Here is a 56,821-nt window from a genome sequence, read left to right on the forward strand (position 1 = left end):
CGATTTAAGCAGAGTTTAAAACACTCGTGATCATGAAAAAGTTACCCACCCAACGGGTGGTAATATTTTGCCATGGTGGTCAATTTTTTGATGAGCACGGTGGTCAACTTTTTAGTTGACATTCACAAATGTGCTTACTGAAAAAGAAAAGAATATACTATCTCTTATTTATATGAAGGAGCTAAAAGAAGGGGAGATAGCTATGTCGTTAAATATTTCTCAGCAAGCAGTATCCAAAACAAAGCGAAGAGCTTTACAAAAGATAAGAGAGATGGTTAGAAAGGATGAAAAAAATGAAACTACTTCCGCTAGTAAGACGAACTCAAGAAGATAATGATGAGCAAGCGATGATGGAAATATTTCAAATGTTTGAGCCAAAAATAAAAAAGTCTCTTCGCATGATACAAAGAGAAGATATTAGAGAGGACTATAGACAAGAAGTTTATATCAGGATAATGAAAGCAGTAAGAACCTATGACCTTAAATCGGCGCCTGATCTGATTCAATTCATTAACAACGTAGGAAAAAGAAGAATGGAAAAAGAATAAATTGTGACCTTAATTGTAGATAGTTTGAATTAAGAAAATTGGTGGGTCTGTCAAGAATTTCGTGTAAACTCAATCAACCTAAATATATGAAGAGGTGTCCCCCCTAATTCGGACATCTTTTCGGGAACCAACAGGATCAAGGGCGTGAGGCAAAGCGTCTTTCCACGCTTTTTTCAAAGAGTCCATCTCATGGATCACAATTTAGAATTCTTTTAAACTTAGTCATTACTTTGTAAAAAGGGTTGTATTTTTAGCTTTTGTTTCTCCTTTATTAGTAACAAGTTAAAAATCCCGGGAAATTAACTTGAAATACAAATTTGGAGGAAGAAAAACTATGGCAACAAAACTAAAGCAATATGCAGATACAATTCGAGTTACAGCTGATGAATTGGATGAAGTGACTGCTACTTCAGAGGACATTCTCGAGTACGGTATTGAGCAAATGGATAGTAACCTCTTGACAAGTAGTCTCTCAATCTCCGCTTCAGTAGCGACGATGGTATGGGCCTTTACCAAGAAAAAGAACTTTGCATTAGGTCTTGTAGGCTTAGTCCTCGGTTTCCAACCTAGCTTGCGTGATCAACTTGCAGATCATGTCCGGAAGGCTAATAGAGAACTGCATTCTATCCGCCGTTTCATGAAGAGAAATCCTGACTATATTCAGGTGGAGATCGAAGCGCCATTTATGGATTTTGATGGTGGTCGCGTTATCACCGGTGAGGGAGTAGTTCACCGCGTTAAAACCAGAAGTGGTTGGATTACATTGTAGTTAAAAAAAGCATGTTCGGATATCATCCGAACATGCTTTTTAGTATGAGTAGTTTGCCAGGATGTTAGAAAGACCTCGATTATTAAGTTAGTTGCTTATTTCAGTGCGGATTTAAATATATTGTCAATTTCTAATTCGGGGTGATTTACTATTTCGTATATTATGGTTTCATTTGTACTGTAACCAATGATTTTTAAATATTTATTACCAGAAAGGTAAATTATCTCCACTAAATTCCCATTGTTTTCTAACTCGATAAAATATTTTGGGGTCCCATTATTATCTTTCACATCAGTATTATTTGTATCAGATTCTCTTTTTCTTTTACTTAATTCCATGATTGAAAAATCATTTAATACTTTTTCAATCATGGAACGATCAGTTAAATGTACTTCCTCACCTTTAGTATTTCTTATATTAATTGAAGTTATCTTTTCTTTTTGTATTAAACCTAGATCATCAAAAGCATAAACTTTAAAACCGGGGAAATATATAAGGTTGCTTAGTGAATAAATTAAGAGAATTGAGAAAATAATCAGCGTTAGCACTTTTTTCATGATTGACACCGCCTTATTGGTTTAGCCATTGCCCAATTATGAGAAGGATATAAATATAAATTACGTATTAAAAGGAATACGGGTAAACAAGAGTGGTTGTTACATATATTGTAAATAAAATTCGAATTAAAGTCAGTGATTCTATAGATGCATTTTTTCAAGGAATTACCAACATTAGCACCGTTTATATAGAGTGAAAGGTGTTGTCGGACTCTAAGTGAGCAGCATCCATATTCATTGCAATACCTACAATTAAAGAGAAAAGGATTAAAGATAAAATGTTCATTTGCGAACGCCCCTAAACCACAATCGTCCGCATGAACCTCTTTGAAAAAGGTGGTTTTTGTGGACGATTTGTTTTTGATCAACGTATACATATTAAATGGCGATCTTCCTACACGCCATTTACGAATACACTACCGACTGATTAAACGATTGTCGTACGATCTATTGCAACCACAGGAGATCAGAGTGGTTTACATATCTGCCGCTGAGTTGGGCTATAGACAGGTGAATCAGAGCTATACCTTACTTGAAAGAGGGAATGAATCAGCGTTATTTCGATATCAAAGCGGGAATTTTCAGGAGAGCATTCCAGTTGATTCAAACGGCATAGTAACGGTTTACCCGGATTTATTTTATCGAGAAATTTTGTGAGACGCTTATTTGGCGTCTTTTTCTTTTTCAGAACTAAAGGTCGGACACCGTCAGAAGTTACCTTGTTTATTCTGTGTTGATAGTAGTTTGATAGAATGAACACGCCCATTGTAAATCTCTAGCGGAAGGAACCCTTTTATCCGTTGATGGAACGCCGTGTGCGATGAAAGTCGCCCGCACGGTGTAGGCTCGTTATAAAAGCCATATGGTATAAGACGAGAATAGCGAATTGCCGGCACCAGATGTTACTGCGACAGCAACTGCCAGTAGAGACGTGGTATTCACTTTCAGTACAGATGCTGAAGGAGAGGCTTGGAGAACAAATATTACTGGTATTTATATTGACGGTAATAACAGAAATTACTTACCATATTTTACGATAAACAATGCTGGAACCCTAGCGACTGACGGCATGGGGTGGTCAGCAGGATCAACATTTACGTTTATTGTAAAGTCCAACGGTTATAGAGATGTTGTAAAAACTGTGACCATTCCGTCTTAATTAACTATAGTATCCATCAACGATTCCCTTGGGAGAAATCTCAGGGGATTTTTCTTTACACCAAATAAGGAGCTGCTATTGTGGCTCCCTGATGAAATGCATTAACTTTGGATAGGTTACCAACTCGTGTTAGTAGGTTAACCTGAAGGTGCCCGTTGTAAAAACTTTCTTACCCGTTGATGGAACGCCGTGTGCGATGAAAGTCGCCCGCACGGTGTAGGCTCGAACGAAAGCCCTCCCGAAGCTAAGGGTATAAGTCGAGAATAGCTCAAAACCGATTACTGATTTGGATGCTTATGGAACCGCAAAAAATGAGCTGGGAGATGTATATGTACTTCTGTCATTTTCCCAACTAACCGGGGTTACCTCGGCTAAAATTCAATATTCAACAGACAAACAAACATGGCAAGATGCGGAACTGGATAGCCCTATTACCTCTACAACGGATCAAGTAAATGCAAAATTACCATCCTTCGCATCCGGGACCTATTATTTCCGGATGATTGTTGATGGAGGTCAGCGAGCGGGTGTTTCCAATATAACAAGCAAAGATATTGAGTAATCACGATTTCCATCAACCAGCCCTCGGGGGTAATCCCGGGGGTATTTTTTATCACCAGGAATTTGAGTTGCCCGGAACCGTTCGTGGCTATTTTTATTGCCTGCTATAGGAAAGGAGAGGTGACCAGAGGGATCTGATTATGGGACTCTATCAGAAGTTTCCTTGTTTATTCTTTGTTGATTGTAGCTTGATAGAATGAATATGCCCATTGTAAGTTTCAGACGACGAAAGGAGACCTTTTTATCTGTTGATGGAACGCCGTGTGCGATGAAAGTCGCCCGCACGGTGTAGGCTCGTTATAAAACCGTAAAGGAATAAGGCGAGAATAGCGATCCGGGAGTAACTGGAATGCAAGGAAATATTACGGAAGGCTCTCCAGGTACAAAAGCATCGATTAAACTAACCTGGGTAGCTCCAATAAATGGAGATGGAATTAGCGTAAATGGAACAGCTTTTTTCAAGGCATCAACTGGTGACGGTAGCACCACATTCAGTACAGTTGACGAGCTAGTTACTTTAATCGATAACCACCCATTAGTGGATGCATCGCTATCTGGATCGACAATCACGGTTACGTACTATGAGGTAGGAGAGGCTGGGAACGAATTCAGGGTTACTACTAGCAATTACAATGGATTTCAATTTTCAGCGGCACCATTTCTTTCAGGCGGAACGGATGAGCAAACAGAATCAACAATCTTCACAGTACAAACCGGGGCGTCTGCCACAGGAAATATTACTGTAAAAGTTGGGGAGGTTCCCCACACAGTTGCAGTTACAGCTGGTCAATTGCCTACTCAGGTAGCGGCAGCAATCGCTGCGCAACTGACCGAAGATGGAGTACCTGGGTACTCGGTAATTAATTTGCCTTTATCGGCAATTGTACAATTTACTGCAACTACCCCAAACACTGACATATCACCGAATCTAACTGTGTCCATCGACTAAAAACAAACCATTTTCTCTATTCTTGAGGAGCTGCAAACGCGGCTCCTTTTTCTTTTGACGCCACCACTAAGCCAGCCTCGAACCGTTCGGGGCTACTTTTATTGCCCCGAGGAAATTACTGGCACTTAATTCTGCAGCATCAGCACGCAGACGTGGATCTAACCCCCGGTATCAGGCTCAGAACAGATAAGCCAAATCCATATGAAGTATGTAATAATATGAAAGACAAACACATCCATTTGATTTAAGAGGTTTACACTTATGACCTGTAAAATTAGTATATGTAACAGAGAAATGTAACTTTGTGGGGGACCAGAGCATTGACAAAAAGAAAGATCTTCCTTCTAATTACCCTATTTGTTATTTTCCTATTAGCGATCCGGACAACCTGGTACCTACTGCTTGCGGAGCCGAATCACAAAGGAGCGGAACAAGGAGTGCTTGATCTCAGGGACTTCGATTTCCATTCTAATCGTGTTCTGACATTGAATGGAGAATGGGAATTCTATCCTCACGAACTTTTGATTCCGAACACATCTACTATTAGTAATCGACCTACCTTCATTCAAGTTCCAGGAAACTGGGCGGGAACCTTAAATCCTGAGACGAACTCAAAAATTGGCTACGGAACTTATCGTTTGCGTGTATGGGTCAAGCCTGATCCTCAGCGTTTGTATAGTATCAAGTTATCGTATGTAGTATCCGCGTCCGCAGTATTTGTAAATGGTCACTTGGTTGGAAGCTCAGGTAAGCCGGCTGAGAAACTCGATCAAAACATAGCTCGAAATGTCCCTTACACCGCTACCTTTACCACCGATAAAAGCGAACTGGATATCGTAGTCCAGGTAGCGAATTACGATCATCTTCGAAGGGGAGGAATCATTAGTTCCATCAAGCTTGGCAATGAGCAGGCAGTTGAAAGGGACAGGTGGTTCTCAATCAGCATGCAGGTGATTGTTTGCACTGTTTTGGTCATGCATGCCATCTATGTTTGTATCCTCTATCTAATAGGAACTCGACAAAAGGCTCTGCTTTCCTTTTTCATACTTATTCTCTTTGCATTGCTTATGACCCTAATGGATGATGACCGATTGCTTTTGTATTGGCTACCGATCGATTATGCATGGTCTATTAAACTAATTTATTTGGCTATAATTGGTGTGGCTGCATTCCTGATGCACTTTGCCAGAAGCATTTTGGTTTCTCCCAGGAAGGATAACATATTCAACTGGTTCTTCTGGATATGCGCCATTTCAGCGATCGTTATTCTTTGCACTCCTGCAAAGCTGACAACGGTCCTAGCTTCTTTTTATTTCGGTCTGACCTTAATGGCAAGCATTATCTTACTGGTCCTCTCCGTTCGAACGGCAGTAACCGTCGATGAAGATGCAATTTTCATTTCTTTGGGAATTAGCGGCATTTTGACAAACGTCCTTGGCGGTTTTATTAAGGGTCTCTTCTGGCCAGATATCGGTTATTATCCGATTGATTTGATCGTAGCCTTTTTGATGTTTGCCTCGTTTTGGTTCAAACGTTACTTTCGAGCTTCGACGCGCACCGCCGAGCTAGCTTCTCAACTACAAGCTGCTGACAAAATGAAGGATATCTTCTTGGCAAACACGTCACATGAACTGCGTAATCCACTTCATGGGATGATTAATATCGCTCAAACTGTCTTGGAAGATTGGGACAACCAACACCATGAAAAGAAAAAAGCAGATCTTGAGTTACTCGTTACGGTCGGGAAACGCATGTCCTTTTTATTAAACGATTTACTGGATTTAACCAGATTGAAGGAGAATGGTATTCGTCTGAATGTTCGTCCTCTCAAGATTCAGGGTATCGCAAACGGTGTCACTGATATGATGAGATTTATGCTGCATGGTAAATCAATTCGACTCATTAATCAGATTCCAGACAAATTTCCGGCTATCGTCGCTGATGAAAACAGATTTACTCAAATCTTGTTCAACCTGGTTCACAATGCCATAAAGTATACAAACGAAGGCAGCATAACCCTCCATGCAACAAAAGAGAGTGGTATGGCAAGGATCAGCGTTATCGATACAGGCATCGGCATGGATGAACAAACTCTCAAACGTATTTTTCAGCCATATGAACAGGGAGAAAATGACACGCAAACTATGAGTGGTGGCATTGGACTTGGGCTGAGCATCGCTAAGCAGCTTGTAGAGTTGCATGGTGGGATAATCGAAGTGTACTCTGAGCCAGACCAGGGATCGCATTTTCGTTTTTCCATTCCATTGGCGCAAGAAAAAGAACAAATGCCCGATCTTTCAAATCACCAAGCAGAAGATGTGGTACAGCGAGAAATTTCGGCAACTGCTCCTCATACGGCAAATGATGCTGAAATAGAAGAACAAGTAAGCATTCCCGAAGATAGAATAACGGTTTTGGCTGTTGACGATGATCCTGTTAACTTGCAGATCCTAACCAATATTCTTTCCTCAGAGAAATATGACATCATCAAGACGACTAGTGGCAAGGAGGCTTTGTCTATATTGGAGCAGCGAGAATTGGATCTGGTTGTTACCGATGTCATGATGCCGAACATATCTGGTTACGAGTTGACACGTCTCATTAGGGAGAGATACTCCCTTTCTGAGCTACCCGTACTGTTCCTAACAGCTCGTAGTCAAATAGAGGATATCCATGCGGGGTTCTTAGCTGGTGCCAACGATTATGTGTCAAAGCCTGTGGATGCCCAAGAGTTGAGGTCACGCGTGAAAGCTTTAACGGATATGAAGCAGTCGGCACGAGAGAGGCTTCGAATGGAAGCAGCATGGCTACAAGCACAGATAGAGCCGCATTTCTTGTTTAACACATTGAATGCTATCACCGCTCTAAAGCTAGTAGATTCTGAACGGATGAGTGGGCTGCTGGAAGCTTTGACCGACTTCTTACAAGCAAGCTTTGACTTTAGTAATTCGAGAAGGCTTGTTCCGCTTTCGCAGGAGCTGGATCTTGTGCGGTCTTACTTGTACATTGAGAAGGTACGTTTCGATGACAAGCTTCAGATTCATTGGGATATCGATGATAATCTCGAACTGCAAATTCCACCTCTTTCTATCCAACCACTTGTAGAAAATGCAATTCGACATGGTGTCTTGAAGCGATTGCGTGGGGGGACTGTCAGCATTCAAATTACGAATTTGGGGACTTGTGCTGAAATCGTTGTCAGTGATGATGGGGTAGGGATGGACGAAATTACCTTGCGTCACTTATTTGCTACAAATCGTCAGCAAAAATCAGGGATAGGTCTTTTGAATACACACCGACGCTTACAGCAAATATACGGAAAAGGTCTGCAGATACAGAGCCAGCCTGACCTGGGGACAAAGGTTTCCTTCACGGTTTGTAAGTGAATCAGCGTTATCTCGATAGCAAAGCGGGAATTTTCAGGAGAGCATTACAGTTGATTCAAACAGCATAGTAACGGTTTACCCAGATTTATTTTATCGGGAGATTTTGTGAGACGTTCATTTGGCCTCTTTTTCTTTTTCAGAACCAAAGGTCGGACACCATCAGAAGTTTCCTTGTTTATTCTGTGTTGATGGTAGCTTGATAGAATGAATATGCCCATTGTAAGTTTCAGATGACGAAAGGAGACCTTTTTATCTGTTGATGGAACGCCGTGTGCGATGAAAGTCGCCCGCACGGTGTAGGCTCGTTATAATACCGAAAAGGAATAAGACGAGAATAGTGTGCCGTTAAGCAGTGATGCAACGATTAAAGTACGAAATGGAAACATGTACTCTTATATTAATCCCAACGAACCGTTAACGATTTGGGTTTCGTATGACTACGGTCCTGTTACAACTACACAGTTGCGGAGCAGTTTGCAAACTAATGACGTTGGAGCGACGTTCAAGATTGTACTAGTCAACAGTGTTATTACAACTGAAACTGAGTTCAATGACTCGGATGAAGCACCAGAAACCGCCACAGTCCTTGATGGTTCTTCAGGAACGCCATTTGTGAAGGTGGTTGTAAAAGCAGCGAATGGCGCATTGGAGACTTATGTAGTTAAGAAAAATTTACTTTAATTGATTCGAGGAGGAGCCGCATTTGCAGCTCCTCTTTCTTTTTCCACCATGACAGTAAGCCGGCCTCGAACCGATCGGGGCTATTTTTATTTTGCCCCCACCTCTATCGAACTGTCACATTCGTATACAAAATAAAATTAGCAACCCCAATCAATAACTGGAGACAAAAAGAAGCTAGTGAAAAGTATAAAGCGGTTCGTCCGACCTTTTTCATTTGCGGGTTTTGGTTAAATAACGAAATGATCCACGTGATAAAACCGATCGGAAAAAGGATGAAGCTCAAAATATACAAAATGACCTTTTCAAATTTGTTCATTCCATCCACTCCTTTCCCTATTATTATACAAAAAGTATATAAATTAACAAAAATTCTAAAGCTGTAACGAATTCCATAAAGAGAAGGGTTTGTCCGCTTTGCGGGGGATTCGTGTTTACACAAGGTACGGAGTAAAGTAAAGGACATATGTCCTTTCTTGCAAGTCAGGTTCTATCCTTTAATTAAGGAAAACGACCTCAAGGAGAGAACGAAATGAAAGGCAGTTTCTTTGCATTTATCGGTGGGGCTTTCATTACCTTGCAAGGAGTAGCCAATTCCCGAATCAGCCAAGATATAGGAACCTGGCAGACGGCGACACTTACCCAGCTTACCGGTTTTATTACGGCCTTATGTATTTTGCTTGTCGTGCGGGATGGTAAATGGGTAGGATTGAAAAGAGTCCAGCCGTTATACTTGGCGGGTGGTGCGTTGGCGGCGGTCATTATTTTTAGCAATGTCACTGCGATACACCAGATCGGTGCTACGCTGACGATATCCGCTGTTTTGATTGCGCAACTAAGCTTGACCTTTTTTATTGATAGTAATGGCTGGTTTGGGGTGGCAAAACAGCAGATGAGACTCCCTCATTTTATCGGAATTGGTCTTATGATCGCGGGTGTAGCCATTCTTAGATGATAGAAGCCTCCTGTGATAAAAAGCGGTGGGAAAAGGGTTGGAGGGAACGAAGTTATGATCGAAATCTCGGATCGTGAGCAATTAAACCATTTTTTGCGTGAGTATCAGCTAGAATCTGTGTTTCCTAAGCAGCTGTTTCCCCAATTATCGCTGTTTCGTGTTGATCCCGGAGAGCCCATATGCGTCCAAGGAGAGCAAGCGCATGTTTTGTATGTGCTCGTTAAAGGAAAGGTGAAAATCTACATGACGACGGCAGAAGGGAAGACACTGATCTTATCCTTCAAGACACCGCTGGAGGTGATTGGAGAGATCGAATACGTGCGGGAGATGGAGAACCTCAATTCGGTAGAGGCGGTATCGACGGTATGGTTGATTGGGATCCAGCATCGGTTATTGAAAAAATACAGCTCTGATTACGCTCCCTTCCTGCAATTTTTACTGGAGACCCTTACAAAAAAATTTACACTAAAATCCAATTCGCTTAGTTTCAATCTAATGCATCCGGTAGAGGTGCGTCTGGCCAGCTATTTGCTATCCGTTTCCTATGACGAATCTGATTCATTAATGAAAGGACAGCTCGGGTCGGACCAGCTACTGGATGCTGCCAGCCTGATTGGCACGAGCTATCGGCATCTGAATCGAGTCATCGGGCAAATGTCTGCGGATGGCTTGATCGAGCGAAGCAAAGGATACATCGTCGTGAAAGACAGGGAAGGACTGGCTGTACTGGCAAGAGGCAATATTTATGAATGAACGAAGGGGGAAAGCAACATGATTGTTGGGCTGTTACTGGCACTTACCGCTGGCGCATTGGTCAGCTTGCAAAATATATTCAACAGTAAAGTGAATGAACACGCGGGGACATGGACAACTACCACGCTTGTATTGGGAATGGGCTTCTTCGCTTCGTTTGGCATCGGGCTGCTACTAGAAGGGAAGCACTTGTTTTCCTTAGCGAATATGCAGCTCTGGTATTGGTTCAGCGGAATCATTGGTGTCGGGGTAGTTATCAGTCTCGTACAGGGGATCAGATTGCTTGGGCCTACGTATGCGATTTCGATTGTCCTTACATCTCAGCTAGGCTTCGCCCTCCTGTGGGATTCACTTGGCTGGTTCGGCCTGGAACAAGTTCCTTTTACAAGCAAGCAGTTGTTTGGGGTCCTGGTCATTATCGCTGGGGTGATTGTGTTTAAAGTAGGTGGGGGACGTGAGGTTCAAAAAGCTGCTGGTTAACCTCTTTGGGGCGAACCTGGGAGGGCATCATTCTTCATGCAATTTTATCCAAAATAAAATATTGACTTAAAATAATTTCCTGTGATAAAATTAAAAATTTTAAAATGAAAATCTGTGGTATAATGAAATGGATCGTATTGAAGGAGGTGGACGTATGTTTCAAGTTGGAGACAAGATTTTTTATCCCATGCACGGTGCTGGAATCATCGAGGTCATGGAGGAGAAGGAGTTTCTGGGGGAAAAGCATCTGTATTTTGTACTAAACATGGTGTTAAAAGAGCTAAACATTATGGTCCCTGTTGAAAAAATGTCCGCTCTGGGTATACGCCAGGTAGTTGAAGCAGATATTTTGGAGCATGTGTTGGCGGTTTTGCATGAGGGGAAACCCGATCTAAGCATCAATGCAGCACAACGGTACAAAATGAACACGGAAAAAATGAAGAGCGGCAATATTTACGAAGGTGCCGAGGTTATCCGCGATTTGTTCCTGATCAGCAAAGGAAAGGTGCTAGGGACAGGAGATAAAATCATGCTGGATCAGGCACAACAGCTCCTCATCAGTGAAATTGAGCTCATAAAAAGTTTGGATTTTGATGCAGCTTCGGAGTGCTTGAAGCAGGTACTTTATAAAGAAGAGGCACAGGTAGCGCCGTAAGCGCCAGCTGTTACTGTATGCACTGATTTATAATAGGAATAGGAAATAGGGGTGGGACTGCGCTGGCAATCTCACCCCTTCTTGTTGTCTAGATAAACCGTGGACCGATTGTGCGCCTGGAGTGGCCAAAGAGCAGCCTGAGTTTCTTGCGCTGGGTCAGCGTCAGAAATTTGTCCGGGGAAAGCAGAGCAGAACGCATCGGAATGACGCGATACCGGACACGTCCCCCTGAAAAAAAGCGGTGTGAATAGGTAGGTACGACCGAAATGTGCGTAATTTCTATTTGCCCTTGTTCATCTTTTTCCACGGTTAAGCGTAAAATTGCGCCACATAATGAAGTCTCGAAATTAAGCATACGTTCAGAAGTGAAATTTCCGAGTGAGTATGCGACAACGGTTCGTCTGATTTGTCCATCGGGTGTTTTGATCTTCGGGGTCACGACTGGCTGCAATACATGGGGGTGAGCACCGAGAATGACGTCTGCCCCCTGATCCAAAATGCTTTGGGCAAGCAGCCTTTGTCTTTTGGTTGGGATATAACGGAATTCGAGTCCAAAATGAAGACACACTATCAGGAGATCGACGAGGGGACGAAGCCGAGTAATGTCCTGCAAAATCTTTTCCTGGATGATCAGATTGACTACCCAAGGAGAGTTTGGCGGGATTTGCTGTTTGTTCGTTCCGTACGTATAAGCCAAAATCCCGATGCGGATGCCATTCACCTCTTTAATCAGATAGGTAGAAGCATCCTGTTGATTGCGGTATGTGCCTGTGTGATCAATTTGATGCTGATCGAGTATATCCAGCGTTCGAAAAAGTCCGTTTGTACCCCCATCAAGACAATGGTTGTTGACGGTCGTCAGTACATCAAAGCCTACCTTTTTCAAATCAGCAGCGAGGGCATCAGGACAATTGAAGCGAGGGTAGCCTTCTCGTGCTGACCCGATTTGATAGGGCTGCGTACTCCCGGAAAAGGTTGTTTCTAGATTTCCGATGGTCAGATCTGCGCCTTGCAGAATAGGCGCGACAGGAGCAAACATGTCCGCGAATGAATACTGGTTTGTCCCGGGAAGGTGAGCAGTTGCGATTTGCTCTCTCCACATGAGAATATCCCCAACCGCGGCTATCGTTACCTTTTGTTTCATTGGCTTCACCTCTCTTTCCTACTCTATTCTGGGAGTCGTCCGCTTGTTTTGGATAGAAGCGGAACGTTTTCATAGATATCGGTCTATACAGGCTGTCTCAGATACTCATACAATGTGAAAGCTGATCGTGAGGTAACCGAGGTAAAGGGGAGGGTGCCAGTGAGAAGGACCGGGGGAAAGAAAGCGCTCAAGCATGCGCTAAAGCCTGCAAAAACGCTCATCCTGGATAAACCGGTTATCGCCGTGACAGGAAGTGCAGGCAAAACAACGACCAAGGAAATGATATCGGCTATCCTTAGTAGACACTGGAGTATCTATAAATCCATGTATAACAGGAATTTTTTAGGGAATACGAGGGCGCATGCTAGACGAATCAAGGACGAGCACAAAGCAGCTGTCCTCGAATTCGGCATGCTGAACAGTGGCCATATCAAAAGGCATTGCCAGATTATTAAACCATCAATAGGTGTCATCACGAACATTGGAACGGCACATATCGGTAATTTCGGCGGGCAAATCGCAGGAGTAGCAAAAGCCAAATCAGAATTGATTCGACATATGAAAACAACAGGGAAAGTCTTTTTAAGCGCGGATTGTCCGTACACCGATAAGCTGATGCAGCAGCCTTATACAGGCTCTTTTGCAGGCTCGTTTATTACGATTGGAATTCACAATGAAGCAGAATATCAGGCCAGCGATATTTCGATGGATGAGCGTGGCATTACCTTTACATGCAGCATGAATGATACAAAAGAGTCCTTTTTTATTCCGACTCTCGGAGAACACAATATTTACAATGCGTTATTTGCGATAGCAGTTTCGCACACCCTCGGCTTTCCTATTAGCGCGATTCGAGAAGGACTGCGGACCTTTCAACAGCAGCGAAAACGGTTGACACGATATCGCTTCTCAGGAAACGTGCAGGTACTAGACGATACGTTCAGCTCGAATCCCCATGCTGCCAAAGCAGCGATTGATGTCCTCTGTCAGGTGGCGAATGGGACGAAGGTAGCGGTTTTGGCAAGTATGCTGGAAATGGGAGCGTATGAGGTACAGGGACACGAAGATGTGGGACGCTATTTGAGTCAAAAAGACGTAGATTACCTCTATACACTAGGAAATAGTGCCCGCCATATTGCCAGGGAAGCGATTCGCTCAGGCTTTCCAGCGGAACGGGTGGTGCATTGCAGGACAAAGGCTCGCTTGCATCGAATGCTGGCGAAACGGATGGGGCCGGATACATCGTTTCTCGTAAAAGGCTCTCATCGGCTAAAGATGGGAGAAACAGTTGTCTTTCTGTGCAAGCAGACAGGTAAAATCTGGTCTCATAAGAAATGATAGACACTAGTGAATGTAGTGTCGAAGCTCTTGTCAATCAGGAAGGACAAGGGCTTTTTTCCATGTGTTGAGGGTGGTATCAAGATAGGACAATGGTCATCCTACTATGTAATCAAATCCTCAATTGGAAAGATTTACAGCCTTATAAGAGCTCTATTCTTCCAGTAAACTGGTTTTCGTACCCAATCCGTTGGGAAAAACACAGCCAGGAGGAGAACGAATGACGAAACGAGATTGGTTGCAAAAGTCGACTGTCGCCGTCATGCTGAGTACATCCCTGCTCATGTTTGCTGAAGGTGGACATGCTGCAGCTAAGACTGTGGATTCACAAGCTTCTGCGAAAGCGGCAGCAGAAGTGGTATCACAAGCAAAAGCGCTGGTCGGAAAAGATTACAAATATGGTGCAATGGGACCGAATTCATTTGGCTCGGCAGGTTTGGCAACATACATATACAAAAAAGCAGGTATAACGATCGGGGACACCATTCCAAAGCTGTATAAGGCAGGGGAAAAAGTGCCGGAGAAGGATATTCAGGAGGGTGACCTCTTGTTCTTTTCCTCGAATGGAACAGGAACGCCAAGCTTTATGGGTGTTTATATCGGAGATAACAAATACATCTACTCATCCCAAGGCGAAGACGCCGTTGTAGTCAAAAATGTGAGCGATTATTCAAAAAAATTGGTTGGTGCGCGCCGGATACTTCCAGCAGATACCGGTACAGGATCAAAACCAGCACCGGGTGGGACAGAGAACAATGCCTCGTCTGCTTTGGGAGATAAAGTGATTGCAGCAGGTAAGAAATATATGGGCACGCCATACGAGTACGGATCGACCCGCTCGAATAAAAAAACCATGGATTGCTCTGAGCTGACAATGTGGGCTTACCTGGAGGGCGCAAATATTGACTTGGGACGCGGGGGAGCACGCTCCCAAGCGAATTATGTAAAGAAAAACGGCAGCTACACGACGGATATTAATAAGCTGAAAAAGGGCGATCTTGTTTTCTTCATGGCTTACAAGGGTTATAAGGAGTCCGATTACAAAGGAATCGATGTAGGGAAGCAAAGTATCACGCACGTAGCTATCTACATGGGAGATAATAAACTGCTCAATACGTTTTCCAAAGAGTCTGGTGGGGTCAAAATTACTGATTTCAAAGATACGCATTGGGGATACCGGTTTATCATGGGAGGACGACCTTACTAAGCTGTGCATAGCAGGCAGTAGCGGAAAAAATAGGTGAATGACCGAGGGCAAACGCACATACCATCTGTGCGTTTGCTGCATCTCTTATAGGGAGACTTGTAGGAGGTGAACGTCATGTCATATCAATATCCGCCTGGAGGTTATCCTCCCGGAGGCTACCCGCCGCCCCCCGGAGGTGGTTATCCACCACCACCTGGAGGCTCATCTGGATTTCCACCCCCACCACCAGGACCTCCGCCAGGCAGGACGCCCAGTTCGCCAGGAGCACGTGGATATGGAGGTACACGGCGCATTGATCGGGGTGCGATTTATCCCTGCCTATATCGCTATACCTACATCTGGCTGAAAAATGGTCGTTCCTTCTGGTTTTACCCCGTATACGTCAGTCGTAATTCTGTAACGGGGTATCGATGGAGAAACAATCACTGGGAGTATTATGGTTTAGAGCTGGATCGAATCGCCTACTTTACTTGCTAGATAAAATCTACATCCAATCACCATACAACAAACGGCCTTCCGCGATGGAAAGGCCGTTTTGTTTATGCTCGTTACTGCACCGTCAGCGGGAACTCTTTATGATCGTGAACGTCCCCTTTTTCAACGTGTACATTTACTTGATAAGAACCAGCGGTAGGAAATGAGATGCTGCTATCATATTGTCCGGGCTTAGACTGGGCAGCCTCCACAAATGTGTGCTTTTCTTCATTTCCTTGCCAGTATTCGAATTTAACCGATGCATCCGCGAAAGCCTGATTGTCCTTCATCAGATGGACCATCACAATAGCGGGCTGGGAAGCTTTGATGTCGTCAGCAGGCATGAAGTGAAAATCGACTCCGCTTGCCGTGTGATTTCCGCTCTCTGCATTATTACCATGCTGATGGTCCGAACCTGCGCCTGTAGCTGGCACCGTATGCGAAGCATGTTCATCTGCCGAGCCCTTTACTGTAAACGGGGTCTTTTGCATATTGTGAAAATCTCGTGCAGTTACATGGTAGTAAACAAAGTACGAGCCAGGCTCGCTGATCATTTGCTGGGCCGTATAGACCCCATCAGATGTCAGGGCAGCGGGAATGGTCACATGCTGCTCCTGGCCATCCTTCCACCACTCAAATTTTACTTCCTTGGCGTCATCAACAGGCTTTCCTTCTTGGGTCACTTTTACAGAAAACGTAATCGCTTCTCCTACTACTGGCTGTTCAGGAGCAAAAGAGAAGGAGGCCTCTACAGGTGCACCGGAGCCAAGATCGGTATTTGCGCTGTTATCATTGCCACAAGCCGTTGCGATGAGTGCAACCGTACATAGTAAAAAAAATAAATAGCGTTTCATTGTCATTACCCTTCCTTATTTAACGTTCAGCAGCTCTTGATATATTTGGTCAGGATCAAAATCCTCCCCCATGCCAAACTTGCGCATGACTTTATTATCCTGGTCGACCAAATACGTACTGGAAGTATGAGAGATAAATCCATCCTCCATTTTATTGGCGATAAAGCCGAGGGAACTCGTTACTGTTCGGGTCGTCTGCTCATCACCGCGCAGAATCGTCCAGCCCTGGGGTTGAATCCCCAATTGCTTGGCATAGTACTTGAGTACATCAGGGGTGTCATTTTCAGGATCGATGGTCACTGTCAAGAACTCGACCCCATTGCCCATCAAATTGGCTTCCTGCAGGCGTTTTTGCAATTGGACCATTTTGATCGTGGTTGTCGGACAAATGTCGGGACAGCGTGTGTAAATCAGCTCGACCAGACGAATATTCCCCGGCTTTGGGGTGAGGGCAAAAGCATGTCCATCGAGTGTTTCCAATGTAACATCGGGGAGCGTGGACTGTGTATTTTTTGAGCCGCCCCAAAACCAGGAGGCGACCAATGCAGCGAGCACGAGCAGCGGCAATAAAATAAGCAGTCGTCTTACGCGTAAAGCAGTGGTTGTAGGGACAGTCATCAAGTGCGCCTCCTTGGTAGATTTGGTCGTAGAAATTGTTATTGCGGCAACAATTCATCCTCAGGCTGATTCTTTTCCTTTTTGTACCAGGCTGTAAAAATGTAGGCGAGCACTGCACCATACGTCATTTCCTGCATCAGCTTCATAATGATCCCGCCAAGTCTCTGATCCTCGTGAGGCGGGAGTGGAACAGCAAACATTGACTTGTCGATCGGAGCTGAAAAGAATGGCGCACAAAGCAAGGACGGACCGTTTACATAAGTTTCGTACATGGCTGTTTCCGAAAAGATGATCAAGGCACAAGCGGGCGTGAGAAGTACGCCATTGGCGAAAAGATAGGCCAGCTTTTGCAGATCAGTCAAACGGTTAATCTCCGGGAATGGTGCAAGCACAGGTATCCACATAATCAAGGCAGCGAGGAGCAGCACGAGGTGAATCATATTATGTACAGCCAGATTGTTCATCGCCAGATCCAGGACAACAGGCATATGATAAAACGAAAACAGGCTATTAAACAAGAGAACAGCAGGAATGGGATGAGTGATGACACTAAGAAGACGTCTCGACCAATTGCGTGCAATGAGCGGACGCAGCAGCCATCTGGGCATTCCGTAGAGTAATAACAGCGGCATGATCAAATATAAAAGAGACTGCTGCAGCATGTGGGCACTAAATAAAAAGTGTCCCGCTACGTTTAGTGGACTGCCCATGCCAAAGTAAAAGAGCACGAGGCCAAGCGAAAAGGATATCTTTTGTCTTTGCTTAGCAGGAGTGGCATCCGCAAATGTATGACGCAGAGGGCCAATAAAGGAAAAATACGCCAAAGCAAGCAAAGCAGTCAAGAGCATCAGCTCCGGGTTCCATGTTGCCCGAAAGCCAAAGGTTTCCGTCAGATAAATGAGGGTCAATGGTCTTACCTCCGTTTTCCAAGGATCTTCCCCAGTACTCATTATAGGCAAAGATTGAAAAAGCCTTATGACTCGTTCGGGCTATTTCTTCCATCGAAAGCGCAGGAGTTCACATGAATGTCACGATTATCCAATAGAAAAAGCCTCCCGAAAGAGGGAGACCTTATTTTGCTTATGATTTTTTCTGCTCCTCCAGCCACGTCTTCCATTCGTTGGCTTCATGACCACCTACCATACGAGCGACTTCCTTGCCATCTTTGTAGTGAACGAGGGTAGGAGTGAATTCGATGTTGTATTGGTCCCAGCTAGCGTTGAACTCCAACAAATTGTGCTTTTTCATATCGATTTGCATGTCTTTGACGATAGGGACGAGAACAGGTGTGGTTGCCTTGCAATGCTCGCAAACCGGGCTGTAGTAGTATACGAACAGTTCATCTTTATTGGCGAGCTTTGTCTGTAGCTCCTCAGGCATGATCAGGTTGTCGTACAAAGGATCATTCAATTGCTCGATTGTGGCTGGATTCAGGTTTGCTTTTCCATAAGGATTACCTGCTGCTGCTTCGCGATTGGAAATATCGGAGTAAACGATAGCGCCGATCAAGAAAGCTGCGACGAGAATGGAAAGAAAAATAATCTTTTTCATGGCATCAGTTCTCCTTTGTGTTTTTCATAACAATAACTTGCAGGATGCTAATCAAGGTAAAAGCGATTAAGGCCAAGAATGGAATCGTTATGAATCCAAACCAGTTGATATAGTCCGTATTGCAAGGTACAATTCCGCAAGCGTTACCCAGGTCATGCAGCGCGGGAACCTTTTGGACGAGGTAATGATAAAGCGAAATTCCACCACCAATCAACGAAAGAACCAGTGCGTACATAGACATTTTGTAGTCTTTTTTGGCGCTTGCGATCCCGAGCAGGATAATGAGCGGATACATCAAGATGCGCTGGTACCAGCATAGATCGCATGGTATGTATTTCAGTACTTCTGAAAAAAAGAGACTGCCTGCTGTAGCAATGAGGGAGATTCCCCAAGAGAAGAACATTGCTTGCTCAGCGACTTGTTCACGTTTCATAACAACACCTCGTCCATATCTTAACATATTACGAATCGGAAGTAGATTATAAAAAGTAACAATTTGTGAAAGGCATAGCTGGCAATGCTTGTCCAAAATGGAAGGAATGGCAGGCTACCTGTTGCCTTATGCAGCAGGTAAGCGCACCTGATTGCTCGCTTACAATTTATATGGTTCATTCATCCGGACGTTTGGAGAGGACGTCGCTTCATGGATGGGCACAAATATGCTTTGCAGCGAAGGCCATTCCACCAGCATAACGCCACGCCGATATGCCGCGCCACCATCAATACCTACCAAATTATTTCGTCTCCATGGTCCAAAGCCCTCGTAGCCAGGCAATTTAGGTACAGGGGTATGACCGAAAACAATAGGGCGCTCTCCTTCATAATAAAGGTAAAAGGGCTCCCGAATCCACAACAGATCTTCAGGTGACTGTTGTTGCAGCGGGATTCCAGGACGAATACCAGCGTGAACGAGGAGGACAGCGGGAGCACCTGTCTGCGGATTCGCTGGAAGCTCTACGTAGAGTGGGAGGGAGGCAAGAGCCGGCAGCAGTTTAGGATAGCGGGACAGGATGAGTTGACGAGCTTCTTCCTGTGCTTGTTCGGAGGGCATCGAGCCAATAAAGGCACGGCGCAGTGGGTGATTACTCAAAAAGGAACGGATGGTCGCATCACCTCCATTAAACCGGAGGTAATTTTCAGAATTCCCGCTTCTTTGTAGCCAATCCTCAAACATTTGCTCGTGATTGCCTTTTAGTATGACGATTTGCTCTGGATACGCTTGACGCATCGCAAGTAAATCCAGCAGGACTTCTTTCGATTCGGGTCCACGATCGATCATGTCTCCTAGCACATAGAGCTGATCATTGCGTTGCGGTGAGAAGGAAGCGTTGCGAAGTGCTTGCTGAAAGGCTTGATACTGTCCATGAATATCTGAGACAAAATAGGTGGCCATACTTCCATTCCCCTCCTTCTAAATCCGATCTATCGTTCTTATTAGCATATGTACAAAAGCGAGTAGGGTGATTGAATAGGGTGCTGGGGGTGCGATGCATGGATGCGGGGCCTAAAGATGGGTTCACTGCATGTAGGCAGCTGGAATACCTATAGATGGTAGTCAAATACCTATGATGTGGGAGGATAAAAAGAAAGATGGCTAATACATCCGTTGATTTTACTTCACCGTCCGTACAATTTACGTACGACTTGAAAAATAATCTCTTTTTTAAAAAGGATGACAGGAATTACATTGACTCGCTATCGATCAATCAATTAAACACATTAGGCAATGCATCCCTGCTAGATATTTACTTGACCACAGGCAATGTCGTTGAGCCTCATATTCATCAAAATGCCTCCGAGCTTGTTTACTGCATCTCGGGTGGAGCAGTCGTTTCGATCATGAATCCTTATACAAATCAGATGCTCAATTTTACGATCGGGCCAGGGCAGGTAGCGAATGTTCCTCAGGGCTGGTGGCACTATGAAATGGCTACCACAGACAATACACATCTTTTGGCGATTTTTGATGCAAACACGCCAGAGGTCATTTTCGGTTCCCAAATGCTGCGCTTGACTCCTGCAAGTGTACTCGCTCATACGTATTGCCTGGATGAAGCAAAGATAAAGGAAGCGCTGGCCCCGCTCACAAGCAACGTCGTTATCGGTCCGCCAAGAGGCTGCCAGCAAGGCGGGCGTGGAAGTATGACCTCCAGTTCATATCCATACCAGTCATACTACGGCCAATCATCAGGAGCCTATCCCTATTACGACGTAGCCCATGTACAGCAATCGCAGCAACCATACGGATATCAGCCAGCTCGACCCCCACAGCCACCATTTCAACAACAGACCGCCTACCAGCAATCACCGACATATCAGTGGTATTACTAACAGGATGAAACCGACTCCCTACGTGTACAAGAAACTACTTGTCCCTTACAATTTAGGGAAAGGTGGAAAACAGACGCGGAGGGGATGGAAGCGATGAAGCAGCTTGTTGAATGGATCAAGCAATCTGCGTGTACGGTTGTTTTTACGGGAGCAGGTATGTCCACAGAGAGCGGTTTGCCAGATTTTCGCTCGCAGACGGGGTTATGGCGTGGGCAAGACCCCATGAGGCTGGCAAGCACGTGGGCAATGGAGCATGAGCGAGATGCTTTTCTTTCGTTCTATCAGAAACGAGTAGAGGGGTTGGTGTCATGCCAGCCTCATCAAGGACACAAAATCTTGGCAAAATGGGAGAAACAAGGGCTTGTTCATGGGCTCATTACACAAAACGTTGACGAGTTTCATCAACGGGCAGGCAGCATGAAAGTAGCGCAGCTACATGGCACACTCGGGTCCATTCACTGCGTAGTGTGCTCACGTACGTTTCCAAGCAGCCAATATATGACACCGGATGGAGCGACATGCGAGTGCGGAGGTATGCTGCGTCCAAATGTCGTGCTGTTTGGTGAAGCTTTGCCGCATGAGGCCCTTCAGCAAGCAGAGGGCTGGAGTAGTCAGGCTGAGCTTTTTCTGGTACTGGGTTCCTCACTTCAGGTAAGCCCCGCCAATTGGTTCCCCCAGCTAGCAAAGGAGCAAGGCGCCAAACTGGTTATCGTTAACAAAGAGCCTACGCCACTGGACGGATTGGCTGATTTGGTTATCCAAGACGAGCTGATTGGTACGGTGCTGCAGCGAGCAGATGAAGCTTTGGGATCTAGGTAAGTGGCATTTGGAGAACACGAATGCTGCTTGCCTTTTGTCCGTTTACATAGTCAGGCTCAGGTTGCGGGTGAAAATCCTTTGCGCCCTAGAGCTTCGGAGAAAAACATGGTACCATCGGGTATAGCATCCATTTGCCTTTTCATGCGGCAAATAGAAAAGTATAGGTGACCGATATGCAAATACTGACAGTAGAAAATCTCTCCAAGGGTTACGGAGAGAAGGTTTTGTTTGACAACATTTCCTTTCACATTGCCGAGCAGCAGCGCATCGGATTGATCGGTGTAAACGGCACAGGAAAGTCTTCCTTATTGAAAATTATTGCTGGGCTGGATATGGCTGATAGCGGAAAGGTAGTTCACGCGAATCATTTCCGCGTAGAGTACTTGCCGCAAAATCCGAGCTTTGAAGAGAATTCCTCCGTATTGGATCAGGTCTTTTACGGTGATTCCCCACTCATCCAGTTGTTGCGCGAGTATGAGCAGGCAGTAGCAGATTTGCAAAATGCTCCCGATGACGAGAAAAAGCAAGCACGCATGTTTTCGGTGCAAACCAGAATGGATGCTGCTGACGCGTGGGAAAGCAATACGCAAGCCAAAATGATCTTGACTCAGCTGGGGCTGCACGATTTTTCGCAGCAGGTCAGCGAATTGTCTGGTGGGCAGCGCAAGCGTGTAGCGATGGCCCGCGCTTTGATTCAGCCAGCCGATCTGTTGATTCTCGATGAGCCGACCAACCATATCGACAATGAGACGGTAGAGTGGCTGGAAGAATATTTGTCCCGCTATAAAGGCGCTTTGCTGCTCGTTACGCATGATCGCTACTTTTTGGATCGCGTAACAAATCGGACATTCGAGCTGGACGGAGGCAAGCTGTACAGCTATGAGGGCAACTATGCGACCTTTTTGGAGAAAAAAGCGGAGCGTGAAGAAAACGAGGCAGCGGCCGAGAGCAAGCGGCAAAACCTCCTGAGACGGGAGCTGGCGTGGCTGCGACGTGGAGCAAAAGCACGGACGACCAAGCAAAAAGCACGGGTTCAGCGTGCTGAGGAGCTGAGAGACCGGGTGATAGAAGGACCGGCAGCCAAAATGGAGATGGCGCTGGGAGCAAGCCGCCTGGGTAAAAAAGTGATTGAGATTGAAGGCATCAGCAAAGCGTACGGAGATCGCAAGCTCATTCAAGATTTCAGCTACATTGTTCTCCCAGGTGATCGAGTCGGTATTATTGGACCGAATGGCAGCGGAAAGTCGACGCTATTAAATATGCTCGCAGGCAGAATTCAGCCTGATGGCGGTTCTATCGAAGTGGGTACGACCGTTAAAATCGCGTATTATACACAGGGCAGCGTGGAAATGGATGAAAAACTGCGCGTGATTGAGTATGTGAAGGAAGCTGCAGAAGTCATCCAAACGAGTAACGGGGAATCGATTACAGCATCGCAAATGCTGGAGCGTTTCCTTTTTGCCCCGCACATGCAGTGGACCCCCATCTCACGTCTGTCAGGTGGAGAGCGACGTCGTCTTTATTTGTTGCGCACCTTGATGGGAGAGCCGAATGTTTTGTTCCTGGATGAGCCGACCAATGATCTCGATATTCAGACACTCAGTATATTGGAAGATTACCTGGAGCAATTTCCGGGTGCAGTCATAACCGTTTCCCATGACCGCTATTTTCTGGATCGTACGGTTGACCATTTGTTTGCTTTTGAGGGGCAAGGCACCATCCATCACTACAACGGAAATTATTCTGAGTACCTCGAAGAAAGACGTGAGCAAAGGTCTTCGCCGCAAGTAGCCGCAGAATCCGTCGAAAAAAGTGAAAAAACGAGCGGAAACAGGGGCAATAATCGTACGAAGAAGCTCTCTTACAAAGATCAAAAGGAATGGGATGAGATCGAAGGCAAGATCGCTTCTTTGGAAGAGCGCAGCGTTCGTCTGAAACAGGAGATTGCTGCTTCCGGCAGCGACTATGGCAAGGTGGAAAAGCTGTTTGCAGAAGAACAACAGGTAGCGGCGGAATTGGAAGCGGCAGTGGAGCGATGGGCAGAGCTGTCTGCTATGATAGAAGAATTGGAGCAAGGAAAATAAGGGGTGAAACCGGACAAGATTTGGAAGTAAAAGGCTGAGTGCCAATCTCTGTTTGTTTAGCCAGTAATTGAGGCTGTGAAAGCACTCCCTGCTTCCTGTAGACTAGAGAAGATTACTAGAGTAGAGGAGTCGCTGTCGTTGCCTGCCTATAAATTGGATCCAGAATGGGTTGAGTCTTATCTCGCTCAGCAAGAACAAAAACTCGCTTGCGAAGTGCACCCTGACGAAAAAGATGCGATCATGAACAAAATCAGAGAAATGACGTTATCCATTATGTACAAACAAGCAAGAAGATTTCTTGTATATATGGAATCAGATGGAATGCATGTAACCGATCAGGGAAAAGCTCGTTTTATGTAAAAGGGAATGGAAGACCCGCCTCGGGATTATAGGGGCGGGTCTTTGCATTTTACGAAAAGGAACGGCGCTCACTACTGCTGCCTAATACGTACTGGTGTACCAATCGGAACGGTCCTCGCCAACTCATTGACGTCCTGATTGTACATGCGAATACATCCGTGAGAAACGTATTTGCCGATGGAGGAAGGATTATTCGTTCCGTGAATGCCGTAATGCGGTTTGCTCAAACCAAGCCAAAAGGTGCCAAACACACTTAATGGACCGCCTGGATACGAGTTCGGATACGGTACTTTATTGATAATGGTGAAATCCCCATGCGGTGTTGAGGTGGCAATCTTGCCGAGAGCAACCGGATAGGAGCGGACAAGCCGGGAACCGTCAAAAAGGTCAAGTCGCAAATTGGCAATGGAAATACGAATGTTATAGGATGCCATCTTCTTCACCTCCTCCAGTTAGGGGGAATCTAAACGCCTCTATCAACATCCTATGTGCGTAAGCTGAAGCGGTACCTGTCCGCTGCTTGCATTATCTGAGCTTATAGCTCGCAGAAAATGGATCTGGATAGCGGAGACCATCTCGATAAAACAAGGCGCGCACCCAGGCGTACAGGCGCAGTGGGATAGAAGGGAAGACGATAGCTAGCTTGCCTTCCTCTAATATAGGCAAATCTACTGGAGATTGAATTTCATAGGGAACACCTTGTTGATCCAGCATGATTTTGTACTTGTGAGCTTCACTCCAGCTAACGGGATAATAAAAAGACCTCTCCATTTGTATCCAACACCCCTCCGATATTCACTGCTTCTCATTGTATGCAAATCGATTGAGATAAAAAAAGAATCCGCAGCCCGAATTAAAAAAGGGCTGTTGCATGAAAAACGAAATGATTTTCTCGATCATTTTCGTGTAAAGTGAAGTGAGAGGAACAGGAGGGGCGATTGTATGACGCAGACGCATTTGCACTTTAATATGCAGATGGGTAGGAAAAAACCAGAGAGTGTGATCAACCGGGAAGCAGCCTGTCCATTTTGCGATCGCAAAAGTCTCACGGACGTGCTGGAGCAGCGTGGATCGATGATCTGGCTTATGAACAAATACCCGGTTTTACAAGAGACCTATCAGACTGTCTTGATTGAGTCGGATGATTGTGAGGGAGACTGGTCGGTCTATTCCAAAGAGCATGTACGGGCGCTTTTGTCCTTTGGGGTAGAAAAATGGCTGGAGATGGAGCGGAGCGGCTCCTTTCAATCGGTCCTGTTTTTCAAAAATCATGGCCCATTATCTGGGGGAAGCATTCGCCATCCACATATGCAAATCGTAGGACTTAATCAGTATGATTACCACGCGCAAGTCAAGGACAGTGATTTTATCGGGAAGACCATCGACAGAGAAGCAGGGATCGAATGTACGCTGTCGACACATCCGCGAGCGGGCTTTTTTGAATACAATGTGGTCTTGTCGGATTGGGATCGCTTGCCCCAGATGGCAGACTACCTGCAAATTCTTGCTCATTGGGTACTGAATCATGTCAATGTGCGAAATAAAAGCTACAATTTCTTTTTTTATCATTGGAAGGACAAGCTGATTGCCAAGGTCGTACCACGTTTTGTTACCTCGCCGTTGTACGTTGGTTACGCAATTCCACAGGTAGCAAACAATTTGGACGAAATCATTTCGGAAATGAGACGCCATTATTTTTAGGCAAACTGCATTTGTTGCCGCTCCAGATTGGAAAAAGAGGGAGCAGGCGTGCTACGATAAGGAGGATGCTTGAAGTAGTACGGAAAAAGGAGTGACAAATGATGAAGCTGTTGTCTATCGAACCAACACCAAGTCCAAACGTGATGAAGCTAAACGTAGACGTGCGTTTGCCAGACGGCGTTCAACATGTTTATAAAAAAGTAGAAGCAGCCAAAGCGCCAGAGCTGATGGGCAAGCTGCTCGAAATCGATGGGGTAACATCCATCTTTCATACTGCCGATTTTCTTGCATTGGAGCGCAAATCGACTGCAGATTGGCAGCGTATTTTGACACAGGCAAGAGAGGTTTTGCAAGCGGGTACAGGGACGAATGTTACGGTTCCGTCTGCGGCAGACGCTGCAGCCTTTGGCGAAGCGCAGGTGTTTATCCAGATGTTCCGCGGTGTACCGATGCAGGTTAAAGTAACCATGGGTACAGAGCAAATACGTGCCGCCCTGCCAGAGCGGTTTGGGCAAGCAGCTGTAAACGCAGGCTCTGCTTCTCCAAACCTGATTATGGAGCGAAAATGGGTGGAGCATGGCGTACGCTACGGGGATTTGCGCGAGATTGGGGAAGAGGTTGCCGGTGAAATCGATGCAGCCTATCCTGAGAGCCGTGTTGCACAGCTCGTAGAACATGCGATGCAGCTTGGACCAGGAGAAACCCCAGAGCCTGTTGTAAGGGAAAAGAAGGTTGTTACACTGGACATGCTCGACGATCCTGACTGGCAAAAACGATATGAAGCACTCGATCGGATGGAGCCGACTGAAGAAGATTTGCCGATTCTTGAAAAGGCATTGCGCGATACGAAGCCCTCTATTCGCAGGCTTGCTGTGGTCTATTTAGGAATGGTTGGGGGAGACGCCGTCTTCCCACTCTTGTTCGAAGCGCTTCGTGATGACTCTGTCTCTGTAAGACGTACTGCGGGCGATACCTTGTCTGATTTGGGTGATGTACGAGCAACCGCTCCGATGTGTGAGGCTCTGAAGGATCGCAATAAGCTGGTTCGTTGGCGTGCAGCGAGATTCTTGTTTGAGGTGGGGGACGAGTCTGCACTCGAGGCATTGCGTGCAGCACAAAACGATCCTGAATTCGAGGTCAGTCTGCAAGTACAAATGGCTGTTGAACGGATTGAAAGCGGTGAAGCGGCTAGTGGTACAGTCTGGCAGCAAATGACGCGCAGAAATGACTAAGAGGATAGATGGAAAAACGGGGCGATGATACTGCCCCGTTTTTTTTGCGGGTTAAGAAGACTTTTCTGGGATGACTCCGCCATAAATAGCTGTCTCATTTCCAGTCAAGACCGCCCAGGCTTGATTGCCATAATCAAAATGCCACCACTCATCAGAATAATTGGTGAAGCCAACCTGACTCATGACGTGGTACAATAGCCGACGGTGGTCACGACAAATTTGTTCATCGTCAGTAAGCTCAGCCTTCTGTTCAAAGTAGAGGGTGGCTGCTCGATCGCTGAAATCATCAAAAGGTGTACCCATGTCTAGCCAACCATTGGGTCCTGAAAGCGTCAAATCTACAGCGCCTCCCGTTAAATGACGAGGTGGCTTCTGCGGGTCTGTAGAGGGGCGGGCAACAAAGCGGTGCAACTGCGCATACATCTCTTCATTTTCTGTCCAGCCCTGGTCAAGCAGACAGTTTTTCTGGCGATCGTACAAAGCCTGTTGTACCTCTATGGGCCGATAACCATCCAAAAGTACGAGCCGAATTCCTGTCGGAAGCAATGAAGCAGCTTCCTTTAACCGCTGTGAGACACTCTTGCGCAGCAGGCAATCATCCGTTGCCCCGGTTAATCCTTCGTGAAAGTAAGCCGGATACACCTCAATCTCAGGGGAATACTGCTTGAGAGAGAGTAGGGGCTCGTGATTTTCAATGATGGGTGGCAACGAACCCAGCTGCTGGACTTGCATGGGGATAGGAAAATTCCATCTCATATGTGGAAACACCCTTATCTTTTCAGGTTTTCTTTCATTATAGCATGATGGGTATAGAGGAAATAAATGGTATGCGCCAGTATAAAAATAGACACAGTTCAATAATAGTTGACTTCCACCTTATACATCCAGTATTCTAGGATAGGGTTTAGCATTGTTACTGAATCAGAATCAACATCGCTAGTGCGTAGGGGAGATTGTGTATGACAACCAATCACTATGACGTTGTTATCGTAGGTGGAGGACTAGCTGGTCTTTCCAGCGCTGCCTACCTGTCATCGAAAGGCAAAAAAGTTGCAGTATTGGAGCGCGGTCAATTAGGTGGACGTGCCGTTACGTTGAAGATCAAGGGCTTTAACTTTAACTTCGGTGCCCATGCTATTTACGCTCGTGACAGCTCAGTTCTGAGAACGTTTGAAAAAGAGCTGGGGCTTCACATTGACTGGCAAGACTTTAACCCGACCAAAGCTAAGTACGATATAGGAGACGAGCTCACTGCTGTTCCTTCCAACGTACAAGGTCTCTTCCAAACAAAGCTGCTTACCGGTTTGGACAAAGTGTTGTTTACGTTTGAAATTTTAAAAACCATGTTGAAAATGGAAAAAGGCCATCCACATATGTCCATTCTGAAGTGGATGGAGAAGAAGCATGTCAATGAAGAAGTAAAAGACATGATGCTGACACTCGCTTCTTCAAACTTCTTCACACGTGAGCCGGAGAAAATTCCGTCTGACGTATTCTTCTCGTACTACAGCCGTCTATTTACAACCAATAAGCCTGTTGCCTACATCGGTGGTGGCTGGCAGGCGTTGATCAATGAATTTGTTCGTGTCATTGAAGCGAATAATGGAACGATTTTGACCAAAACCAAGGTTGAACAGTTCCATGTAGAAGACGATCGTGTTGTGGGAGTGGTAACACCGGAGGGCGAGTTTACTGCTGACGAATTTATCAGCTGTATTCCGCCGAAAGAGATGGTCAAAGTCTTCGCTGAAACTCGTTTGGAGCATGCGATTGCCCAGCACGCGGAGTACGAGCCGACTGTCGTTATCGTTTATGACATCGGGCTCAAAGAACGCATTGACGTTCCGTTCTCGTACATCTACGACAAGCAAAACAACATCTTTATTACGGATATCTCGTATTACGACCCGACTTGTGTACCTGAGGGTGGTCAGCTTTTGCAGGCAACCGCGTATATGCGTCAAGCAGACGTAGGGAATAAGGAAGCAGCTGAGCAGCGTAAATTGGAAATTGAAAACCTGTATGACAAACATTTTGCTGGCTGGCGCGAACAATTGGTTGTGCCACGCGTCTCTACCCGTGCGATTGTACAGGAGATCAAATGGACCATGAACCAGAAGCCATTGCCCATTTCACTGCCGGATTACCGTAACCTGTTCTTTGCTGGTGACTGGTGTGAGGGTCAAGGACAATTGTCCGAGCTGTCTTTCTCCAGTGCGTTGAATGTAGCTAACCTGATTTTGGAAAAAGAATAATGTGTGAACAAATTACGGGTGCTTCCTTTTTGAGTGGGAGCGCCCGTTTTTCGTCAACAAGGAAAAGCCGCCAAACGTAGCTGGCGGCAAAGATTACTTATCAATTTAGGTGATTTAGGAAGAGTACAGACCGTAGACGAGGCTGCCGATACGCGCCATGACGTCCGCTGCTGTTTTTTGCTTCAGCCCTTTATTCAGCACACTGATTGTAACAGCGTGGCTGCCTACGTAGAGGATACCAACATCGTGAGTAATGTTTGTAACAGAGCCTGTCTTGTTTGCAAATTCCCATTTTGGCACCATGCCGATGATATCACCATCAGGATCAGGCAGCAGGAAAGGAATGCGGTCACGGTGCTGCTGCTGCTTCAAAATCGCAATCATTTTTAGACAGCTGTCATACGAAATGACTTTTCCTGTAGCCAGATAGCGCATATGGCTTCCCATGTCGGCTGCTGTAATCTCGTTGTAGCCCTCAAGCTCGGCTGGGACGACCATCAGCTTGTTGTAGAACTGGCTGTTCACCATTTCGGTTTTGCTCATGGCAGTACGGATTGCTTCGATGCCAACCAGATCAATCATCATGTTGGTAGCGGTGTTATCGCTCTGGATGATCATCAGAGTAACCAGGTCTTGTACAGTCAGCTCGGTACCGGGAGTCATATGCTGCAGCACGCCTGCTCCACCCACCAGGTCTTCATGGCGCAGCTTGATCTTGTCCTCAAGTGCGAGCTTGCCTGCGTAAGCCTGGGCAAATACAGCTGTCATAATAGGAACTTTAATTACACTAGCGGCATAAAAGCGTTGATTTTCATTCCAGGTGAATTTTTCGCCGGTTTGTAAATCTTCCAAATAAATACCCCATTCACCGCCAGCTTCTCGCAGTAAATCGCCTATGGAAGTAGAAAGGCTAGATAGCATTTGATCCATCTCCTTTTTCTTTCGTGTAGACAAAATTTTCTCAAGATAATATTATTTAGTCATGCTCCTAACAATCAAGAAGAATTATTCCAGAGACGGGGGTTTTTTGTGAAAAGGTTCAAAAAGCTATCATTCTGTGCTGTGCTACTGACCAGTCTGGCATTTGCTGGCTGTGGTACACCGCAGGCGGGCACGAATGAAGGAGGGTCTACTGCCGAGCAGAAACAAGCAGCATCCAGCCCGCAAACCATGCAGGTGAACCTGAATACAGGTGAGCCGAACACGATCGACCCTGGACTGGCAGAAGATATCCCTTCGATGTCTGTTGCCCGGGCAGCATTTGATGGCCTCCTTCGCCTGAATGAAAAGGGCGAGCTGAAAGAGGCGGTCGCTGAAAAGTACGAGGTATCAGAGGATGGGCTCACGTACACGTTCCATTTGCGAGATTCCAAATGGTCCAACGGGGATGCGGTAACCGCTCATGACTTTGAATACGCGTGGAAACGTGTTCTCGATCCTGTAACCGCTTCCGGCTATGCGTACCAGCTGTACTATTTGAAAAATGGAGAAGCCTTCAACTCCAAGAAAGCAAAAGCAGAGGATGTTGGTGTAAAGGCAACGGACGACAAGACGCTCGTTGTGACCCTGGAGAACCCGGCGCCGTTCTTCCCGGAGCTGGTCGCATCTGTCACCTACTTCCCTGTGAATCAAAAGGTTGTAGAAGCAGGAAAAGAGTGGGCATCCAAACCAGAAACCTACATCGGAAACGGTCCGTTTGTGTTGAAAAAATGGGAGCATAAATCGGTCATCGAATTCGAGAAGAACGATTCCTATTGGGACAAAGCTAAAGTCAAATTGTCCAAGCTCACTGTAAACATGATTGAGGATGCCAACACAGAGCTGTCCATGTTTGAAAAAGGCGACCTGGATTGGGCAGGCTCCCCGCTTGGCGATTTGCCACTCGATGCGCTCGATGCTCTGAAGGATTCGGGTAAAATGCAATCGCAGGCGACTGCAGGGACGTATTGGTACATCTTCAACACGACCAAGAAGCCTTTTGACAACAAAAAAATTCGTCAGGCGTTTGCGACAGCCGTAAACCGCAAAGAAATCTCGGATAACGTCGTACCGTTCAAGAGTACGCCAGCGACGGGAATCCTGCCGCCAACTATGGCACTCACTCCAGATGGCTACATCAAGGATGGCGATGTAGAGACAGCGAAAAAGCTGCTTGCCGAAGGAATGAAGGAAGCTGGTCTGACCGAGCTGCCAGAGCTGACGATCGCGTACAATACGACGGAAGTAAACCAGCGCATTGCCACTGTTATCCAGGATCAATGGAGAAAAGCGTTTGGAATCGAAGTGAAGCTGGTTAATAAAGAAAACAAGGTACACCGGGAACAGATGAAGGAAGGCAACTTCACGATTGGACGTGCGAGCTGGATTGGCGATTTCAACGATCCGATCAACTTCCTGGAAGTGTTCAAGGGTGGCCTGAATACATCGAAATGGGAGAACAAGGAGTTTCTTGACCTGCTTGCACAGTCTGCCAAAGAAGGCGACGTAGTCAAGCGCAAAGAAATCTTGAAAAAAGCAGATGCCATCGTCATGGACGAAATGCCGGCAATGCCGATCTACTATTTCACGTATGCATGGGTGAAACAGGACAGCGTTAAGGATGTAGTAGTAGACGCCCTCGGATTCATTGACTTCAAATACGCGTCCAACGAAAAGAAATAAAGAATGGATGAGGGAGTGACTTGTGTGCGTCCGATTATTGGGGTAGCGTGTACGAAAATGTTTTTCCCAGGTAACAATCTGGACCAGTTCTTTTATGTTGGTTCCGGCTATGTGGATGGAATTGCCCGCGCTGGCGGTATTCCACTCATCCTGCCGCTTCTCACGATACAAGAGGCACCATTTCGCCAGATGATCGAATCACTGGATGGTTTGATTTTGACGGGTGGAGACGATCCGGCACCACACTTGTACGGCGAGGAGCCGCTGCAGGGCTTGGGAGAGATTGAATATGAGCGCGACCAGGCAGAGCTTGAGGTGATCAAGCTGGCGATGGAGCTGAAAAAGCCAATGTTAGGCATTTGTCGTGGGATGCAAATCATGAACGTTGCTTGTGGCGGCACGCTCGTTCAGGATATACCGAGACAGGTTCCAGGCGCTTTGCAGCACGCGCAAAGAGGTTCACGCCAGTACGGGGCACACAAGGTAGTGCTGCAGCCAGGCTTTGTATCTGATGCACTGGGCAAGACCGAAGTGCTGGTCAATACCTCTCATCATCAATCGGTAAAGGATGTAGCACCAAGCTTTAAAATGACTGGATGCGCGGCTGACGGTGTGATTGAGGCGATTGAGAGCCTCGACGGGCTACACGTAGGGTTGCAATGGCATCCGGAGCGCATGTGGGCGCATGACAGTGATATGCTAAAGATCGCGGAGGCGTTTATTGCCCGTGTCAAACAGCAGAAGCTGCAGGCGACCTAGGAGCGATTAGGAAACCAAAAAACATTTCAAGAAGAACCGTTCTGTCAAAGGCAGGACGGTTTTTTCATCTTCTCTGTAACTGTCTGAGTTTTCGCGCTGGTTCATGTATACTGGGAGAAAGAGGTGAGTGATATGTTAAAAGTGGGAACAGATGCCCCGGTATTTGCGGCAACGAGTACAAAAGGCCCTGTAGACCTCAAAGACTATCTGGGCGAGCAAAATATCGTCCTCATTTTTTATCCGGGTGATGACACGCCTGTATGCACGAAGCAGCTCTGTGCCGTGCAGGACAACTACGCTTCAATTGAACAGACTGACACAGTCGTATTCGGGGTAAACCCGGGAGAGCTAGACAAGAAGCAATCTTTTGCAGAGAGGTTTGGCTATCGCTTTCCATTGATCGTTGATGCTGACGAGTCCATTCGATCCGCATACGGAGTAGGCAAAATTCTCGGTCTGTTCTTCCAACAACGCATCGTCTACATCATAGGCAAGGACAGGAAAATCATGTATGCGAAAAAAGGAAATCCTCCGGTTTCGGAGCTGCTTTCGGTGATCGCTACGCGCTCTTAAAGAAAAAGGGCGGTTCGTATGGGGATTCGTTACTTGCAACAAAGACGAAAAACGGGGATAATACAAATGAGAATGTATGTTTGGTGGTTATCCGACATGAGAAAAATCCTTCATATGGATATTGACGCTTTTTTCGCGAGTGTGGAGCAGCTGGACCGACCGGAATTGCGTGGGAAACCGATCATCGTTGGGGGTACAGGCAATCGTGGAGTCGTATCGACCTGTAGCTACGAAGCACGTAAATTCGGCGTTCGCTCTGCTATGCCCATCGCTATGGCTCGAAAGAAATGCCCGCAAGGTGTTTATTTGCCTGTGCGGTACAGTCGCTATATAGAAAAGTCTGCGGAAGTTAGAGAAATTTTTTCGACCTACGCGGAACGTTATCAGACGGTCGGATTGGACGAGGCGTATTTGGACGTCTCGCACTATGACAATGCCGTCCCTGTCGCTCGCGAAATAAAACGGCGTGTCAAACGGGAAACGGGGCTGACCTGTAGTATTGGACTTTCGTATAATATGTCATTAGCCAAAATTGCCAGCGATCTGAAAAAGCCGGATGCCTTTGTGATTATTCGCCCAGAGCAAGCGCTGGAGGTACTGAGGACGCTCCCGATTGGCACATTGCATGGTGTTGGGAAGAAGTCGCAGGAATTGCTCGCCAAAAAAGGAATTGAGACGGTCGAGGACTTTTGGCAGCTTTCTTTGGATGAGGCAGTCAGCTTGTTTGGCAAATTCGGAAAGTCGCTCTATCATCGTGCCAGAGGGGAAGACAGCAGGGAGATTGAAATGGATCGTACGCCCAAATCGACGAGTCGTGAAACGACCCTCCCGTTTGATTTGTATGATCGGGAATCGATAGAGCCGATTGCCACAAACCTGCTCCGTGAGGTTGAGGAGGACATCCGCCAGGAAGGGGTAGAGCCTCAGACGATCACGCTAAAAATCAAGTACGCAGATTTCACCCAGCGCACCAAGCAGCACAAAGCTATGGCAGGTGCCAATTGGAAGGATTTGCTGGATGATCTGCTCGATGCGTTTGACTATTCCGCAGGTGTGAGGCTGGTTGGTGTCGGTTTTTCCAATTTTGCTGATCAACAGGTAGAGCGCTATGAGCAGCTCACGATGTTTTCCTGGAAGCTGGGGCAGTAGGAGGGAGAGCGGTGGAGGAAGCAAATGCATTTCATTGCTGTGCGACCTGTATTCATTTTCGCGTCGAAAAAGGCGCAAGTGGGGTCAGCTATCGATGTTCACGTCTCACTTATGAAACACGTCCAGATTACCGTTTTGAGTGCTGGACTCCGACGGAGCGAGTCCGGCGATTGATGGAAGCGAGACAGAAACCAGCAGAATAAAAGGCTTGTCAATAAACAGCAGCACCCCCTTGCCGACGAGCGCAAAGGGGTGCTGTTTTACATGCTCAGGCTCAAAGCCGGATTGTGCGAGCGAATAGGAATTATTCTCTACAAAAGACGTCTGATCCTCGTTGACAGCTAGCATGGCAATCTGCCGCCAGTTGTCTCTTGTGATCGGACGTAGATTCAACCTCAAAATTTCAGCTCGCTTTCTTTGCGCGTGATACGAACGGTTTTGCTTGCCCGCAATTGGACAAACAGCAGGATGCCAAAACCAAGCACAGCTGCTGCTACGACAGGAATGGCACTTGTGACTGGCAACAGATCCGTCAAAATTCCTCCAAGCAATGGACCTGCCACCATACCGACACCATGGAACATGTTAAAGAGCGAATAGGCGATACCATAAGCCCCGCTGCCGCCTTCGTCAATGATTCCACCTAATGTGGCAAGTGTTGGTGACAAAGTGAAGCCTACGCCTGCGCCAACAAGTGCCATGGCGATCGCTGCTTGCCAGAGCGACCCAGACCATACGAGGAAAGGCATGAAGATGGCTAGTGCAATAATGCCGGCAAACATCAGCTTGTACGGATTATAGCGGCTGGAGAGAGAGCCTGCTACTGGAGCTATCATCCCGTATGCCAGGGTCATCACAGCAAACAACAGGCCAATTGTGGTTGGTGTGCTGCCCATCTTCTCTGTAAAGAATACAGGGAGAGTCGGCTCCAGCAAGCAGAGGGATACTTCTGCCAGGAGCACGATTCCGGCAATAAAGACGACCTGTGGATTGCGGATAAAGCCACTCAGCTCCAGCTTTTCGCTGACAGTCCGATTTTTTTCTTCTTTTAAGAACAAGAAAACCAGAACGATGTTGAGCACCGTAAATGCCGCAGCGGCAAGGAAGGGCATCCGGTGGTCACTAATCTCAAACAACCAGCCGCCAATGGGAGCACCAAGCAGAGTGCCAGTAGAAATGGCAGTCAAAGCGGTACCCATGACAGCTCCGCGTTTTTGCGGCGGAAACAAGTCAGCAAGCAAGGCAAGGGCTGTCGGCCATGTAGCTGCTGCTGAGATCCCTTGTACGAAGCGTGCGGTAATCAAAAGCGTCATGGACTCTGAAAAAGCAAACAAAAATGTCGATGCAGCGAGTCCAAGCAAGCCGATCAGAAGCATAATGCGTCTGCCGAACCGGTCAGATATCGGACCAAAAATAGGAGTGGCGATAAGCATAGCAACCGCATAGCTGCTAAATAATACCCCCATCATGGTCGAAGAAGGCTGCAGCGTTTCCGTAAAATAAGGAACAATCGGAATCAACAAGCTGTACAGCAGCATGTCGATAAACAGAATCAGAATGACGAACAGAAGACCTGTTTGCTGTTGCTTTGTCATTTGTGTAAAGAAAGACATGGTGAACACCTCGTAACTATGAAAACTATTTTTGTTTTATTGGTTTTTGTAAAAAAAGGGGAATAAAAGGATCACCTTTTATCCACTGGTACGAGCCCGAACAAAAGTACATCCACAATTGCGGAAAGGGCCTGTGACACGGTAATTTGGTTTTGCATGTAAAAACGTTGGTCAAGCGTCGAGTTTACGGCATCGATGATCAGCTTCATCAGGAGAGTGACGTTCATATTCACAATCTGACCTTCGCGAATTCCTTGCTCAATAAGCACACGCAGTGTTTGCCAATCGTCTGATAAAGACGAGTCTACCATGGCCCATTGCTCGGGATAATAGCGCTTCATCTGTTCAAGTACACGTAAATCGTATAACTCGTAATGGGTAGGTAAAACCATCATGACCCCTTTGATCTTATCAATGAGAGAGAGACTGTCGTCTTCAATGATTTGCTGTGCTTTTTCATCGCCTTCTGCAAATGTTTGTTCAATAATTGCTTCCAAAATTTCAACCTTGGATGAGAAGTGCTCATATAGTGTGCGCTTGCTGATTCCGAGCCTGCGAGCCAGATCATCCATAGAAAATTTCATGCCCTTGTCTCTGATCTCTTCAATAAAACCTTTCATGATCCGGTCTTTTATGTCAATCAACCCCCTGACAACTACTCGCGCGAAAACCGTTTAAACAAAAGTAGTTTTCTTAGTACCTCCATCTTACTCAAACAGTTTCCCGAACGCAAGGGCCTTCTGTGCTTTTTCTTTTGCAACAGAGTGGTCGATTATGGTATAGTAGGTGCCGAAATCGCGGTTGATTGCTTTACATCATTTGGAGGTGCCCCCGTGTTTTTAAAGAAGCTGATGCCCAGTCAGTTCGTGGAATCTATCCACCATATCGATATAGATCAATTGAAGCGAAATAAGGTACGGGCCGTCATTACAGACCTGGACAATACCTTGGTTGAATGGGACAGGCCGCTTGCCACCCCCGAGGTAGAAAACTGGCTGAAACGCTTGCATGAAGCGGATATTCAGGTAACGGTAGTCTCTAACAACAACAAGGAACGTGTGGACCGTTTCTGTTCACCTCTCGATATCGGATTTATTTGCTCGGCTCGTAAGCCTACGAACCGGGCTTTCCTGCAAGCGGTGCGGCAGATGAATGTAACGATTGCCGAGACCGTTGTTATTGGCGATCAATTGTTTACTGATGTGCTGGGCGGAAACCGGCTTGGGTTCCATACCATCTTGGTAGTACCAGTAGCCCAAACGGACGGTTTTTGGACGCGTTTCAATCGACAGTTGGAGCGTGTGGCCCTTATTTGGATGGAGCGGAAAGGAATGGTTTCGTGGAGGAGAAAAGCATGACAGAACAAACGTCTGGCTCCTGTGCCGGCTGTGGGATCATGATTCAGACGGAGGATGCGAAAATGCCCGGCTATGCCCCGGCGTCTGCACTCGGCAGAAAAGTCGTCATTTGCCAGCGCTGCTATCGCATCAAGCATTACAACGAAGTGGCCCCTGTAGGAATGGGTGACGATGACTTCCTGCGCATTTTGGATGGGATCGGCTCTACCGAGTCATTAGTGGTCATGGTAGTCGATATTTTCGACTTTCAAGGCTCTTGGCTGCGTGGATTGCCTCGATTTGTCGGTAAAAATCCGATTTTGCTCGTAGGCAACAAAGTAGACTTGCTTCCGCGCAACATCAATTTGAATCGTGTTCGCAACTGGATGCAGCACGAGGCAAAAGAACGCGGCTTGCGTCCAGAAGATGTGGTACTGATCAGTGCTGAAAAAGGTCAGAACATCGACGAGCTGCTGAACCGGATCGGCGAGCTGCGCAAAGGCCGCGATGTGTATATTGTTGGGGTCACGAATGTAGGCAAGTCGACTATGATTAATCGGATTTTGCATGATTATGGCTCTACCGATATGGAAATCACTACTTCACCGTTTCCAGGGACGACTCTCGACAAGATCGAGATCCCGCTGGAGGACGGTCGCTCCATTTTTGACACGCCTGGCATTATTAATCGTGATCAGATCGGACACATGGTTTCACCGGCAGACCTTCGTAAAATCACTCCGAGAAGTCGAATCAATTCCAAGGTATACCAGCTAGACGATGGTCAATCTCTCTTTTTGGGTGGGCTTGCACGAATTGATTTTGTTCGCGGTCCACGTCAGCCATTAGTTATTTATGTAGATAACGATCTATATATCCATCGTACGAAGCTGGAAAAAGCAGATGAAGTGCTGGCAAAGCATCATGGAACACTTCTTGTACCACCAACAGGCGAAGAAGGAGTCAAGGCATTGCCGCCATTCGTTAAGCATTCCTTCAAAATTAAACCAACCGAGACGACAACCGATATTGTTATTTCCGGCTTGGGTTGGGTCAGTCTCCAAGGAAAGCATGAAGCGAGCATCGTAGTTCATGCGCCTAAAGGTGTAAGTGTAGGGATGCGCAAAGGCTTGATCTAGTCACTGTTTGAAATAGGAGCATCTTTTTTCCGTGATATACGCTAGAGAGACATAACGGGGAGGATATCTTCATGATTACAAGCAAAACACAACTGGTTGGTTTGTTTGGACATCCGGTTTCTCATTCGCAGTCGCCGATGATGCATAATGCGGCATTTGCACAGATGGGCCTGGGGTTCGCCTATGTTGCGTTTGATGTTGATCCTGCCGATCTGGAGGACGCTGTTAGAGGTATACGTGCCCTTGGGCTAAAAGGTATTAATGTAACGATTCCGCACAAGGTAGCCATTATGCCGATGCTCGATGAGATTGATCCGCTGGCAAAACGAATTGGGGCTGTCAACACAGTTGTGATCAACGACGGACGACTGATCGGTTACAATACGGATGGTATGGGATATGTCCGCTCGCTCGTAGAAGAGACAGGGATTGTTCTGGATCAGCAAATTGTAACTATGGTCGGAGCGGGTGGCGCTGCCAGAGCAGTTGCGTTTACTCTAGCGGAAAAAGGTGTTAAGGAAATTAGAATCATGAACCGCTCAAGAGAAAGAGCACAGATTCTGGCAGAGCATGTGGGTACGATTGTCCCTACCAAAATCGTAGAACAGGGTGACGGGATGGACGCGATCGCAGACTCTTCGTTACTGATTAATACGACCTCGATTGGGATGCTCCCAAACGTACAGGAAATGCCTGTTCCACCAGAATGGCTTCATAACAAATTAACCGTAAGCGATCTTATCTACAATCCGTTGGAAACACGTCTGCTCGGCGAAGCCCGTGCGATTGGCGCAACTGTTCATTCCGGTGTAGGCATGTTCGTCAATCAGGGAGCATTGGCCTTTGAGCTATGGACTGGCCAAGAGGCACCTACTGAGACCATGCGTGAGATCGTCTTGCAGCAACTAAAGAAAACGACCTGATCGACAACGATTGCAGGACAAATAAGGAGGCATGCCGATGTTAACCGGCAAGCAAAAACGTTTTTTACGTGCAGAAGCTCATCATCTGACCCCCATTTTCCAAGTAGGAAAAGGCGGAGTAAATGAAAATATGATTACACAAATCAAGGAAGCGCTGGAAGTGCGCGAGTTGATCAAGGTATCCATCCTGCAAAACAACAGTGATGGCAAGCACGAAGTAGCAGAGGACCTGGCAGCTGGTGCTGGAGCGGAGCTGGTGCAACTGATCGGTCATACAGTTGTACTGTACAAAGAGTCCCGGGAGCACAAGACAATCAAGCTGCCATAGGACAGTAGGCAATCACTATGAACGAACAACCACAAAAGCATATTGGCATTATGGGCGGAACGTTCGATCCGATACACTGCGGACATTTGCTGGCTGCTGAACAAGCGCGTGAACAGGCAGGATTGGATGAGGTGTGGTTTATGCCTACCCATATTCCTCCCCATAAAAAACGGAACAGCCTAACATTGGCGAAGCATCGACTGCAAATGGTAGAGCTTGCCGTGGCTGACCATGAATCGTTTTTTGTAACGGATATAGAGCTTAGGCGTGAAGGGCCTTCCTACACCTATGACACGATCGTAGAGCTTGTTTCGCAGTACCCAAATTACCGATTCTCCTTTATTATTGGGGGAGACATGGTGCAGATTCTTTCCGAATGGTACCAGTACAAAGAACTGATTCGTATGATACACTTTATTGGTCTGGCTCGGCCAGGAGCTGAGCTGGACAAAGGCAACAACGATGAAGTCGTGACGTTTGTCGAGATGCCAGTGTGGGATATTTCTTCTACACTCATCCGGAATAAAGCAGCTGCTGGCAAGAGTATTCGCTATCTCGTGCCTGATGCAGTCGAACGCTATATAAAGGAGAACCGATTCTATGAACATGTGGAGTAATCGGGAGGCTCTGCTCGAAAAGGTACGGACGCAAATGCACGACAAGCGTTACCAGCATACGCTCGGAGTAGCTGCGTCGGCAAAGGAGCTTGCAGAGCGATTCGGGGCTGATCCTGAAAAAGCAGAGCTGGCTGGCTTCTTGCACGACTACTGCAAATGCTGGCCTGTTGACAAAATGTTGGAGATTCTGGTTCGTCATGACATGCCAACCGAGCTGTTGGAAGGAGAAAAAGAGCTGTGGCACGCCTTTGCCGCAGCTATTGTCATCCAAACGGAGCTTGGCGTCACCGACACAGAGATCTTACAAGCCGTGCGCTACCATACGACGGGTCGGGCAGGGATGTCGATGTTAGAAAAAGTGGTTTGTGTGGCAGACTATATAGAACCGAACCGCAACTATCCAGGTGTGGAAGAAATTCGCACGCTTGCACAGCATGATCTGGATGCTGCCCTCGCACATGCTTTGGGAGGGACGATCCGCTTTTTGATAGAAAAGCAGAAGACGGTTTATCCGTTGACGCTGATTGCATACAACGATTTGGTATCCCAAAAAGGGAGAGCAGGAGGGTTTAATGGTTAAAACAGTAGATGATTTGGCACGTTTGGTGGTAAAGGCAGCAGAAGATAAAAAGGCAGAAAACTTCAAGGTACTGGATATCAAAAAACTGTCCGTAATCGCAGACTACTTCATGATTTGCCACGGTAACAACGAACGCCAGGTTCAGGCGATCGTCAGAGAAATTCGTGATCAGGTACACAAGAATGGTTTTACGGTACGCGGCATTGAGGGTGCAGAAGAAGGACGCTGGGTTCTTGTTGACCTCGGTGATATCGTGATCCATGTCTTCCACCGCGAAGATCGTGAATTTTATAATTTGGAGCGTCTGTGGAAGGATGCAGAGGAAGTTTCCTTCGCAGAGCAAGGGTAAATTCAGATGGCGTATGCACATATGGCGGCTGTGTACGACAGGCTGATGGCCGACACTCCCTATAACCAGTGGCTGGACTGGGTTGAGCGAATGTGGGCAAAGGGAGAGAAGCCAAAGCAGGTCATCGATCTTGGCTGTGGTACGGGTACGATTGCCATTCCGCTTGCCAAGCGAGGATATCGTGTTACGGGAGTCGATTTGTCAGCTGAAATGCTGGCAATCGCGTACGACAAGATGAGGCAGGAGCAAGTAGATGTTTCCTGGGTGGAGCAGGACATGCGCGAGCTGGATTTGCCAGTGGCGGACGCAGTCATTTCGCTCTGTGATTCACTGAGCTATTTGACCGAGGAAGCAGATGTCCAGGAGACCTTCCAGCGTGTTTTTGCTCATCTGGCGCCCGGAGGCAGCTTTCTGTTTGACGTACACAGTCCTTACAAAATGCTGCATATTTTCGGCGATGAAACGTTCACACACGTGGAGGATGAAGTTTCGTACATTTGGCAATGTTTTTGCGACCCGCTTCGCTTGGAGGTAGAGCATCAGCTGACCTTCTTCATTTTGCAGCCAAATGGCTTGTACGAGCGAATGGAAGAGGAGCATTGGCAGCGTGCCTATCAACCGATTCAATTGATTCGCTGGCTCACAGAAGCTGGGTTCACAGACATTGTGATCACTGCTGATTACTCGGATTTGCCGCCACAGGAATCAAGCGAGCGCCTATTTTTTGCGGCCCGCAAGCCGAAAGATTTGACATGATTGGTTCTCTTTTACTATAATCGTGTTATAACTGCAAATTTCGACGCGTAGAAGAGGAATAGTAAGAAACGACTTCGTGAATTTAGAGAGTTGACGGCTGGTGCAAGTCAACCCGGAGCATTCTGAACTCACCTCCCAGCACTCCCCCTGAAAGCCTTTTGGCTGTGTAAGGGAGAGCGACTCATCCATGATACGGATGAACAAGTGGGTGAATGTCTAACATTCGCCAATCTGGGTGGTACCGCGGGATAAACACAACCTCTCGTCCCTTTTTCGTTGAACGACAAGGGACGTGGGGTTTTTTTATTTTTTTACCTATTGATGATGGGAGTGCTTTACCATGGTTTTTAGTCATCGCAATATCGAAAAGAAGTGGCAGCAATACTGGGAGCAAAACAAAACCTTCAAAACGTCTGAGGACGAAGGCAAGAAGAAATTTTACGCACTCGATATGTTCCCGTATCCATCCGGTGCAGGACTTCACGTAGGTCACCCAGAGGGATACACGGCTACTGATATTTTGTCCCGCATGAAGCGCATGCAAGGCTACAATGTTCTGCACCCGATGGGCTGGGATGCTTTCGGTCTGCCTGCTGAGCAGTACGCACTGGATACAGGGAATGATCCCGCTGAATTTACCGAGCAGAACATCAACAACTTCCGCCGCCAAATTAAGTCTCTGGGCTTTTCTTATGACTGGGACAGAGAGATCAATACGACTGATCCGAGCTACTATAAATGGACGCAATGGATTTTCACCAAGCTGTATGAGCATGGCTTGGCTTATGTTGACGAAGTAGCCGTTAACTGGTGCCCTGCTTTGGGAACTGTATTGGCTAACGAAGAAGTCATTGATGGGAAAAGTGAGCGTGGTGGACACCCGGTTGAACGTCGCCCAATGCGTCAATGGGTACTGAAAATTACGGCTTATGCGGAAAGACTTCTGTCTGACCTGGAAGAGCTCGATTGGCCAGAGAGCATCAAAGAGATGCAGCGTAACTGGATCGGACGTTCGGAAGGGGCAGAAGTGACTTTTGCGATCGACGGACATGACCAATCCTTTACCGTCTTCACAACACGTCCTGATACCTTGTATGGAGCGACATATGCTGTGCTGGCGCCAGAGCACAAACTGGTTGACGTAATCACTGTACCCGAGCAAAGAGAAGCAGTCGATGCATACCTGGAGCAAGCAAAACGCAAAAGTGATCTTGAGCGCACGGATTTGGCAAAAGAAAAAACCGGGGTATTCACTGGTGCCTATGCCATCAACCCGGTAAATGGCGAGCGTCTGCCAATCTGGATCGCCGATTACGTACTCATCAGCTACGGAACAGGCTCGATCATGGCGGTTCCAGCGCATGACGAACGCGACTATGAGTTTGCCAAAACGTTTGATTTGCCAATCAAGCAGGTAATCGCAGGTGGAGATATCTCCATGGAAGCGTATGCAGGTGATGGCGAGCACATCAACTCCGGTATTCTCGATGGCCTGAACAAAGAACAAGCGATCAGCAAAATGATCGAATGGCTAGAAGCAGAAGGCAAAGGAAATCGCAAGGTAACGTATCGTCTGCGTGACTGGTTGTTTAGTCGTCAGCGCTACTGGGGTGAGCCGATTCCGATCCTGCATCTGGAGGATGGCACGATGAAGGTCGTTCCAGAATCCGAGCTGCCGATCATTTTGCCAAAAACAAAAGAAATCAAGCCGTCCGGTACAGGGGAGTCACCACTTGCCAACATCACAGACTGGATTAACACGGTAGATTCCGAAACAGGCCTCAAAGCACGCCGTGAAACGAACACCATGCCACAATGGGCGGGTAGCTGCTGGTACTTCCTGCGCTTTATCGATCCACACAATGATAAAGCAATGGCTGATCCAGAAAAGCTGAAAGAATGGCTGCCGATCGACATTTACATCGGCGGAGCCGAGCATGCGGTTCTTCACTTGCTCTACTCCCGTTTCTGGCACAAATTCCTGTACGATATCGGTGTAGTTCCAACCAAAGAACCATTCCAAAAGCTGTTTAACCAAGGAATGATTCTGGGTGAGAACAACGAGAAGATGAGTAAATCCAAAGGAAATGTCGTAAACCCTGACGATATCGTAAACAGCCACGGTGCAGATACGCTTCGTATGTACGAAATGTTCATGGGACCTTTGGACGCTTCCATCGCTTGGTCCACAAAAGGTCTGGATGGATCACGCCGCTTCATAGATCGTGTATACCGCTTGTTTGTTAACGAAAGCGGAGAGCTGAATGACAAAATCGTGGACACCTCCAAGGCTACCAGCATGGAACGCGTGTACCACCAAACGGTGAAAAAAGTAACAGAAGACTACGAGGGTCTGCGCTTCAATACCGGTATTTCCCAACTGATGGTCTTCATCAACGAAGCATATAAAGCTGACGTACTGCCGAAGAAATACATGGAAGACTTCGTGAAAATGCTCTCCCCAATCACGCCGCATATCGCTGAAGAGCTGTGGGAGAAGCTTGGTCATACCGAAACCATCGCGTATGAAGCGTGGCCGACATATGACGAGTCCAAGCTGGTTGATGACGAGGTAGAAATCGTCCTCCAGGTAAATGGCAAAAACAAAGAAAAGCTGCTCATCGCATCTGACGCAACCAAAGAGCAAATGGAAGAGCTGGCTTTGGCAAACGAAGTCATCAAAGAACTGATCGAAGGCAAAACAATCGTCAAAATGATCGCTGTTCCAGGCAAGCTGGTGAACATCGTCATTCGTTAAGTGAATAAAACGAGGTAGGAAAAGTGGAGCCTGTTCTGACGGGTCTCCACTTTTTTTATGCGATCAAAAAGGTTGCAAAATTGGTCTGCATCTTGAATTCGCAATATCAACCTTGAACAAGAGTTTTTCTTGTCCTCATTCTTTCCTTCTTTTAAAAGTTCCGAGTGCAGGGCCAGGAGCTGGAGAGAGGAAAACGGAGAAAAAGCGAGGCTCTTTGGAACACAACCCAGGCGAAATGGAAAAAGCGGAACACGTCTTTAAGCGTCCAACTCTGAAATACTCCGTGAGCCAGCCACTTTTGGACGCGGTTCCGCTTTTGGAATGTAGCCGTACAGTTCATACGCCCAGCAAGTGTTCCAAGAGGCCGGAGCTTTTTCTCCGTTTTCCTCTTCACCCCAGAAGCTAAAGCCCAAACGAGGCTAGCTAGGCTGATTACTCCAATACCTCTCAAGCATTTCCTGATCCTCAGCGAACTTGGCCTGCGTACGTCTAAATACTTCAGCGAAAAGTCCGGGGATGCCATTTTGCAAAGGAATCAACCCTTCTCCAGTCACACCACCCGGCACGCAAACACGCTTTTGCAGAGTAGGGAGGGTAAACGCTTCTTTTCGTAGCAGTTCAGCCATGCCAATAACCATTTGTGTAGTCAAGTAAGTAGCGGCTTCTTCAGAAATGCCTGTTTCCTGTACGGCATCGTGAATCATTTGCTGGAGGATGTAGCTCAGAAAAGCAGGGCCGCAGCTGGCAATATCAGAGGTTACCCGGAGAAATGGCTCAGTCACCTCGATAGGGGTGCTGATATGCGAGAATAAAGCGCGAATAAACTGACGCTGCTCATCTTGGATACGTACACCGAATTCGCAGAGGCAAACGCCACCTTGGGCGGCATTGGTTATACTGGGCACAACACGCGCTACAGCGCTGGGAACCCATGCTTCCAATTGCTCTAGCTTAATAGGGCTGGTGATCGTAATCAACAGGTGCTCGGGTGTCAGCGCAGGGGAAATCTGCTCGAGCATCACGCTATATTCCATTGGCTTGACGCATAGCAGCAAGATTTTGGCGGCTTTGGCCAGCTCCAGGTTGTTTTTGGCAACGACAAGTCCGGGATGCCGATGAGCAAGCTGCTCCGCTTTGGCGGGAGTACGGTTGCTGACAATAATGTGTCCGGGGGACAGGGCTTTTGCAGACAGCAATGACTCGATCAAAATGCTGCCCATACTGCCCGTGCCAATAAACCCAATTTTATCCATGGGCATACCTCCCTCCAATATTCTTACCCCATTCTATGAGGGGGAGGAAGGGAACATGACCAACAATTTCGTCATCTATTGAATGCGGACGCGGTCTTTTATGCGTTCGAACATTTTATCGCCGATGCCTTCGATATTTTTTAGCTCTTCGACTGATCGGAATCCGCCTTTTTCAGTACGGTACGATAGGATGGCTTTTGCCCGCGCTTGTCCAATGCCAGGAAGAGTCGTCAGCTCCTCTGCAGTAGCCGTGTTCACGTTGATGCTAGGTTCCTGTCCACTGCTCTGGCTATGCATAGACCCTGAGCTTACTCCATAAGGTGGAAGGGCGACTGTCTGTTGTCCCGAAATAAGAGCTGTCGAAGAGCCTTTGGCAGGTATGATTACGGCACTGCCATCCGACAGCGGCTGCGCCAAATTGATTTGGTCGAGATCTGCCTCGGGTAGAGTGCCGCCAGCTTTTGCTATAGCGTCTGCTACTCTCATTCCTGTTTCAAAGCGGTACATGCCAGGCTGCTTGACGACACCCTTCACGTCTACGTACAGGGGAGCAGGGGGAGGCTCGGTGCTTTTTGGTTCCGAGGACTCAGTAGGCTTCGGTGACTCCTCGCTCTGTGCATCGCTTCCAGCAGGCAGATGGGTTTTCGCGTAAGCGGGAGCTTCCAATGGCAGTCTAGCCTTTTCGTTCCCTTGATCCGTCTGATAGAGCCAGACGCTGCTGCCAAGAAAGAAAATGGCACCCGCAAGTAATATGTACCTGCGATAACGTTCCCACAAATCAAACAGCATAACAAAAAACCTCCCTTGCCTTGCGCGCGTATCGTAATAGAGAGTATAAATTCGTTCTCTAAGCACGATGCTACGAAAAGTAAGGGAGGGGTTGCAAATCTATTTTTGCTAGTCTTCGAGAAGGATGAAAGACCTAGCCAATATGCTGCAAGGAATTTTTCTTGCGACGTACGTCTACATTTGGACTGACATACGGATCAAAGTTATAGCGCTGCTCGATGAAGATTTGATGCCACAGCATGAAGACCAGAACCGTCCAGATTTTGCGGCTGTAGTCAGCATTTCCTTCGCGATGTTCATCTAGCATATAAAGGACATAAGCCTTATTGATCAGATGATCGACTTTGGATTCAAAAATGATCTCTTTGGCCCATTTGTAAAACTCGTTCTTCAGCCAATGGCGTGTCGGAACCGGGAAGCCCAGTTTTTTCCGCGTCTTGATTTCCGGAGGCAAGAAATCTTTCATCGCTTCACGGAGTACGTGCTTGGTGGTGCCATTCGCGATTTTATACTTCGTTGGAATGGTAGCGGCAAACTCGAAAACTTTCGTATCGATGAAAGGCACACGCAGCTCCAATGAATTCGCCATTGTCATTTTGTCGGCTTTCATCAGGATATTTCCACGAAGCCAAGTATGAATGTCCAGATACTGCATTTTCGTCACATCATCATATTGCGAAGCGCGTTTGTAGATCTCCTCTGTGATGGTAAAAGGGGAGACGTATGAACTAGAATGTGCGATATCTTCCATTACAACGCGTTTTTTCATCTCTTCACTGAAAATCAGTGCGTTTCCGAAAAAGCGTTCTTCGACTGTTTTTGATCCGCGAATCAGGAAGTTTTTCCCTTTTACCTGATCAGGAAGAAGCTGAGCTATATTGCCGATGGAGCTTCTCATCCAAGCCGGCATCCCGGAGAACATTTTCAACGAGCTAGGCTCTCGATAAATGTTATAGCCGCCGAAGAATTCATCAGCACCTTCGCCTGAAAGCACCACGGTTACGTGCTCACTCGCCATTTGGGCGACGAAATAAAGCAAGATAGCAGATGGGTCAGCAACCGGTTCATCCTGATGCCAGATCAGGCGCGGCAATTCATCCATGTACTGCTTGGCACTAATGACACGCTCAAAGTGCTCTGTGCCTAAAAACTCAGCAGTCCGTTTGGCGTAATCAAGCTCGCTGTAACCTGGGATATCCGAACCTACAGAAAAGGTCTTGACAGGCTCAAACGTTCGCAGCATAGCGACGATACTGCTCGAATCAACACCGCTGGAGAGAAATGCCCCGCGGGATACTTCACTGATCCGATGCTTGTCGATAGACTCCAGCAAAACATTGCGTGTTCCTTCTACAAAATGGGAAAACGGCTTGCTTTCGTCCGGTTTAAACTCAACATCCCAATATCGTTCCAGCTTAATCTCGTCATGCTCGATGATGAAGGAATGTGCTGGAGGGATGCGATAAATTCCGCGATACATGGTCTCAGGGTCAGGTACATATTGGAAGGTCAAATAGTGATAAAAGGCGTTTTCATTGACTTCACGTGTCAAACCTGGGAGTTCCAACAGACTTTTGATTTCACTGGCTACCCCAATGGAATCCCCTGTTTCTACGTAGTAGAGGGGTTTGATTCCAAAGTGATCACGGGCACCGAACATACGCTTTTTGCGAGAATCGTAGATTGTAAATCCAAACATACCGCGCAAATGCTTCGGTGCTTCAGTGCCTACTTCCTCATAAAGGTGAAGAATGGTTTCAATATCAGAATCGGTTTGGAAAACATGACCGATATCTTTTAACCATTGTTGGAGTTCTTTGTAATTGTAGATTTCTCCGTTACCAATAATCCAGATGTCTCGTGTTTCATTGAACAGCGGCTGGTGTCCGCCTTCCACATCAATAATGCTTAAACGGCGAAAGCCCAGGGCGATGTTGTCTTCGAGATGAAAACCATCGTCATCTGGACCACGGTGCAGGATAACACCTGTCATCGCACTAATTGCTTCTTGCCCGACGGGTACTTGCCGTTTGTTGTAGAGTGATACGATTCCACACATATGAAATGACTCTTCCTCTCACTGGATTGCTCCTGCTAACTCTATCACGTATCGCAAGTCAGCGCAATCTCTACAAAAATGCCTATCCATCCAACCAAAAACGTTGTCCCACCAAGGAAAAGGGTCATTGTCTCTCTTCTATTTTTGTCCGCATTTTAAGAGATATACTCCCTCTTATTGATGAAAAAAGCTCGACAAAGAGACGGAGGGTAAAAATACGTGACAGTACTTGGCGCAAGTGTTTTGGTGATGGCAGGTTTCTTGCTTTCTGCTTATTTGCATCCTGCCTGGCTGCTGGCAACAGCTGGCTTGAGCGCAGCTCTTGCTGGATTTTTCCCTAATCCTTTGCGAAAACAGTGCGCATTCTATACGCTTATTCTCATTCTAGCAGGTCTGTATTTTGATGGGTACGAGTTTCTCCATCGCTCTGAGCTGAGTCGGCTTGCCGTAGACAATAAAGCTGTTTGGATACAAGCAACAATAGCTTCACCGGTGAAGAGAGATGGGGATGTGGCTCGATTTTTTGCAGATGTGGAGGAGAGCTATGCTGCGTATGGTGCTGGTGAGCGACTTCACCATTCCGAACGAATAATGCTGCGCGTGAAGCTTTCAACCATCGATGAGGCCAGATTGATAGAAAAATGGAGAAGAGGGAGTAATCTGACGGCGAAAATCCAGTTGTCACTACCCAGTGCTGCCCGTAATCCTCACGCTTTTGATTATGCGCGGTATCTCTACTGGCAAGGCGTCCAGGTGACAGGAGAAGCTGAATTTTCCGCGATTGAACATGTAGAGCAAAAATCCGTTTTCTCCCGTTTTCAAGACTGGCAAGATGATGGGGCAAATCGGATCGATCGGCTTTTTCCCGATCCTGAAATAGCAGGATATATGAAATCGTTGCTGCTTGGTCTTGGCCAGGAAGTGACGCCAGAGCTTTCCGAGATGTACTCACTTCTGGGATTAAGCCACGTCTTGGCAATATCAGGGCTACACGTAACTCTCGTCAGCAGCATGTTTATGTGGACACTGGAACGAGTGGGAGTCAGGCGCAAAACGGCGCTCGTGACCACGATTATCATGCTTGTCGCCTATGTGCTTTTAGTTGGAGCCAGCGCTTCCGCTGTTCGCTCCGGACTGATGGGTGGAGTGGGATTGGCGTGCCAAGTCCTAGGAAAAAGGTTGGATGGAAAGGAAGTTTGGGCAGGAGCACTGATTGTCATGCTGCTGTGTAATCCGTATCAGCTATGGCATGTCGGATTCCAACTGTCATTTGCGGTGACGCTCGGTCTCATCATTTACGTGCCATACAGTATACAGGTTTGGGACAGGATTCCGGTCTGGCTCCGTACGCTAGTAGCGGTTACTTTCACTGCGCAGGTAGTTTCATTCCCGTTTCTTATCTATCACTTTCATCAGTTTTCCCCCTTATCCTGGCTTGTAAATCTTGTGGTGACCCCGCTCCTTTCCATTATTGTACTTCCACTTGGCTATATTGCGATTGTTTTGGGCATGGCTCATCCGATTTTAGCCGTTTGGCCAGTAAAGCTGTCGAGTATTTTCTTAGAGTGGGTTCATCAACAGCTATTCAATCTGCAAAAATTGGAAATTCCCTATACCAATTGGCCCCACCCAACTTGGTGGTGGCTATTTTTGTACACCATATTTTTGATTGTGATACCCATTTTGTGGAAGAGGGGGCTTCATCGCCGAAAAGACATAATCCTTTACATCGCTGTATTTTTTGCGCTATTAGTAACAGCGAGACAACCTTTTGCAGGCATAGATGAAGTACGAATCACGTTTCTGGATGTTGGTCAGGGAGATTCCATCGTTGTCGAAATTGCTAATCAGAAGGTATACTTAATTGATGCAGGTGGAACGATTTCGTTCTCTGCGAGTGAACCATGGCGCGAAAAACGTGACCCATTTGAAGTGGGAGAGGATATCGTCCTTCCCTTTTTGATGGCCCGAGGGATCGAGAAAATTGACAGAGTTGTCATGACCCATGGGGATATGGATCACATTGGGGGCATTGCAGCCTTGGTACCGCGCTTTTCTATCGGCGAGGTGATTGTAAATGGAAGCTCGCCGCAAGCACACGAAGAGAAGGTATTGCAGCTTTTTCGTGAAAAAAATGTTCCGATCGTAACAGGCAGACCTGGGCAGAAGTGGTCAGATGCACCGGGAATTGAGTGGAAGTGGCTTCATCCAGGACAAACTGGGGCTTTTGCTGGTAACGATGCATCAGTTGTGTTACAGTTGACAGCTTACCAGACAACAGTATTATTTACCGGAGATGTGGAACGTAATGGGGAAATGAGGCTGGTGAAAAACGGGTTGCCCCCTGTGGATGTATTGAAGGTAGCTCATCATGGCAGCAAGACATCAAGTACGGAAGCCTTGCTTTCGGCTACTCGTCCAAAAGCCGCAATTATTTCGGCAGGTGCAAACAATCGCTATGGGCATCCGGCACCAGAGGTTTTAGCAAGATTGAAAAATGCGGGTTCTACAGTGTACAGAACTGATCAGCAAGGAGCAATTACGCTAATCATTACTACTTCAGGCATGAGCTGGAAGACGCAATTAACAGATACATAAATTGAGGTTGCAACCTTTTCATTGAGCGAACCGTCTGTAGGGGGGAGAGGAGAATATGCAGGAAGCAGAGCTGATCAGGATGGCGCAGTCAGGCGATCACGACGCGCTGGTCGAACTGCTTCGATCCATTGAGACCTCCGTTTACCGCAGCGCTTATTATATTCTAGGGAACGAACAAGATGCGCTTGATGCAGCACAGGAAGTGCTCATTCGTATCTATCGCAAACTGGACACCTATCAGGAAAAGGCGAAATTTTCCACGTGGGTCCAACGAATTGTGAGTAACGTCTGTATGGATAAATTTCGCGCGAAGAAGGAAACGGTCTCAATAGACGAGCATGAGTTGATTATTCCTGATCGTAACAACGTAGAGGATGAAATTCTTCTCACTGGATTGTCCAATGACATTCAGGAAGCCATTGGAAGACTGCCAAAACAGTATCGAATGGTAGTAGTACTCCGCTATCTGGAGGATTTATCCTACCAGGAAATCGCGGAAGCTTTGGATTTGCCGCTTAACACGGTAAAGTCGTATTTGTTTCGGGCGAGACAGCAGCTTCAGGAACTACTGTACGACTACCAGAAAGGGGGGATCGGTTGATGACCAATGATGAGATTTGGGAATGGATGCAACGGGATCTGGATGGAGATCTGTCTTCGGGAGAAAAGCAAATGCTTTACAGTCTCCTTCAAAAAGATTCTGATCTGCAGCTGAAGTACAACCGTTTGAAAAATGTTTCAGAGCAGCTAGAACAGCTACCCCCTGTCGTACCCTCATTCAGTATTGTAGATTCCATACTGCCAAGACTGGAATCAGCGGCAGCAATGCCAGCAGCCAAGTTGATTCAAAATGAGGAAATCTTGCCCACACTGGAAGTAAAGCACAAGTCGTCTTCACCGGTTACATCGAAAAAGTGGAAGCGGACAAAAGTTTGGCTTGCCAGTATCGGAAGCACAGCAGCAGCAGCCTGCTTAATGATTGGGATGCTGTTAACAGGTAGTGACGGTAAGAATCACGAAATCACTGATTCAAATCAAGGCGCGATGATTGCCCCTCCGCCAATCGAGGAAAATACTGCGTTTATTGGGCCTCCTGCTCCAACTCCAAGCACTAATACATCTCAATCCATTAATGCGGAGGAAGAGAAGAAGCCTGCCAAGCAGCCTGCGAAGAAGCAGAGTTCGAAGCCACCTGCAAATCAGGTTACGCAAAAACAAGACACAAAACCGATTGTGAAACCGACCGACAACAAACCTAAAGCACCTCCAACGCCTGTGCGCCAAGAGGAAAAACCACCAGCATTTCCTATCGGGCTGAAAGATAACCCGGACCGTGAAGACAAGACATCTGCTAAAGACGACAAGGAAAACGACGGGGACAAGAGTAAAAGCAACAAGAATAAAGATAAAAAAGACAAAAAAGATGATGACGACGATGACGATGATGATAACGATTAAACCGCGATCTGCATGACAAACGCGGCTTTTTCGAAAAGACTGGCACCAAGCGGGGGCTTCTTGCGTATTGTACAGTATCAAGCACCCCCTGCTTACCGTTTGGGGAGGAGGAAATCCCGGGGCTTTTCCCTGAACGTTTACATAGAGGTGCCATGTATAGAGAAACCGCTGCTGATGAGGCTAGCGGTTTTTTTCTTTTCAAACGACCTGGGAAACATGTGCTATAATAACGCAGGTAAGGTTAGGGAAAGGGAGAGAGTTACTCATGCCACTACTGTCGGCCATCAGGGAAATTCGCCAAAATCAATACTCGCCGATCTATGTGCTCTACGGTCCAGAGAGCTTTCGCGCAGAAGAGTTCATGGCTCTGGCTAAAAGGGAAATGATTGCTCCCGAGTTTAGTGATCTCAACTTGAGTGTGTACGACTGTACAGAAACGGGACTGGCAGATATTTTGCAGGATGCGGAGACATTGCCGTTTCTAGGGGAGCACCGGTTGATTATTGCCAGACAAGCCTACTTTTTAACAGGCAGCAAGCCGCCAGCAAAGGTAGAGAGTGATCCTGATGCCTTACTTAGCTATTTGCAAAACCCCCCGGACTATTCGACGCTGATTTTACATACAGAGGCAGACAAGCTGGACGAGCGTAAAAAGCTGGTTAAGACATTGCAGCAAAAAGCAAAGGTGATACCGTTCCCCTTGTTAAAGGACGGGGATTTGTATGGCTGGGTTGAGCGTCAGGCGGACAAATATAAGGCAGCCATCGACCGTCAGCAAGCCATGAAGCTGGTTGAGCGTGTGGGGGGCGAGCTGCGTCTTCTGGATAAGGAAATTGAGAAAATGGCTTTATACGTTGGCGAGGGCGCGACGATTACAGAAGAGGTTATAGAAATGCTTGGTGCGCGTACACTGGAGCAAGACGTATTCGCCCTGATTGAACAGGTAGCTTCCGGGCGATTGGATAGAGCACTTAGGATGATGTACGACTGCATGAAGACAGGAGAGGAGCCGATCAAGCTCTTGGCGCTTTTGGCCAGACAATTTCGCATGCTGCTCCATGTCAAGCAGTTGGCGCCTCGTGGCTATTCGCAGCAGCAGATGGCTGGGATGATCAAAATGCATCCGTATGCCGTGAAAAAGGCGATGGAGCAAGCCAGACATTTTTCGGAGAATTCATTGAAAAAACTGCTTGGCATTCTGGCAGAGGATGATTTCCGGATGAAGTCCGGGCAGGTGGATAAGCGCCTAGCTTTGGAACTGTTCATTACACAGGCGTATGCAGAGCGGCAACAAGCCTGAGGAGAAACCATTTTTTCATGCAAGAAGGAAAAAACCCCAAGAACATGATGTTCACGGGGTTTTTTGCGCTTGGTCTCTTACGCTACAGGAGCGCTCAGAACGTTAAGCTTTTTCATCAAACGAGACTTTTGACGGTTTGCTGCGTTTTTATGAATGAGACCTTTCGAAGCGGCCTTGTCCAGCTTTTTCACAGCCACCAGAAGAGTAGATTTAGCCAATGCTACATCGGAAGCGGCAACAGCTTTCTCAAAGCTTCTTACGGAAGTGCGCAGATCAGACTTTTGAGAAGCACGTTGTGCGCGGCGCTTTTCGATTGTTTTGGTGCGTTTAATCGCGGATTTAATGTTTGGCATGTGTGTCACCTCCTTAGACGACCATAGACATACAGTCATACAACAAAGTAATTCTAGCATGCACAGAACCCATTTGCAAGAAAGGATTCGGAATAAAAATGGGGGATTCAAGCAAGCTAGTAGCAGGAACAAAATGGAGGAGTGAGTCTATACAAGATGGAACACAACATTGATTTGTCGGGATATTCGATTCGGACCGATTTGGCGGTGGAAGCACATGAGCTCGCACAGCAGCAAAATGAAAGCAATATTCCTGGTGTATGGCTGCAAGCAGACGATACGGAAGCAGATATAAAAGTGACGCGGCTTCATGTACAAAATGAAGAAGCAGCAAAACAAATCGGCAAAATGCCAGGGCGCTACCTGACGATTGAGGTACCCAAGCTGCGTGACAATGATACAGCCATTGAGGAAAAGGTAGCTCAGCGCTTCTCGGTTGAATTCGCGAATTTCTTGCAGCAGCTGGGGATCACCGAGGATAAAAAGGCTTTGGTGGTAGGACTGGGCAACTGGAATGTAACGCCTGATGCTCTGGGACCGATGGTTGTAGAAAATTTGCTGGTCACCAGGCACCTCTACATGCTCGCACCAGAGACGGTGGGAGAAGGCTATCGAGATGTCAGTGCGCTATCGCCGGGGGTACTCGGGATTACAGGCATAGAAACGAGTGAAATCGTCTTCGGCGTCGTAGAAAAAAGCAAGCCCGATTTCGTGATCTGTATTGATGCGCTTGCCTCGCGTGCCTTGCACCGCGTAAATACAACGATTCAAATATCGGATACGGGAATCCACCCTGGATCAGGAGTGGGCAACAAACGCAAAGCAATAGACCAGTCGACCCTTGGCATACCGGTGATTGCGATCGGTGTCCCAACCGTCGTTTTTGCCTCAACGATTGTAAATGACGCCATCACCTACTTGCTCGGTCATTTTGGTCAATCGATGGTGGAGAGTAAACGAGCTTACAACAAGCTGTCACTCAGTTCATTACCTGAGCGCAAGGAGCCTTACACGGAAGACGATCTGCCGGATATGGAGTCACGCAAGACATTCATGGGTTTAGTAGGATCGTTGCCAGAAGAAGAGAAGCGGCAATTGATTCACGAGGTGCTAAGGCCGCTTGGACAAGATCTGGTGGTTACGCCAAAAGAAGTAGATGACTTCATGGAAGGGGTCGCCAATGTGATTGCAACAGGCCTAAACCGCTCCCTGCACAGGGCTGTGGACGAAGGAAACAGTGCATCGTATACACACTAAATAGGGAAAAATCAATCCGCTAGAGTTGGAAGAGAAAAGCTAGAAAAGGGTTCTATCGTCTCTATGACGCTCATAGGCTAAAGCATAGACAAGCGTGAACGGCTAATAGCCCGCTACGCAAGGTCAATGGCTCAGCTAGAGGAGTGAGACAGATGGCGACCCTAATTCAACGCCAATTCGTTGTCCTTTCATTTATAACAGCGATTCTATTTGTATTAACTGGGGTACTTTCACTTGGGGGCAGTCGCTTTATTATCGCCTCCTCTACCATTCAACAGGCAGCGGCGCACGTTTCAAGCCTGGCTATACTCAACTGGATGGGAAGAGAGATACCCATATTGACCGATACCGTACAGGTCAATTCGGATCGACGGACAAATAGCGTGTCAGGCTTTCTATTTCAACTAGCAACAAGCATTCAGCCTGGTGATTTGCGGAGTCTTTTAGGAAGAGAGCTGCCAGGGATGATGACAACGGAGGATGCAAGATATGTTGTAGCGGGTAAAGGGGCCACGCTTGCAGATTTTTACGTGGAGTACCCTCCGCATCCGAAGCAGGTCATCGATGCTTCCCAGTCTATTCCGGTCTCGCAGCCGACAGATCAAGACACTCCTGATCAGACGGAAGAAAAGCCAGCACCAATCGCGAAGCCAAGCACTGGTGACAAGAAGATCGTGTTTGTGTATAACTCTCACAATAGAGAGTCCTGGTACAGCGAGACAAAGCCTGTCGGAAGCTCTGTTGACCACCCGACGAAAAACATTTCGCTAGTTAGCAAGCGTTTGGCAGAAGCA

General features: G+C 46.9%; 62 protein-coding genes and 1 other annotated feature (1 of these 63 cut by a window edge). Of the genes, 43 read left to right on the forward strand and 19 right to left on the reverse strand.

What is annotated here, in order from left to right; translation table 11 throughout:
• The first annotated feature begins 130 nt into the window (after nt 1-130).
• The 3 genes from C3B52_RS38265 to C3B52_RS24540 all read left to right on the forward strand — a co-directional run bounded on the left by C3B52_RS38265 (nt 131) and on the right by C3B52_RS24540 (nt 1,317).
• On the forward strand, nt 131-334 hold the full coding sequence (locus C3B52_RS38265) for a sigma factor-like helix-turn-helix DNA-binding protein (protein WP_164684910.1): 204 nt from the start codon (nt 131-133) through the stop codon (nt 332-334).
• Nucleotides 294-548: a helix-turn-helix domain-containing protein gene (locus C3B52_RS24535; protein ID WP_103109018.1), complete on the forward strand. Its 255-nt coding sequence runs from the start codon at nt 294-296 to the stop codon at nt 546-548. Before C3B52_RS38265 ends, C3B52_RS24535 begins: the two co-directional genes overlap by 41 nt.
• A 334-nt stretch (nt 549-882) precedes the next feature.
• Nucleotides 883-1,317 (forward strand): hypothetical protein, encoded by a 435-nt coding sequence (locus C3B52_RS24540; protein WP_103109019.1) that lies wholly within the window; start codon nt 883-885, stop codon nt 1,315-1,317.
• 95 nt (nt 1,318-1,412) lie between these two features.
• On the opposite strand, the gene C3B52_RS24545 is transcribed toward C3B52_RS24540, so the two are convergent.
• A complete protein-coding gene (locus tag C3B52_RS24545) occupies nt 1,413-1,874 on the reverse strand; it encodes a hypothetical protein (RefSeq protein ID WP_103109020.1) in 462 nt (153 codons plus the stop codon).
• 345 nt (nt 1,875-2,219) lie between these two features.
• Here C3B52_RS24545 and C3B52_RS24550 point away from each other — a divergent pair, with 345 nt between their 5' ends.
• The 6 genes from C3B52_RS24550 to C3B52_RS24570 all read left to right on the forward strand — a co-directional run bounded on the left by C3B52_RS24550 (nt 2,220) and on the right by C3B52_RS24570 (nt 8,610).
• Entirely contained in the window at nt 2,220-2,531 is a 312-nt protein-coding gene (locus C3B52_RS24550) for a putative glycolipid-binding domain-containing protein (protein WP_235615851.1), read from the forward strand.
• 229 nt (nt 2,532-2,760) lie between these two features.
• Nucleotides 2,761-3,033 carry a hemoblobin-interacting domain-containing protein gene (locus C3B52_RS36730; protein WP_164684911.1) on the forward strand — a complete coding sequence of 91 codons (273 nt, stop codon included), beginning with the start codon at nt 2,761-2,763 and terminating at the stop codon, nt 3,031-3,033.
• Between the two features lie 286 nt (nt 3,034-3,319).
• On the forward strand, nt 3,320-3,595 hold the full coding sequence (locus C3B52_RS24555; protein ID WP_103109021.1) for a hypothetical protein: 276 nt from the start codon (nt 3,320-3,322) through the stop codon (nt 3,593-3,595).
• A 348-nt stretch (nt 3,596-3,943) separates the two neighbouring features.
• Nucleotides 3,944-4,543: a hypothetical protein gene (locus C3B52_RS24560; protein WP_103109022.1), complete on the forward strand. Its 600-nt coding sequence runs from the start codon at nt 3,944-3,946 to the stop codon at nt 4,541-4,543.
• A 320-nt stretch (nt 4,544-4,863) separates the two neighbouring features.
• Nucleotides 4,864-7,929, forward strand: coding sequence for a hybrid sensor histidine kinase/response regulator (locus tag C3B52_RS24565; RefSeq protein WP_103109023.1), 3,066 nt, complete (start codon nt 4,864-4,866; stop codon nt 7,927-7,929).
• A 339-nt stretch (nt 7,930-8,268) separates the two neighbouring features.
• A complete protein-coding gene (locus C3B52_RS24570; RefSeq protein WP_103109024.1) occupies nt 8,269-8,610 on the forward strand; it encodes a hypothetical protein in 342 nt (113 codons plus the stop codon).
• A gap of 103 nt (nt 8,611-8,713) precedes the next feature.
• Here C3B52_RS24570 and C3B52_RS24575 read toward each other — a convergent pair whose 3' ends face one another.
• Nucleotides 8,714-8,926: a hypothetical protein gene (locus C3B52_RS24575; RefSeq protein ID WP_103109025.1), complete on the reverse strand. Its 213-nt coding sequence runs from the start codon at nt 8,924-8,926 to the stop codon at nt 8,714-8,716.
• Between the two features lie 213 nt (nt 8,927-9,139).
• Here C3B52_RS24575 and C3B52_RS24580 point away from each other — a divergent pair, with 213 nt between their 5' ends.
• From C3B52_RS24580 to C3B52_RS24595, 4 genes are all read left to right on the forward strand, one after another.
• Nucleotides 9,140-9,562 (forward strand): DMT family transporter, encoded by a 423-nt coding sequence (locus C3B52_RS24580; RefSeq protein WP_103109026.1) that lies wholly within the window; start codon nt 9,140-9,142, stop codon nt 9,560-9,562.
• 54 nt (nt 9,563-9,616) lie between these two features.
• Complete coding sequence (locus tag C3B52_RS24585) at nt 9,617-10,315, forward strand: Crp/Fnr family transcriptional regulator (RefSeq protein ID WP_103109027.1); 699 nt, start codon at nt 9,617-9,619, stop codon at nt 10,313-10,315.
• An 18-nt stretch (nt 10,316-10,333) separates the two neighbouring features.
• Nucleotides 10,334-10,795 carry a DMT family transporter gene (locus tag C3B52_RS24590; protein WP_103109028.1) on the forward strand — a complete coding sequence of 154 codons (462 nt, stop codon included), beginning with the start codon at nt 10,334-10,336 and terminating at the stop codon, nt 10,793-10,795.
• Nucleotides 10,796-10,949: 154 nt separating this feature from the next.
• Nucleotides 10,950-11,450 carry a CarD family transcriptional regulator gene (locus C3B52_RS24595; protein ID WP_103109029.1) on the forward strand — a complete coding sequence of 167 codons (501 nt, stop codon included), beginning with the start codon at nt 10,950-10,952 and terminating at the stop codon, nt 11,448-11,450.
• An 88-nt stretch (nt 11,451-11,538) separates the two neighbouring features.
• Here the strand turns inward: C3B52_RS24595 and C3B52_RS24600 are convergent, their stop codons facing one another.
• Nucleotides 11,539-12,594 (reverse strand): CapA family protein, encoded by a 1,056-nt coding sequence (locus C3B52_RS24600; RefSeq protein WP_103109030.1) that lies wholly within the window; start codon nt 12,592-12,594, stop codon nt 11,539-11,541.
• 159 nt (nt 12,595-12,753) lie between these two features.
• On the opposite strand from C3B52_RS24600, the gene C3B52_RS24605 reads away from it, so the two are divergent.
• From C3B52_RS24605 to C3B52_RS36735, 3 genes are all read left to right on the forward strand, one after another.
• A complete protein-coding gene (locus tag C3B52_RS24605) occupies nt 12,754-13,932 on the forward strand; it encodes a UDP-N-acetylmuramoyl-tripeptide--D-alanyl-D-alanine ligase (RefSeq protein WP_103109031.1) in 1,179 nt (392 codons plus the stop codon).
• A 220-nt stretch (nt 13,933-14,152) separates the two neighbouring features.
• Nucleotides 14,153-15,139: a C40 family peptidase gene (locus C3B52_RS24610; protein ID WP_103109032.1), complete on the forward strand. Its 987-nt coding sequence runs from the start codon at nt 14,153-14,155 to the stop codon at nt 15,137-15,139.
• A gap of 114 nt (nt 15,140-15,253) precedes the next feature.
• Nucleotides 15,254-15,616 (forward strand): transporter, encoded by a 363-nt coding sequence (locus C3B52_RS36735; protein ID WP_164684912.1) that lies wholly within the window; start codon nt 15,254-15,256, stop codon nt 15,614-15,616.
• 71 nt (nt 15,617-15,687) lie between these two features.
• Here the strand turns inward: C3B52_RS36735 and C3B52_RS24615 are convergent, their stop codons facing one another.
• From C3B52_RS24615 to C3B52_RS24640, 6 genes are all read right to left on the reverse strand, one after another.
• Complete coding sequence (locus C3B52_RS24615) at nt 15,688-16,467, reverse strand: FixH family protein (protein ID WP_103109033.1); 780 nt, start codon at nt 16,465-16,467, stop codon at nt 15,688-15,690.
• Nucleotides 16,468-16,482: 15 nt separating this feature from the next.
• Nucleotides 16,483-17,085, reverse strand: a complete 603-nt coding sequence (locus C3B52_RS24620) for an SCO family protein (RefSeq protein WP_103109034.1) — start codon at nt 17,083-17,085, stop codon at nt 16,483-16,485.
• A 38-nt stretch (nt 17,086-17,123) separates the two neighbouring features.
• The gene (gene ctaG / locus C3B52_RS24625) at nt 17,124-17,993 is read right to left on the reverse strand and encodes a cytochrome c oxidase assembly factor CtaG (protein WP_103109035.1); all 870 of its coding nucleotides are present in this window, start codon (nt 17,991-17,993) and stop codon (nt 17,124-17,126) included.
• 172 nt (nt 17,994-18,165) lie between these two features.
• Complete coding sequence (locus tag C3B52_RS24630) at nt 18,166-18,636, reverse strand: thioredoxin family protein (RefSeq protein ID WP_103109036.1); 471 nt, start codon at nt 18,634-18,636, stop codon at nt 18,166-18,168.
• 4 nt (nt 18,637-18,640) lie between these two features.
• The gene (locus C3B52_RS24635; protein ID WP_103109037.1) at nt 18,641-19,069 is read right to left on the reverse strand and encodes a disulfide oxidoreductase; all 429 of its coding nucleotides are present in this window, start codon (nt 19,067-19,069) and stop codon (nt 18,641-18,643) included.
• Nucleotides 19,070-19,228: 159 nt separating this feature from the next.
• Entirely contained in the window at nt 19,229-20,029 is an 801-nt protein-coding gene (locus C3B52_RS24640; protein WP_103109038.1) for a metallophosphoesterase family protein, read from the reverse strand.
• A 197-nt stretch (nt 20,030-20,226) separates the two neighbouring features.
• Between C3B52_RS24640 and C3B52_RS24645 the strand changes: the two genes are divergently transcribed.
• The 4 genes from C3B52_RS24645 (at nt 20,227) to C3B52_RS24660 (ending at nt 24,230) form a co-directional block, all read left to right on the forward strand.
• On the forward strand, nt 20,227-20,967 hold the full coding sequence (locus tag C3B52_RS24645; protein WP_103109039.1) for a cupin domain-containing protein: 741 nt from the start codon (nt 20,227-20,229) through the stop codon (nt 20,965-20,967).
• Between the two features lie 93 nt (nt 20,968-21,060).
• Nucleotides 21,061-21,786, forward strand: coding sequence for an NAD-dependent deacylase (locus tag C3B52_RS24650; protein ID WP_103109040.1), 726 nt, complete (start codon nt 21,061-21,063; stop codon nt 21,784-21,786).
• Between the two features lie 173 nt (nt 21,787-21,959).
• Entirely contained in the window at nt 21,960-23,870 is a 1,911-nt protein-coding gene (locus tag C3B52_RS24655; RefSeq protein WP_103109041.1) for an ABC transporter ATP-binding protein, read from the forward strand.
• A 138-nt stretch (nt 23,871-24,008) separates the two neighbouring features.
• Complete coding sequence (locus C3B52_RS24660; protein ID WP_103109042.1) at nt 24,009-24,230, forward strand: hypothetical protein; 222 nt, start codon at nt 24,009-24,011, stop codon at nt 24,228-24,230.
• 71 nt (nt 24,231-24,301) lie between these two features.
• Here the strand turns inward: C3B52_RS24660 and C3B52_RS24665 are convergent, their stop codons facing one another.
• The gene (locus C3B52_RS24665; protein ID WP_103109043.1) at nt 24,302-24,664 is read right to left on the reverse strand and encodes a L,D-transpeptidase; all 363 of its coding nucleotides are present in this window, start codon (nt 24,662-24,664) and stop codon (nt 24,302-24,304) included.
• 91 nt (nt 24,665-24,755) lie between these two features.
• Complete coding sequence (locus tag C3B52_RS24670; RefSeq protein ID WP_103109044.1) at nt 24,756-25,001, reverse strand: hypothetical protein; 246 nt, start codon at nt 24,999-25,001, stop codon at nt 24,756-24,758.
• Nucleotides 25,002-25,172: 171 nt separating this feature from the next.
• On the opposite strand from C3B52_RS24670, the gene C3B52_RS24675 reads away from it, so the two are divergent.
• Together C3B52_RS24675 and C3B52_RS24680 are read left to right on the forward strand one after the other, a co-directional pair.
• Nucleotides 25,173-25,931, forward strand: coding sequence for a DUF4931 domain-containing protein (locus C3B52_RS24675; protein ID WP_103109045.1), 759 nt, complete (start codon nt 25,173-25,175; stop codon nt 25,929-25,931).
• A 101-nt stretch (nt 25,932-26,032) separates the two neighbouring features.
• Nucleotides 26,033-27,163 carry a virulence factor gene (locus C3B52_RS24680; RefSeq protein ID WP_103109046.1) on the forward strand — a complete coding sequence of 377 codons (1,131 nt, stop codon included), beginning with the start codon at nt 26,033-26,035 and terminating at the stop codon, nt 27,161-27,163.
• 51 nt (nt 27,164-27,214) lie between these two features.
• On the opposite strand, the gene C3B52_RS24685 is transcribed toward C3B52_RS24680, so the two are convergent.
• Nucleotides 27,215-27,919: a M15 family metallopeptidase gene (locus C3B52_RS24685; protein WP_103109047.1), complete on the reverse strand. Its 705-nt coding sequence runs from the start codon at nt 27,917-27,919 to the stop codon at nt 27,215-27,217.
• Between the two features lie 203 nt (nt 27,920-28,122).
• Here C3B52_RS24685 and C3B52_RS24690 point away from each other — a divergent pair, with 203 nt between their 5' ends.
• On the forward strand, nt 28,123-29,418 hold the full coding sequence (locus C3B52_RS24690; protein ID WP_103109048.1) for a phytoene desaturase family protein: 1,296 nt from the start codon (nt 28,123-28,125) through the stop codon (nt 29,416-29,418).
• 114 nt (nt 29,419-29,532) lie between these two features.
• Here the strand turns inward: C3B52_RS24690 and C3B52_RS24695 are convergent, their stop codons facing one another.
• Nucleotides 29,533-30,339, reverse strand: a complete 807-nt coding sequence (locus C3B52_RS24695) for a serine hydrolase (protein WP_103109049.1) — start codon at nt 30,337-30,339, stop codon at nt 29,533-29,535.
• A gap of 108 nt (nt 30,340-30,447) precedes the next feature.
• On the opposite strand from C3B52_RS24695, the gene C3B52_RS24700 reads away from it, so the two are divergent.
• From C3B52_RS24700 to C3B52_RS37475, 5 genes are all read left to right on the forward strand, one after another.
• Nucleotides 30,448-32,079, forward strand: coding sequence for a peptide ABC transporter substrate-binding protein (locus tag C3B52_RS24700; RefSeq protein ID WP_103109050.1), 1,632 nt, complete (start codon nt 30,448-30,450; stop codon nt 32,077-32,079).
• A 24-nt stretch (nt 32,080-32,103) separates the two neighbouring features.
• Nucleotides 32,104-32,838 carry a gamma-glutamyl-gamma-aminobutyrate hydrolase family protein gene (locus C3B52_RS24705; protein ID WP_103109051.1) on the forward strand — a complete coding sequence of 245 codons (735 nt, stop codon included), beginning with the start codon at nt 32,104-32,106 and terminating at the stop codon, nt 32,836-32,838.
• Between the two features lie 132 nt (nt 32,839-32,970).
• A complete protein-coding gene (locus C3B52_RS24710) occupies nt 32,971-33,411 on the forward strand; it encodes a peroxiredoxin (RefSeq protein WP_103109052.1) in 441 nt (146 codons plus the stop codon).
• A 96-nt stretch (nt 33,412-33,507) separates the two neighbouring features.
• Complete coding sequence (locus C3B52_RS24715) at nt 33,508-34,560, forward strand: DNA polymerase IV (RefSeq protein WP_103109053.1); 1,053 nt, start codon at nt 33,508-33,510, stop codon at nt 34,558-34,560.
• Nucleotides 34,561-34,571: 11 nt separating this feature from the next.
• On the forward strand, nt 34,572-34,763 hold the full coding sequence (locus tag C3B52_RS37475; protein WP_103109054.1) for a hypothetical protein: 192 nt from the start codon (nt 34,572-34,574) through the stop codon (nt 34,761-34,763).
• Between the two features lie 192 nt (nt 34,764-34,955).
• On the opposite strand, the gene C3B52_RS24725 is transcribed toward C3B52_RS37475, so the two are convergent.
• The gene (locus tag C3B52_RS24725; protein WP_103109055.1) at nt 34,956-36,173 is read right to left on the reverse strand and encodes an MFS transporter; all 1,218 of its coding nucleotides are present in this window, start codon (nt 36,171-36,173) and stop codon (nt 34,956-34,958) included.
• 71 nt (nt 36,174-36,244) lie between these two features.
• Nucleotides 36,245-36,793 (reverse strand): TetR/AcrR family transcriptional regulator, encoded by a 549-nt coding sequence (locus C3B52_RS24730; RefSeq protein WP_235615852.1) that lies wholly within the window; start codon nt 36,791-36,793, stop codon nt 36,245-36,247.
• A gap of 174 nt (nt 36,794-36,967) precedes the next feature.
• Here C3B52_RS24730 and C3B52_RS24735 point away from each other — a divergent pair, with 174 nt between their 5' ends.
• From C3B52_RS24735 to leuS, 9 genes are all read left to right on the forward strand, one after another.
• Nucleotides 36,968-37,531 carry a YqeG family HAD IIIA-type phosphatase gene (locus C3B52_RS24735; protein WP_268811906.1) on the forward strand — a complete coding sequence of 188 codons (564 nt, stop codon included), beginning with the start codon at nt 36,968-36,970 and terminating at the stop codon, nt 37,529-37,531.
• Entirely contained in the window at nt 37,528-38,649 is a 1,122-nt protein-coding gene (yqeH, locus tag C3B52_RS24740) for a ribosome biogenesis GTPase YqeH (RefSeq protein ID WP_103109057.1), read from the forward strand. The genes C3B52_RS24735 and yqeH overlap by 4 nt, the downstream gene beginning before the upstream one ends.
• Before the next feature lie 71 nt (nt 38,650-38,720).
• Nucleotides 38,721-39,572, forward strand: coding sequence for a shikimate dehydrogenase (locus C3B52_RS24745; RefSeq protein WP_103109058.1), 852 nt, complete (start codon nt 38,721-38,723; stop codon nt 39,570-39,572).
• A gap of 37 nt (nt 39,573-39,609) precedes the next feature.
• Complete coding sequence (gene yhbY, locus C3B52_RS24750) at nt 39,610-39,900, forward strand: ribosome assembly RNA-binding protein YhbY (protein ID WP_103109059.1); 291 nt, start codon at nt 39,610-39,612, stop codon at nt 39,898-39,900.
• 17 nt (nt 39,901-39,917) lie between these two features.
• Entirely contained in the window at nt 39,918-40,517 is a 600-nt protein-coding gene (locus C3B52_RS24755) for a nicotinate-nucleotide adenylyltransferase (RefSeq protein ID WP_103109060.1), read from the forward strand.
• Complete coding sequence (gene yqeK / locus C3B52_RS24760; RefSeq protein ID WP_103109061.1) at nt 40,501-41,097, forward strand: bis(5'-nucleosyl)-tetraphosphatase (symmetrical) YqeK; 597 nt, start codon at nt 40,501-40,503, stop codon at nt 41,095-41,097. The genes C3B52_RS24755 and yqeK overlap by 17 nt, the downstream gene beginning before the upstream one ends.
• A complete protein-coding gene (gene rsfS, locus C3B52_RS24765; RefSeq protein ID WP_103109062.1) occupies nt 41,090-41,446 on the forward strand; it encodes a ribosome silencing factor in 357 nt (118 codons plus the stop codon). The genes yqeK and rsfS overlap by 8 nt, the downstream gene beginning before the upstream one ends.
• A gap of 6 nt (nt 41,447-41,452) precedes the next feature.
• Nucleotides 41,453-42,202 carry a class I SAM-dependent DNA methyltransferase gene (locus C3B52_RS24770; protein WP_103109063.1) on the forward strand — a complete coding sequence of 250 codons (750 nt, stop codon included), beginning with the start codon at nt 41,453-41,455 and terminating at the stop codon, nt 42,200-42,202.
• Between the two features lie 39 nt (nt 42,203-42,241).
• Nucleotides 42,242-42,475, forward strand: a binding site (T-box leader).
• A gap of 67 nt (nt 42,476-42,542) precedes the next feature.
• Nucleotides 42,543-44,960 carry a leucine--tRNA ligase gene (gene leuS, locus C3B52_RS24775; protein WP_103109064.1) on the forward strand — a complete coding sequence of 806 codons (2,418 nt, stop codon included), beginning with the start codon at nt 42,543-42,545 and terminating at the stop codon, nt 44,958-44,960.
• Nucleotides 44,961-45,379: 419 nt separating this feature from the next.
• Here the strand turns inward: leuS and comER are convergent, their stop codons facing one another.
• The 3 genes from comER to asnB all read right to left on the reverse strand — a co-directional run bounded on the left by comER (nt 45,380) and on the right by asnB (nt 49,061).
• Complete coding sequence (comER, locus tag C3B52_RS24780; protein ID WP_103109065.1) at nt 45,380-46,213, reverse strand: late competence protein ComER; 834 nt, start codon at nt 46,211-46,213, stop codon at nt 45,380-45,382.
• A gap of 75 nt (nt 46,214-46,288) precedes the next feature.
• On the reverse strand, nt 46,289-47,002 hold the full coding sequence (locus C3B52_RS24785) for a helix-hairpin-helix domain-containing protein (RefSeq protein ID WP_103109066.1): 714 nt from the start codon (nt 47,000-47,002) through the stop codon (nt 46,289-46,291).
• Between the two features lie 133 nt (nt 47,003-47,135).
• Complete coding sequence (gene asnB / locus C3B52_RS24790) at nt 47,136-49,061, reverse strand: asparagine synthase (glutamine-hydrolyzing) (RefSeq protein WP_103109067.1); 1,926 nt, start codon at nt 49,059-49,061, stop codon at nt 47,136-47,138.
• A gap of 219 nt (nt 49,062-49,280) precedes the next feature.
• Here asnB and C3B52_RS24795 point away from each other — a divergent pair, with 219 nt between their 5' ends.
• The 4 genes from C3B52_RS24795 (at nt 49,281) to holA (ending at nt 54,417) form a co-directional block, all read left to right on the forward strand.
• Nucleotides 49,281-51,659, forward strand: a complete 2,379-nt coding sequence (locus C3B52_RS24795; protein WP_235615853.1) for a DNA internalization-related competence protein ComEC/Rec2 — start codon at nt 49,281-49,283, stop codon at nt 51,657-51,659.
• Between the two features lie 55 nt (nt 51,660-51,714).
• A complete protein-coding gene (locus C3B52_RS24800; protein ID WP_103109068.1) occupies nt 51,715-52,260 on the forward strand; it encodes an RNA polymerase sigma factor in 546 nt (181 codons plus the stop codon).
• Nucleotides 52,260-53,117 carry a hypothetical protein gene (locus tag C3B52_RS24805; protein WP_103109069.1) on the forward strand — a complete coding sequence of 286 codons (858 nt, stop codon included), beginning with the start codon at nt 52,260-52,262 and terminating at the stop codon, nt 53,115-53,117. Before C3B52_RS24800 ends, C3B52_RS24805 begins: the two co-directional genes overlap by 1 nt.
• 265 nt (nt 53,118-53,382) lie before the next feature.
• On the forward strand, nt 53,383-54,417 hold the full coding sequence (gene holA, locus C3B52_RS24810) for a DNA polymerase III subunit delta (RefSeq protein WP_103109070.1): 1,035 nt from the start codon (nt 53,383-53,385) through the stop codon (nt 54,415-54,417).
• 77 nt (nt 54,418-54,494) lie between these two features.
• Here holA and rpsT read toward each other — a convergent pair whose 3' ends face one another.
• The gene (rpsT, locus tag C3B52_RS24815; protein ID WP_049738049.1) at nt 54,495-54,770 is read right to left on the reverse strand and encodes a 30S ribosomal protein S20; all 276 of its coding nucleotides are present in this window, start codon (nt 54,768-54,770) and stop codon (nt 54,495-54,497) included.
• Between the two features lie 156 nt (nt 54,771-54,926).
• On the opposite strand from rpsT, the gene gpr reads away from it, so the two are divergent.
• Both gpr and spoIIP read left to right on the forward strand, forming a co-directional pair.
• Nucleotides 54,927-56,027 carry a GPR endopeptidase gene (gpr, locus tag C3B52_RS24820; protein WP_103109071.1) on the forward strand — a complete coding sequence of 367 codons (1,101 nt, stop codon included), beginning with the start codon at nt 54,927-54,929 and terminating at the stop codon, nt 56,025-56,027.
• 152 nt (nt 56,028-56,179) lie between these two features.
• Nucleotides 56,180-56,821: the 5' portion of a stage II sporulation protein P gene (gene spoIIP, locus C3B52_RS24825; RefSeq protein WP_103109072.1), read on the forward strand. 537 nt of this gene lie beyond the right edge of the window; only the first 642 of its 1,179 coding nucleotides appear in the window; its start codon is at nt 56,180-56,182; the stop codon falls past the right edge of the window.

The organism is Brevibacillus reuszeri (genome assembly GCF_002897295.1).
GTDB lineage: Bacteria > Bacillota > Bacilli > Brevibacillales > Brevibacillaceae > Brevibacillus > Brevibacillus reuszeri_A.

Bases quoted from the DNA above. Each gene is read 5' to 3' on its own strand.
- C3B52_RS24675 (WP_103109045.1), top strand. From the start codon at position 25,173: ATGACGCAGACGCATTTGCACTTTAATATGCAGATGGGTAGGAAAAAA.
- C3B52_RS24755 (WP_103109060.1), top strand. From the start codon at position 39,918: ATGAACGAACAACCACAAAAGCATATTGGCATTATGGGCGGAACGTTC.
- C3B52_RS24670 (WP_103109044.1), bottom strand. From the start codon at position 25,001: ATGGAGAGGTCTTTTTATTATCCCGTTAGCTGGAGTGAAGCTCACAAG.
- C3B52_RS24665 (WP_103109043.1), bottom strand. From the start codon at position 24,664: ATGGCATCCTATAACATTCGTATTTCCATTGCCAATTTGCGACTTGAC.
- C3B52_RS24730 (WP_235615852.1), bottom strand. From the start codon at position 36,793: ATGAAAGGTTTTATTGAAGAGATCAGAGACAAGGGCATGAAATTTTCT.
- C3B52_RS24785 (WP_103109066.1), bottom strand. From the start codon at position 47,002: ATGCTGTTTGATTTGTGGGAACGTTATCGCAGGTACATATTACTTGCG.
- C3B52_RS24545 (WP_103109020.1), bottom strand. From the start codon at position 1,874: ATGAAAAAAGTGCTAACGCTGATTATTTTCTCAATTCTCTTAATTTAT.
- C3B52_RS24580 (WP_103109026.1), top strand. From the start codon at position 9,140: ATGAAAGGCAGTTTCTTTGCATTTATCGGTGGGGCTTTCATTACCTTG.
- C3B52_RS24725 (WP_103109055.1), bottom strand. From the start codon at position 36,173: ATGTCTTTCTTTACACAAATGACAAAGCAACAGCAAACAGGTCTTCTG.
- C3B52_RS36735 (WP_164684912.1), top strand. From the start codon at position 15,254: ATGTCATATCAATATCCGCCTGGAGGTTATCCTCCCGGAGGCTACCCG.
- rsfS (WP_103109062.1), top strand. From the start codon at position 41,090: ATGGTTAAAACAGTAGATGATTTGGCACGTTTGGTGGTAAAGGCAGCA.
- C3B52_RS24620 (WP_103109034.1), bottom strand. From the start codon at position 17,085: ATGACTGTCCCTACAACCACTGCTTTACGCGTAAGACGACTGCTTATT.
- C3B52_RS24685 (WP_103109047.1), bottom strand. From the start codon at position 27,919: ATGAGATGGAATTTTCCTATCCCCATGCAAGTCCAGCAGCTGGGTTCG.
- C3B52_RS24540 (WP_103109019.1), top strand. From the start codon at position 883: ATGGCAACAAAACTAAAGCAATATGCAGATACAATTCGAGTTACAGCT.
- holA (WP_103109070.1), top strand. From the start codon at position 53,383: ATGCCACTACTGTCGGCCATCAGGGAAATTCGCCAAAATCAATACTCG.
- C3B52_RS24635 (WP_103109037.1), bottom strand. From the start codon at position 19,069: ATGAAACGTGAACAAGTCGCTGAGCAAGCAATGTTCTTCTCTTGGGGA.
- C3B52_RS24710 (WP_103109052.1), top strand. From the start codon at position 32,971: ATGTTAAAAGTGGGAACAGATGCCCCGGTATTTGCGGCAACGAGTACA.
- C3B52_RS24650 (WP_103109040.1), top strand. From the start codon at position 21,061: ATGAAGCAGCTTGTTGAATGGATCAAGCAATCTGCGTGTACGGTTGTT.
- C3B52_RS24690 (WP_103109048.1), top strand. From the start codon at position 28,123: ATGACAACCAATCACTATGACGTTGTTATCGTAGGTGGAGGACTAGCT.
- gpr (WP_103109071.1), top strand. From the start codon at position 54,927: ATGGAACACAACATTGATTTGTCGGGATATTCGATTCGGACCGATTTG.
- asnB (WP_103109067.1), bottom strand. From the start codon at position 49,061: ATGTGTGGAATCGTATCACTCTACAACAAACGGCAAGTACCCGTCGGG.
- C3B52_RS24800 (WP_103109068.1), top strand. From the start codon at position 51,715: ATGCAGGAAGCAGAGCTGATCAGGATGGCGCAGTCAGGCGATCACGAC.
- C3B52_RS24560 (WP_103109022.1), top strand. From the start codon at position 3,944: ATGCAAGGAAATATTACGGAAGGCTCTCCAGGTACAAAAGCATCGATT.
- C3B52_RS24715 (WP_103109053.1), top strand. From the start codon at position 33,508: ATGAGAAAAATCCTTCATATGGATATTGACGCTTTTTTCGCGAGTGTG.
- rpsT (WP_049738049.1), bottom strand. From the start codon at position 54,770: ATGCCAAACATTAAATCCGCGATTAAACGCACCAAAACAATCGAAAAG.
- yqeH (WP_103109057.1), top strand. From the start codon at position 37,528: ATGACAGAACAAACGTCTGGCTCCTGTGCCGGCTGTGGGATCATGATT.
- C3B52_RS24535 (WP_103109018.1), top strand. From the start codon at position 294: ATGAAACTACTTCCGCTAGTAAGACGAACTCAAGAAGATAATGATGAG.
- C3B52_RS24655 (WP_103109041.1), top strand. From the start codon at position 21,960: ATGCAAATACTGACAGTAGAAAATCTCTCCAAGGGTTACGGAGAGAAG.
- C3B52_RS24610 (WP_103109032.1), top strand. From the start codon at position 14,153: ATGACGAAACGAGATTGGTTGCAAAAGTCGACTGTCGCCGTCATGCTG.
- C3B52_RS24585 (WP_103109027.1), top strand. From the start codon at position 9,617: ATGATCGAAATCTCGGATCGTGAGCAATTAAACCATTTTTTGCGTGAG.
- yqeK (WP_103109061.1), top strand. From the start codon at position 40,501: ATGAACATGTGGAGTAATCGGGAGGCTCTGCTCGAAAAGGTACGGACG.
- C3B52_RS24805 (WP_103109069.1), top strand. From the start codon at position 52,260: ATGACCAATGATGAGATTTGGGAATGGATGCAACGGGATCTGGATGGA.
- yhbY (WP_103109059.1), top strand. From the start codon at position 39,610: ATGTTAACCGGCAAGCAAAAACGTTTTTTACGTGCAGAAGCTCATCAT.
- leuS (WP_103109064.1), top strand. From the start codon at position 42,543: ATGGTTTTTAGTCATCGCAATATCGAAAAGAAGTGGCAGCAATACTGG.
- comER (WP_103109065.1), bottom strand. From the start codon at position 46,213: ATGGATAAAATTGGGTTTATTGGCACGGGCAGTATGGGCAGCATTTTG.
- C3B52_RS24575 (WP_103109025.1), bottom strand. From the start codon at position 8,926: ATGAACAAATTTGAAAAGGTCATTTTGTATATTTTGAGCTTCATCCTT.
- C3B52_RS24615 (WP_103109033.1), bottom strand. From the start codon at position 16,467: ATGAAACGCTATTTATTTTTTTTACTATGTACGGTTGCACTCATCGCA.
- C3B52_RS24630 (WP_103109036.1), bottom strand. From the start codon at position 18,636: ATGAAAAAGATTATTTTTCTTTCCATTCTCGTCGCAGCTTTCTTGATC.
- C3B52_RS24640 (WP_103109038.1), bottom strand. From the start codon at position 20,029: ATGGCCACCTATTTTGTCTCAGATATTCATGGACAGTATCAAGCCTTT.
- C3B52_RS24680 (WP_103109046.1), top strand. From the start codon at position 26,033: ATGAAGCTGTTGTCTATCGAACCAACACCAAGTCCAAACGTGATGAAG.
- C3B52_RS24600 (WP_103109030.1), bottom strand. From the start codon at position 12,594: ATGAAACAAAAGGTAACGATAGCCGCGGTTGGGGATATTCTCATGTGG.
- C3B52_RS24595 (WP_103109029.1), top strand. From the start codon at position 10,950: ATGTTTCAAGTTGGAGACAAGATTTTTTATCCCATGCACGGTGCTGGA.
- C3B52_RS24645 (WP_103109039.1), top strand. From the start codon at position 20,227: ATGGCTAATACATCCGTTGATTTTACTTCACCGTCCGTACAATTTACG.
- C3B52_RS24590 (WP_103109028.1), top strand. From the start codon at position 10,334: ATGATTGTTGGGCTGTTACTGGCACTTACCGCTGGCGCATTGGTCAGC.
- C3B52_RS24770 (WP_103109063.1), top strand. From the start codon at position 41,453: ATGGCGTATGCACATATGGCGGCTGTGTACGACAGGCTGATGGCCGAC.
- C3B52_RS24695 (WP_103109049.1), bottom strand. From the start codon at position 30,339: ATGCTATCTAGCCTTTCTACTTCCATAGGCGATTTACTGCGAGAAGCT.
- C3B52_RS24745 (WP_103109058.1), top strand. From the start codon at position 38,721: ATGATTACAAGCAAAACACAACTGGTTGGTTTGTTTGGACATCCGGTT.